This is a genomic window from Thiorhodococcus drewsii AZ1 (assembly GCF_000224065.1).
Lineage (GTDB): Bacteria > Pseudomonadota > Gammaproteobacteria > Chromatiales > Chromatiaceae > Imhoffiella > Imhoffiella drewsii.
The window spans coordinates 1-45,219 of record NZ_AFWT01000037.1 but is presented as its reverse complement, the minus strand read 5'-3'; the positions used below and the strand labels follow the sequence as shown (position 1 = coordinate 45,219).

The 45,219-nt window shown below is 64.0% G+C and carries 31 protein-coding genes, 5 tRNA genes and 2 pseudogenes; 16 read left to right on the top strand and 22 right to left on the bottom strand.

The window, feature by feature from the left end:
* The 7 genes and pseudogenes from THIDRDRAFT_RS24855 to THIDRDRAFT_RS18725 all read right to left on the bottom strand — a co-directional run.
* Positions 1-86 (bottom strand): annotated as a pseudogene (locus THIDRDRAFT_RS24855) (IS200/IS605 family transposase); the annotation flags it as partial.
* A 109-nt stretch (positions 87-195) separates the two neighbouring features.
* Complete coding sequence (locus THIDRDRAFT_RS18750; protein WP_007042481.1) at positions 196-1,083, bottom strand: general secretion pathway protein GspB; 888 nt, start codon at positions 1,081-1,083, stop codon at positions 196-198.
* Positions 1,080-2,882, bottom strand: coding sequence for an AAA family ATPase (locus THIDRDRAFT_RS18745; protein ID WP_007042480.1), 1,803 nt, complete (start codon positions 2,880-2,882; stop codon positions 1,080-1,082). Before THIDRDRAFT_RS18745 ends, THIDRDRAFT_RS18750 begins: the two co-directional genes overlap by 4 nt.
* 256 nt (positions 2,883-3,138) lie before the next feature.
* A tRNA-Lys gene (locus tag THIDRDRAFT_RS18740) sits at positions 3,139-3,214 on the bottom strand.
* A gap of 53 nt (positions 3,215-3,267) precedes the next feature.
* Positions 3,268-3,343: transfer RNA gene (locus THIDRDRAFT_RS18735), tRNA-His, on the bottom strand.
* 145 nt (positions 3,344-3,488) lie between these two features.
* Positions 3,489-3,565 (bottom strand) — tRNA-Arg (locus THIDRDRAFT_RS18730).
* 58 nt (positions 3,566-3,623) lie between these two features.
* Positions 3,624-3,700: transfer RNA gene (locus THIDRDRAFT_RS18725), tRNA-Pro, on the bottom strand.
* A 185-nt stretch (positions 3,701-3,885) separates the two neighbouring features.
* On the opposite strand from THIDRDRAFT_RS18725, the gene folD reads away from it, so the two are divergent.
* Both folD and THIDRDRAFT_RS18715 read left to right on the top strand, forming a co-directional pair.
* Positions 3,886-4,746 (top strand): bifunctional methylenetetrahydrofolate dehydrogenase/methenyltetrahydrofolate cyclohydrolase FolD, encoded by an 861-nt coding sequence (gene folD, locus THIDRDRAFT_RS18720; RefSeq protein ID WP_007042479.1) that lies wholly within the window; start codon positions 3,886-3,888, stop codon positions 4,744-4,746.
* A gap of 91 nt (positions 4,747-4,837) precedes the next feature.
* Positions 4,838-5,299 (top strand): PGPGW domain-containing protein, encoded by a 462-nt coding sequence (locus THIDRDRAFT_RS18715; RefSeq protein WP_007042478.1) that lies wholly within the window; start codon positions 4,838-4,840, stop codon positions 5,297-5,299.
* A gap of 64 nt (positions 5,300-5,363) precedes the next feature.
* Here the strand turns inward: THIDRDRAFT_RS18715 and THIDRDRAFT_RS18710 are convergent.
* Positions 5,364-5,454, bottom strand: a tRNA-Ser gene (locus tag THIDRDRAFT_RS18710).
* Between the two features lie 203 nt (positions 5,455-5,657).
* Here THIDRDRAFT_RS18710 and THIDRDRAFT_RS18705 point away from each other — a divergent pair.
* Positions 5,658-6,467 (top strand): class I SAM-dependent methyltransferase, encoded by an 810-nt coding sequence (locus THIDRDRAFT_RS18705; protein WP_007042477.1) that lies wholly within the window; start codon positions 5,658-5,660, stop codon positions 6,465-6,467.
* Positions 6,468-6,492: 25 nt separating this feature from the next.
* On the opposite strand, the gene malQ is transcribed toward THIDRDRAFT_RS18705, so the two are convergent.
* Positions 6,493-8,004 (bottom strand): 4-alpha-glucanotransferase, encoded by a 1,512-nt coding sequence (gene malQ, locus THIDRDRAFT_RS18700; RefSeq protein ID WP_007042476.1) that lies wholly within the window; start codon positions 8,002-8,004, stop codon positions 6,493-6,495.
* A 657-nt stretch (positions 8,005-8,661) separates the two neighbouring features.
* Between malQ and THIDRDRAFT_RS18695 the strand changes: the two genes are divergently transcribed.
* From THIDRDRAFT_RS18695 to THIDRDRAFT_RS18690, 3 genes are all read left to right on the top strand, one after another.
* Complete coding sequence (locus THIDRDRAFT_RS18695; protein WP_007042475.1) at positions 8,662-11,817, top strand: bifunctional diguanylate cyclase/phosphodiesterase; 3,156 nt, start codon at positions 8,662-8,664, stop codon at positions 11,815-11,817.
* Positions 11,818-11,881: 64 nt separating this feature from the next.
* On the top strand, positions 11,882-12,058 hold the full coding sequence (locus THIDRDRAFT_RS26245; RefSeq protein ID WP_007042474.1) for a hypothetical protein: 177 nt from the start codon (positions 11,882-11,884) through the stop codon (positions 12,056-12,058).
* Positions 12,059-12,092: 34 nt separating this feature from the next.
* A complete protein-coding gene (locus THIDRDRAFT_RS18690) occupies positions 12,093-12,641 on the top strand; it encodes a DUF1134 domain-containing protein (protein ID WP_007042473.1) in 549 nt (182 codons plus the stop codon).
* Between the two features lie 75 nt (positions 12,642-12,716).
* Here the strand turns inward: THIDRDRAFT_RS18690 and THIDRDRAFT_RS18685 are convergent, their stop codons facing one another.
* Both THIDRDRAFT_RS18685 and THIDRDRAFT_RS18680 read right to left on the bottom strand, forming a co-directional pair.
* Positions 12,717-13,106 carry a hypothetical protein gene (locus THIDRDRAFT_RS18685; protein WP_007042472.1) on the bottom strand — a complete coding sequence of 130 codons (390 nt, stop codon included), beginning with the start codon at positions 13,104-13,106 and terminating at the stop codon, positions 12,717-12,719.
* A gap of 170 nt (positions 13,107-13,276) precedes the next feature.
* Positions 13,277-14,209 carry a ZIP family metal transporter gene (locus THIDRDRAFT_RS18680; RefSeq protein ID WP_007042471.1) on the bottom strand — a complete coding sequence of 311 codons (933 nt, stop codon included), beginning with the start codon at positions 14,207-14,209 and terminating at the stop codon, positions 13,277-13,279.
* Positions 14,210-14,269: 60 nt separating this feature from the next.
* Between THIDRDRAFT_RS18680 and THIDRDRAFT_RS18675 the strand changes: the two genes are divergently transcribed.
* Positions 14,270-19,465, top strand: a complete 5,196-nt coding sequence (locus THIDRDRAFT_RS18675; RefSeq protein WP_007042470.1) for a RecQ family ATP-dependent DNA helicase — start codon at positions 14,270-14,272, stop codon at positions 19,463-19,465.
* Positions 19,466-19,549: 84 nt separating this feature from the next.
* Here the strand turns inward: THIDRDRAFT_RS18675 and THIDRDRAFT_RS18670 are convergent, their stop codons facing one another.
* Positions 19,550-21,493, bottom strand: a complete 1,944-nt coding sequence (locus THIDRDRAFT_RS18670) for an EAL domain-containing protein (RefSeq protein WP_007042469.1) — start codon at positions 21,491-21,493, stop codon at positions 19,550-19,552.
* 21 nt (positions 21,494-21,514) lie between these two features.
* On the opposite strand from THIDRDRAFT_RS18670, the gene THIDRDRAFT_RS18665 reads away from it, so the two are divergent.
* From THIDRDRAFT_RS18665 to THIDRDRAFT_RS18625, 9 genes are all read left to right on the top strand, one after another.
* Entirely contained in the window at positions 21,515-22,240 is a 726-nt protein-coding gene (locus THIDRDRAFT_RS18665) for a hypothetical protein (RefSeq protein ID WP_040845422.1), read from the top strand.
* 145 nt (positions 22,241-22,385) lie between these two features.
* The gene (locus THIDRDRAFT_RS18660; RefSeq protein WP_040845420.1) at positions 22,386-23,279 is read left to right on the top strand and encodes an alpha/beta hydrolase; all 894 of its coding nucleotides are present in this window, start codon (positions 22,386-22,388) and stop codon (positions 23,277-23,279) included.
* A gap of 45 nt (positions 23,280-23,324) precedes the next feature.
* Positions 23,325-26,525 carry a hybrid sensor histidine kinase/response regulator gene (locus THIDRDRAFT_RS18655; protein ID WP_007042466.1) on the top strand — a complete coding sequence of 1,067 codons (3,201 nt, stop codon included), beginning with the start codon at positions 23,325-23,327 and terminating at the stop codon, positions 26,523-26,525.
* A gap of 3 nt (positions 26,526-26,528) precedes the next feature.
* Entirely contained in the window at positions 26,529-27,623 is a 1,095-nt protein-coding gene (locus THIDRDRAFT_RS18650) for a response regulator (RefSeq protein ID WP_007042465.1), read from the top strand.
* Positions 27,624-28,163 (top strand): hypothetical protein, encoded by a 540-nt coding sequence (locus THIDRDRAFT_RS18645; protein ID WP_007042464.1) that lies wholly within the window; start codon positions 27,624-27,626, stop codon positions 28,161-28,163.
* Positions 28,164-28,173: 10 nt separating this feature from the next.
* Entirely contained in the window at positions 28,174-28,578 is a 405-nt protein-coding gene (locus THIDRDRAFT_RS18640) for a hypothetical protein (RefSeq protein ID WP_007042463.1), read from the top strand.
* Positions 28,575-30,620: an amylo-alpha-1,6-glucosidase gene (locus THIDRDRAFT_RS18635; RefSeq protein WP_007042462.1), complete on the top strand. Its 2,046-nt coding sequence runs from the start codon at positions 28,575-28,577 to the stop codon at positions 30,618-30,620. Before THIDRDRAFT_RS18640 ends, THIDRDRAFT_RS18635 begins: the two co-directional genes overlap by 4 nt.
* Positions 30,621-30,925: 305 nt before the next feature.
* Positions 30,926-32,077, top strand: a complete 1,152-nt coding sequence (locus tag THIDRDRAFT_RS18630; RefSeq protein WP_007042461.1) for an efflux RND transporter periplasmic adaptor subunit — start codon at positions 30,926-30,928, stop codon at positions 32,075-32,077.
* Positions 32,078-32,222: 145 nt separating this feature from the next.
* Positions 32,223-35,462, top strand: a complete 3,240-nt coding sequence (locus THIDRDRAFT_RS18625; protein ID WP_007042460.1) for an efflux RND transporter permease subunit — start codon at positions 32,223-32,225, stop codon at positions 35,460-35,462.
* 105 nt (positions 35,463-35,567) lie between these two features.
* On the opposite strand, the gene THIDRDRAFT_RS18620 is transcribed toward THIDRDRAFT_RS18625, so the two are convergent.
* The 10 genes and pseudogenes from THIDRDRAFT_RS18620 to THIDRDRAFT_RS26235 all read right to left on the bottom strand — a co-directional run.
* A complete protein-coding gene (locus tag THIDRDRAFT_RS18620; protein ID WP_245535894.1) occupies positions 35,568-37,256 on the bottom strand; it encodes a mechanosensitive ion channel family protein in 1,689 nt (562 codons plus the stop codon).
* A 357-nt stretch (positions 37,257-37,613) separates the two neighbouring features.
* Positions 37,614-38,408: a hypothetical protein gene (locus THIDRDRAFT_RS18615; RefSeq protein WP_007042458.1), complete on the bottom strand. Its 795-nt coding sequence runs from the start codon at positions 38,406-38,408 to the stop codon at positions 37,614-37,616.
* Positions 38,409-38,865: 457 nt separating this feature from the next.
* Positions 38,866-41,163, bottom strand: a complete 2,298-nt coding sequence (locus THIDRDRAFT_RS24080; RefSeq protein ID WP_007042457.1) for an ATP-binding protein — start codon at positions 41,161-41,163, stop codon at positions 38,866-38,868.
* The gene (locus THIDRDRAFT_RS18605) at positions 41,148-41,411 is read right to left on the bottom strand and encodes a hypothetical protein (protein WP_007042456.1); all 264 of its coding nucleotides are present in this window, start codon (positions 41,409-41,411) and stop codon (positions 41,148-41,150) included. The genes THIDRDRAFT_RS24080 and THIDRDRAFT_RS18605 overlap by 16 nt, the downstream gene beginning before the upstream one ends.
* On the bottom strand, positions 41,408-43,516 hold the full coding sequence (locus tag THIDRDRAFT_RS18600) for a caspase family protein (protein WP_007042455.1): 2,109 nt from the start codon (positions 43,514-43,516) through the stop codon (positions 41,408-41,410). The genes THIDRDRAFT_RS18605 and THIDRDRAFT_RS18600 overlap by 4 nt, the downstream gene beginning before the upstream one ends.
* Positions 43,513-43,653 (bottom strand): hypothetical protein, encoded by a 141-nt coding sequence (locus THIDRDRAFT_RS26240; protein WP_159105433.1) that lies wholly within the window; start codon positions 43,651-43,653, stop codon positions 43,513-43,515. The genes THIDRDRAFT_RS18600 and THIDRDRAFT_RS26240 overlap by 4 nt, the downstream gene beginning before the upstream one ends.
* Positions 43,650-43,835: a hypothetical protein gene (locus THIDRDRAFT_RS26885; RefSeq protein ID WP_245535893.1), complete on the bottom strand. Its 186-nt coding sequence runs from the start codon at positions 43,833-43,835 to the stop codon at positions 43,650-43,652. The genes THIDRDRAFT_RS26240 and THIDRDRAFT_RS26885 overlap by 4 nt, the downstream gene beginning before the upstream one ends.
* A 20-nt stretch (positions 43,836-43,855) precedes the next feature.
* Positions 43,856-44,191, bottom strand: coding sequence for an ISAs1 family transposase (locus THIDRDRAFT_RS27135; protein WP_281054775.1), 336 nt, complete (start codon positions 44,189-44,191; stop codon positions 43,856-43,858).
* A 34-nt stretch (positions 44,192-44,225) separates the two neighbouring features.
* Positions 44,226-44,765, bottom strand: a pseudogene (locus THIDRDRAFT_RS27130) (ISAs1 family transposase); the annotation flags it as partial.
* A 42-nt stretch (positions 44,766-44,807) separates the two neighbouring features.
* The coding region (locus THIDRDRAFT_RS26235) for a hypothetical protein (RefSeq protein WP_007042453.1) at positions 44,808-45,219 on the bottom strand (412 nt) is incomplete at its 5' end.

Sequence of the window (45,219 nt, the reverse complement as noted above, 5' to 3'; positions counted from 1 at the left end):
CTCAGCACTTTGTAGCGATACTTGGTAACCCAGACAAAGTGGTACTCAATCCGGAAAACCGTGTGGCTACCGTAGCGATAATCCATCCTCTCTCCGCTCGTTGCTCCAGGGGCCAGGATCAACCGTAGCAGCGAGAGGGCTGAAGATGAAATCTGCCCGCCTGAAAGGCGGGGGTTTGAACCCTAGATATCGAAATCAGCGGGAGACGAAGAAGGGGTTTCCCAGATAACTGAGGACCGCGCCTTCTGGAACGATGCGCTCGACCCCAAAGCCCTCCCGGGTCCGCTCGCCTTCGCGGTACCTGAGCGTATTGATCACCACGAAACGCTTGGTCGGATCCTTATCGTAGACGTGTGCGGTCATCAGATAGGCGGGGATCTGGGCCGCCTGCATGGCCGTCAGACGCAAGGTCGTCGGATCGCTCGGTATCCGAATCTTGGTACGCCCCTTGGTCGACGGAGGAGGAATCCCCTGCTCGCGACGGACCTGCTGCTTAAACGCCTCGATATCCTGGACCAGATCGGGTGGCACCTGGGAACGCGACGAACGCTCAGCCGGGATCGGTGCGGGATCGAAATCGGACTCCGCCTCCAGTTGGCGCTGCAGCTCCTCTTCGAGATCGGTTCCATAGGGATCGAACGCCTCGGAGCGCTCCCGATCGGTCGGCGCATTGGGACGGACGGGCGGACCCGAGACCATATCCGACGACTGACGTCTGGGGCCTGGCGCCTCGACCAGTGGAGCCGAAGACGACCCCATCCCTCGATCGTCCAAGCTGGCTGGAACCGTATCCTGGACACCTCCTCGGCCCAAGGCCCCCAGATCCACCGGCGCAACGTCTGGCGGTACCCCGTCGGTCACAGGCCCGCCCACACCACTTGTGGACGAAACCGGAGCTCGGAAGGCTGCGTAGAGCGCGATGACCACCGCGAGGCTAGCGAGCCCGACCGCCAACAGTCCCCAATGATTGGCCGGAGGCGACTCCTTGTCCTCGGCAAAAAGGTCGCTCGAATCCAAGGTCGGGACCTGCCCAAGCTCGCGTTCCTGCTGGGATTTCCGGAGCGCCTCTAGGATATAGCTCATGGCACCTCCACCGCGCCCGACGCGTCGATCCTATCGAGCCGAGGCACGCCGGGCATCTCGACGGCGTGATGCAGCTGGATCAGAGTTCGCGGCCCAGCCAATCCATCGGGCTGAAGCCCCTTCGACGACTGAAATGCCTTCAGCGCCGCTAACAATGAGGCATCGTAGCGGCTCGACTCGCGATCCGGCACCTCGATTCCCGGGACCTGCGCCAGAAGCTCGCGCAACCAGCGCACATCGTCCCCCGGAGATGCAGAGCTGATGACCGTGGTTCCACCCGGCGGCGTCTGCCAGAGCAGGATGTAGTCGCCGCTCCAGATGCGCTCCAACCCCTCGACGGGGATGCGCCGGGGACCGTCGGGAAGCTCGACCACCGCCTCCCGCGCACCCAGCGCGGTGAGCACGAGGAAGCGCTCGCCCGCACCGGATCCGTTGAGCCGCATCAAGGCGGGCAGATCGAAGAAACGCACGTTACTGAGCGTGCCGGTCTCGCGCTGGCAACTCAAACCGAAACGCATCGCGCGCGCGCATGGTTCCCCCGCACCCAAGTCATTGAGCTCGATCCCCCAGCGTTTCAGCAACAACAGCATGGCCCAGGATTCGCTCAGGGACAGACGATCGAGGGTCGCGTCCAATTGATCGGGCGCGAAGTCAGCTAGGGGGATCTCGGGCGGCTCCGTGGCGACTGGCGCGCCAGGCACTCCAACGTCAGCCTCGACGGCAGTCTCGGACGCGGAAGAAGATTCCGGTGCCGCAGAGTCTCCCCCCCCCGCCGCCGACGGCGTCTCGACAGCGGGGACCTCCTCGACCGCGATGGAATCCGAAGACGCGACACCAGGCCACCCGAGTTCGCGCTCGATCCAGGCGAGCGTGTGCTCGGGATCGCCATTGGTGAGATAAAAGGTTCCCAGACCGATACCCAGCGCCAGCACGAATGAGATCGAGGCCAGCATGGCGAGGCGACCGACCGAAAGGGACGGCTTAGCGTCCGATGCGCCATGCACCTCGCGCGCAGCCTTGGCTGTAATCGACGGCGTCACCTGGGAGGATCGGGTCACACAGGCGCCCAGCAGCGCACGATCGCACAGGATGTTGATGAGGCGCGGAATACCGCCGGAATGGCGGTAGATGAGACGGATGGCGCCAGCCGTGAAGAGAGGACGGTCCACGCCGCCGACCGCCACTCGGTGACGAATGTAGTCGCCGGTTTCCTTGAGGCTGAAGGGGTTCAGGTGAAACCGGGCGGTGATGCGCTGATTGAGCTGACGCAAACGGTCGCTTTCCAGCATGCGCCGCAGCTCCGGCTGACCGATCAAAAAGATCTGCAGCAGCTTCTGTTTGGTCGTTTCCAGATTGGTTAGAAGGCGGATCTGCTCCATCACCTGAGGCCGGAGGTTCTGCGCCTCGTCGATGATGAGCACCGGACGATGACCGCGACCGTGCGCCTCCAAAAGATACTGGTTCAGCCGATCGACCAGCACCTTGTTCGACAGCTGCCCCGAGGGCAGCGAAACACGAAACTCATCGCAGATGCTGCACAGCAGCTCGTTGGCGCTCTGGGCCGAGTTCAGGATCAGAGCCACATCGACGCCGTCGGGCAACTGTTCCAGAAAGGCCCGACAGACGGTCGTCTTGCCGGTCCCGACCTCACCCGTCAGCAGCACAAACCCGCCGCCCTCGCCCGCTCCGTAGAGCAGATGCGCAAGCGCCTCTCTGTGCTGCTCGCTCAGATAGAGGTATTGAGGATCGGGGGCAATGGAGAAACTGGGCTCTTTGAGCCCGAAGTATTTCGGATACACGCTGGCTACTCGGCGAAGTTCAACGACGCCATCGCCGCATCATGGATCTGCGGAACCTGTATCGGCGGCAGTCAGGATAGAGAATGCTTTCTTTAAGGAATCGCAGGATCTGCTCCGGCATCCCCGGACCAGCGGCAGATTAGCCAGGAGGAGGCCTGAGCGTCAAGAACTCCTCGCAGCGAAGAGCGCGACCTAGCGTAAACGGAGCACGCAAAACAAAAAGGGCTTAGCCTTGCAGCTAAGCCCTTTTTCAGATTGGTGGGTCGTGTAGGATTCGAACCTACGACCGATGGATTAAGAGTCCACTGCTCTACCAACTGAGCTAACGACCCAATCTTTCAATCACGCCATCCGAATACATCATCAGGACAACGCTTTCAGCACATGGGGTGGGCGATGGGGATCGAACCCACGACCACAGGAATCACAATCCTGCGCTCTACCAACTGAGCTACACCCACCATAAAACTCTTAATCTTCCCTGTACGGCACATTATACCGTAATCATTCGTTCGCCGAAACGTCTTCGTTGCATCCATCGCACGTAAGACGTGCCATCATCACGAAGCGATCCGTCTCGCCGGTCCGCTGTCGAGACGATGCCTTTGGCGCGCCCGGCAGGACTCGAACCTGCGACCCACGGCTTAGAAGGCCGTTGCTCTATCCAGCTGAGCTACGAGCGCTGAATCTGGGTTCCGCGCCAGCGTCACGCTGAAGCGCATTTCGCTCATGGTCGGCGTTTGGTCGGGGTAGAGGGATTCGAACCCCCGACATCCTGCTCCCAAAGCAGGCGCGCTACCAGACTGCGCTATACCCCGGCTTCGGACTCGGCGCGTTTCAAAGCAACCCCGAATCGAAGAGCGCGAACTATACGCAACAGGCCAACAGCCGTCAACCCACGATCGATTTTTTCTTTACGGCGCAGCATCCAGGTGTCGGCACGTTTTCATCCCACTCGGCGCCTGGCTATGATGCGCTATTCGTTCCGCAAAACAGGATCAACATGAACGCAGCCATTCTCGACGGCAAATCCATCGCCGCTGAAATCCGCCAAGACATCAAGAGCCGAGTCGACGCCCTCCTGGCCAGCGGCAAACGCTCGCCGGGGCTCGCCGTGGTCCTGGTCGGCGCCAATCCAGCCTCTCAGGTCTACGTCCGCAACAAACGCAAGGCCTGCGCCGAGGTCGGCTTCCATTCGGAGCTGCACGAACTGCCCGAGACCGTCACACAGGACGCGTTGCTCTCGCTGATCGACCAACTCAATGCGGACCCGGCGATCGACGGCATCCTCGTCCAGCTGCCACTGCCCGCACATCTGGACGAGAATGCCGTCACCGAGCGCATCTCACCGACCAAGGACGTCGATGGATTCCATCCCTATAACGTCGGTCGACTGGTGCTGCGCATGCCACTGCTGCGACCCTGCACGCCCAAGGGCGTCATGACCATGCTCGCGCGCACCGGTCGCGAGCTCGCGGGACTCGACGCGGTCGTCATCGGACAATCCAACATCGTCGGTCGCCCCATGGCGCTGGAACTCCTCGCCGCGCGCTGTACCGTCACCATCTGTCACAGCCGAACCAAGGATCTAGCCGACAAGGCACGCGCGGCGGACATTCTGGTCGCCGCCGTCGGCCGACCCGAATTCGTCCCGGGCGACTGGGTCAAGGACGGCGCCATCGTCATCGATGTCGGCATCAACCGCACGCCGGAAGGCAAGCTGATCGGAGACGTCGACTTCGCGGCCTGCGCCGAGCGCGCCTCTTGGATTACCCCGGTCCCAGGCGGCGTCGGCCCCATGACCATCGCCAGCCTGCTGGAAAACACCCTTCAGGCCGCCGAGTTGCACGCACAGGCGAACTGATCGCCCCAGAAAGACACGCAAGAGACCGGGGGACCGAGCCGCCCCCGATCTCACCGATCCTCCGGATACCGCCACACCGAAACCCTTCACCATGATCGACACCTTCACCGCCTGGGCGCTGATCCATCAAGCCAAGATCCTCTGGATGGCCGGGCTATCGGTGGTCCTCTGTCTCGCTTCACTGGCTTCCCTACCCTTTATCGTGGCGCGGATACCCGAAGACTATTTCTGCGACCGCGAGCACCGCCGGAGTCGACTCAAACGAGTCCACCCACTGATCCATTACGGAGTTCTGACGTTCAAGAATCTCCTAGGCTGGATCCTGGTTCTAGCGGGAATCGCGATGCTGGTGCTCCCTGGACAGGGTCTGCTCACGATCATCATGGGAATCATCCTGAGCGATTTTCCAGGCAAATTCGCGTTGGAGCGCAGATTGGCAAGCAACCCGCGAATCCTCGGCGGCATCAATTGGCTGCGCCGAAAAGGCGGAAGCTCACCATTGATCGCACCCGACGGCGGACTGCGGAAACCATGCGCGCGCGAAAAAACCTGACACGAATGCGTCAAGCAGATCTTTAGCAAGCAACAAAGGGGAAATACGAGGGGATGCCAATAGATGGCGGAGAGGGAGGGATTCGAACCCTCGATAGGCTATTAACCTATACACACTTTCCAGGCGTGCTCCTTAAGCCACTCGGACACCTCTCCGGGGGTGTAGTGCCATTCTCAACGCCGACGCCCGATCGAGGAGGGGGCGAAAACTAGCGATTTCAGACTTCCTGTCCGGTGAGAGCGCGCAAATATACAACATACTTCGTTCGCTGACAAACCCTCTTCTTTCGTAAGGTGGCCAACCCCTCCATAATGGCCGCCATCAATCGTCCTTTCGATCGGAGCCGTCAGCGATCGGCATGCAAAATCAAGCCTCCAACGCCGATCCACATCGGCTCTATGAACTATCGGTCCAAAACCCGCCCGCCGAGATCGATTTTATCGACAAGACATTTCGGATGCTGCGCGGACGTTCGGCCCATCTGTTGCGCGAGGATTTCTGTGGAACCGGCGCGGTGTGCCGCGAGTGGGTGCGTCGGCGCAAGACGAATCATGCCTGGGGGTTGGACCTGGACGGCGAGGTGCTCGACTGGGGACGCCGAAACAATCTCGACACGCTGGCCGAGGATCAGCGATCTCGCGCCGAACTCATCCAGACCAATGTCCTCGAACCACCCGAGCGCCGACCGGACATCGTGCTGGCGATGAATTTCAGCTATTGGCTGCTCAGCGAGCGCCCTGCCCTGTTGCGCTATTTCCGCTCGGTCAGATCGACGCTGAAAGAGGGGGGCGTTTTCTTTCTCGATGCCTACGGCGGTTACGATTCATTCCGCCGGCTCACCGAGGAGCGCCGCATCCAGGATCCGGACGGGCCCGAGTTCGACTATGTCTGGGAGCAGGCCACCTATGATCCCATCAGCGGGAGACTCGTCTGCCACATCCACTTCGGATTCGACGACGGGAGCAGACTGGATCGGGCGTTCAGCTACGACTGGCGCCTATGGACCCTCCCCGAGATCCGGGAACTTCTGAGCGAGGCCGGGTTCTCGCGGGTCCTGGTCTATTGGCAGGGTTGGGACGAAGACGGCGATCCAGACGGCCATTTCGTACCGGTGGAGTCTGGAGAACCGGATGCCGGCTGGCTCGCCTATATCACGGCGGAAAAATGACTCGACCCACGCACAAGATTGAGGCTCACTCTACGGGATAGGGCCACCGACCGTAGAGCCGACACAGCTCGCGCAGCCGGTTCGCCATCGATTCGTCGAGCATCTCCTCACGATAGCGCCAAATCCAGTTGCCTTCCTCCGTGCCCGGGCGATTCATGCAGGCCTCGGCGCCCAACCCAAGCACATCCTGCATCGGGAACAGGGCCAGATTCGCCACGGAGGACAGCGCGGAACGCATGAAGTCCCAATTGGCCTCGCGGCCATCGGCGCCGAGATAAAGCCGCGAGAAGTGCCGCGTGGTCTCGTCACGATCGGCCCACCAGCCGAGCAAGGTGTTGTTGTCATGGGTGCCGGTGTACACCGCGAGCTGACGCCGGTGGTTGTGCGGCAGGAAGGAGGAACGCCCGCAACCATCGGCGAGATCCTCGAAACCGAACTGCAGCACGGCCATGCCGGGCAGATCGAGCTGATCCCGCAACGCCTCGACGTCCTCGGTGATGATCCCAAGGTCCTCGGCAATCAACGGCAGATCCTGTCCCAAGCTCGCGCGCAGGGCATTGAAGAGATCCATTCCAGGTCCGGGCACCCAATGCCCATTGATCGCGGTCTCTTCGCTGGCAGGGATCTCCCAGTAGGCCGCAAACCCTCGGAAGTGGTCGATCCGAACCAGGTCGACCAATTCCAGCGCGCGCCGCACACGCTCGACCCAGAATCCATAATGATCGTCTGCGAGTACCGACCAACGATAGAGCGGATTTCCCCAGCGCTGCCCGGTGCTGCTGAAATAGTCGGGAGGAACCCCGGCGATCACCGTGGGCTGACCCTCGGCGTCCAATTCGAACCATTCGGGATGGGTCCACACCTCGCTCGAATCGTGCGCCACAAAGATCGGCATATCGCCGATCAGGTGAACACCGCGCGTTCTGGCATAGGCGCGTAGCTCCGCCCACTGACGGTAGAACACGAACTGGACGAAACGCTGGAAGTCAAGCTCCGCACCGTGATCGCCCGACCACTTGGAGAGAACCTCCGGATCACGCAGACTGAATCCCACCGCCCACTCGGTCCAGGGACGCTGTTCATTGTGCGTCTTGAGCGCCTGGTAGAGCGCATAGTCATCGAGCCAGGAACGATGCTCATCGCAAAAACGGCGATACTGCTCGCGATCGAACTCGGAGGCATGGGCATTGAAGCCGTCCATCGCCCGTTCCAGAAGCCTCCATTTCCACGCCCCGACACCGCCAAAATCCACCTGGTCGACCGAGAACTCGGGCACCTCCAACTCAGCGTCGTTCAGCCAACCTGCCCGCACCAACAGATCCGGACTGATAAGAAGCGGATTGCCCGCAAAGGCCGAAGTGCACTGATAGGGCGAATCCCGATAACCGGTCGGACCGAGCGGTAGCATTTGCCACAGCCCCTGTCCTGCCCGAACCAGGAAATCGATGAAGCCGTAGGCCGAAGGACCCAGGTCGCCGATTCCGTAGGGGCCGGGAAGCGATGTCGGATGGAGCAAGATGCCGCTGGTGCGGTGCATAAAATAGGGCCTCCAACATGGGCTCGGATGCAAACTTAGGCAGTCTAAACCAAAGCGCCGCCAAAAGACCTTGGCGATTGCAGAATCGTCGCCCGAGGCGACCATACCAGGGCAATCGAGCCGAGCGAAAGGTCCTGGAACAGGGCCGCGCCGATCAGAGACGGATAGCGGTCAAGCGCACCGGACATCCGAAGGGCAGCGGCGATGCCCGTGCGCCATTATCGAGAGGGATCGTGACGAAACGCGCGTGAAGCCGACGCTTCTCTCCGACCCGATCATCCGGTAGCATCCGGCTCGGCGCGAGGGAGCACCAAGCCGCATCACCACGGCAACGGATTCAGGTTGAGCCGGCCTCACGCGACCGTTCAGGGTCCCTTCCCTCGCGATGCCCACCGACTCGCGCCCGCGCACCGCCATCCCAACCGGACGCCCCCTCCCGCCCGAGCGCAAGCTTGCCGATGTCGCGCCCATGTCGCAATCATGCCCGATTCCCGCGCAATGAAGGCGACAGACCCGAAACCAGCAACCATGAGGAGTACCGAAGAGACCCGCGCGAGGGGACAGACAAACCTCGGATGACCCGAGGATCCAGGTCGGCGAGAATCGGACCCTGAGTCAGGCACCCTTAGGATTGCAGTAGCAGATTGGCATGTTGATATGAACAAGAAAGACAGGGTGGAATTGAGCAGCCTGCGCGAGCAGGCACGGCAGATTCTGCGCGACCACCGGTTTGACGATACCATCGCCGACTACGACCGGGGCGACCTCAGTCTGCAAACGCTGCTGGAAGAGCTTCATGTCTATCACGCCGAACTCCTAGTCCAACAGGACGCGCTACGCGAAAGCCATGAGATGAACGAATTGGCGCTAGCCCGCTTCGTCCGTCTCTACTATGAGCTACCGCTTCCGGCACTGCTCGTCTCCTGGTGCGGACACATCACGGACGCCAACGCGGCCGCGAACGCTCTTCTGGCCATGAACCGGCAACTCTTCAGCCATCTCGCCACCGACCACCATGTCCCGGTTTTGGAGAGAGCCCTGCTCAAGGCCCAGGCCAATGGCAAGGCGATCTGCCCCGAGGTCTCGCTACGCGGCGCGGACCGGGGCACGCTGATCGCCGACCTGATGCTGATCCATCTTCCGGGATCGGAATCGAAAGAGTCTGAATTCGTCTGCACCATCGTCGATCAGACCGAGCGCATCGCCCAACTCGACACACAGCGCCTGTTGGCGGACATCTCGTCGCTCTTCGTCAACAGCCGCCAGACGGAGCTCGATGAGGTCATCGTCCAAGCACTCAAACGGGTTGGACGCTTCTTCAAGACCGACTGCTGCAATCTCTACAGACTCCAGGCGCAAGGCTCCGTCTTCGAACCGACCCATTCCTGGATTGAAGACGACACGCCATGCAGCCATGGCCAGGCATGCATCCCCGCCACCGAATTCCCCTGGTGGTCGGCGCGCATCGATCGCACAGACCATGTACATATCCCAGACAGCGCGCTGCTCCCACCCGAAACCGAGGGCCACTCGCGACACCAGCGCGTTCAAACGCGTCTCTCCCTCCCTCTGATCGGCGACGGCCAGGTCATGGGGGCGCTTGTGCTGAACGCCGCCACCTCACCCCGTGCCTGGAACGCGCACGAGATCCGAACGCTACGCCTGATCGGCGAGAACATCGCCAACCTGCTGGTACGCCAACGGACCGGACAGGAACTGCGCGCTAGCGAGGCCCGCTACCGCCAGGTGACCTCGATCATGAGCAATGTCGCCTACTCCTGTCTGGATAGGGAGGGGCAAGGCCATCGGATCGAATGGATCACCGACTCCATCCTGAGCCTCACCGGACACGACGCCAACGAGGTGCTGTCTCGGGGCAGCTGGCGCTTCCTGGTCCTTGCCGAGGATCAGGGCCGATTCGACGCGCACATCACCACGCTCCCGCCCGGAGAGACATCGAGCTGCGAGCTACGCCTTCGCCACAAGGACGGATCGCTGCTCTGGGTCCGCTGCACCACCGAGTGCATTCAAGAATCCATCGCTCCCCGAGTCGCCCGACTCTACGGCGGGCTGATCGACATCACCGAGCAGAAGGCACGTGCGTGCGAACTCGAGCGCCTGGAGCTGGTCGTCAAGCAGAGTCCCAGCATCGTTCTCATCACCGACCCACACGGAGACATCGAGTACGTCAATCAGCGGTTCTGCGACGTCACCGGCTACAGCCATCAGGAGATCTGCGGACAGCACCTGAATGTACTCAAGAGCGATACGACACCGTCTCAGTACATCCGCAAGATCTGGCTCCGGCTGATGCGAGGCAATAGCTGGCAGGGCGAACTCCAGCACCGCAAAAAATCGGGCGAACTCTATTGGGAGCAGGCCCTCATCACCCCGCTGCGCAACGACAACGGGATCATCTCGCATTTCGTCAAGCTGGCCGAGGACATCAGCGACAAGAAAACGCTTACGGAACAGCTCGCCTATCTCATCCATTACGACCCGCTGACCGGTCTGCCCAACCGCACCCTGATGCGCGAGCGGATCGACCGCGCCCTGGCCGCCGGACGACGCAACGGTCACGGGCTCGCCCTGCTCTCGATCGACCTCGACAAACTCAAGTTCATCAACGACACGCTCGGCCACGCCTCGGGCGACGGTCTGCTGCGCGAGGTGGCCCGACGCCTCCAGACACTGCTCGGCGAGGACGACACGCTGGCCCGCTTCGGGGGTGACAACTTCTTCCTGCTGGCGGGGCATCTAGGCCAGGTTCAGGATTCGGTCAGACTGGCCGAACAGGTCAACGCCCTCCTCGACGAGCCGATCAAACTGGGCGCCAACACCGTGCGCATCACGGCATGCACCGGGATCTCGCTCTATCCCGAGGACGCCCAAACCACGGACGCGCTCATCGGTCACGCAGATGCCGCGCTGCACATCGCCAAGGGCGAGGGACGCAGACTCTACCGCTTCTTCACCCCAGTGCTGAACCGGCGCCTCCTGGAGCAGTTCCATTTGGAACAGGCCCTACGGATCGGACTCGAACGCGGCGAATTGGTGCTCCAGTACCAACCCAGAGTCGACATCACCACCGGCAAGATCCTCAGCATGGAAGCGCTAGCGCGCTGGCGCCATCCCGAGCGCGGATTGGTCTCACCCTCACAGTTCATTCCGATCGCCGAGTCGACCGGACTCATCCTCGATCTCGGCCCACTCGTTCTGCGCGAGGCCTGCCAGCAAATTCAGCGCTGGAAAGCCGAGGGCGTCCCCATCGTACCCATCGCAGTCAACCTGTCGGCGAACGAGCTCTACCAGGAAGATCTGACCCACCGTATCCAAGACATTATGGCCGCCAGCCAGGTCGACCCGGCACAACTGGAATTCGAGATCACCGAGAGTGCCGCCATGCGCTCGATCGACCAGGCCGTCACCATACTGTCCCAGCTGCGGTCCTGCGGTTTCACGCTCTCGATCGACGATTTCGGGACCGGCTACGCCTCGCTGAACTATCTGAACCGACTGCCGATGCAGGCGATCAAGATCGACCGCTCCTTCCTCACCGAAATCGATGGCAAACTCAACGGGCATAGTCAGGGTGCCGCCATCGTCAAGGCGATCATCGGGTTGGGATCGAATCTCGGCATCCACATCATCGCCGAGGGTGTTGAAACGCAAGCCCAACGTCGTTTTCTCATCGATCACGGCTGCAATGTCGCCCAGGGCTATCTCTTCGCCTGGCCGCTGACCCCCGAAGAGATCGAGCCGCTGCTGCGAGCCGGGCGGATACGGATCGACGAGACCGAGGCGCTCGTCTAAACCTGGAAGCCCTTGGGAGCCGCATTCCGGACTCACCCCATCACCCGCTCACCGGAGAAACGACATGGATACCGGAACTGGAAAGGCGATTGAGCTCATCCTGATCGTCGCCGTGGTGCTTGGCTTCTATCTACAGCAACGTAAGGCGCTCGACCGGGCGCGCAACCGCGAGAGGACGGTGGAACAGGAACGAACGCGCACACCAGAAGACAAAGAGCACGAAGACACGAAAACCACATGATTTCCTGGACCGTACAGACAGCGGAGAGCCGCGCATGACCAGATATCTCGCCGTCCTATTGACGCTCCTGTTCTGGGCCGTCCAGCCGTGCAGTGCAGAGGATACCTATAAGCGCGATGAGATCCTCGCCCAACTGGAAGTCTTCTTCGGCCAGGGCGCGGAGAATCTCGGCAAGGTCGTCCAGAAGGTCTTCGAGGAGCAGGGCGAACCCAACGCCTTCATCGCCGGAGACGAGATCGGAGCAGCGCTCGCCGTCGGCGTCCGCTATGGCAAGGGCGTCCTCAACATGAAGAATGGCGGCCAGCGCCAGGTGTTCTGGCAGGGACCCTCGATCGGGCTGGACCTGGGATTGAACGTCTCCAAGGTCTTTGTGCTCATCTATCACCTACCCAGCGAGCAACAGCTGTTCCAACGCTTTCCCGGCGTCGAGGGCAGTCTCTACCTGATCGGCGGGGTCGGGGTGAACTATCTGCAATCGGGCGACATCGTCATCGCCCCCATTCGTTTCGGTGCCGGTTGGCGTCAAGGCGTGAGCGCCGGCTACATGGACTTCACCGAACACGCCCATTACAACCCATTCTGACCCCTCCGCTCTCTCGATGGATCCGTCCATCCCCGAGCCGGACCGAACTCTCGCGGTCCGGCCGGCGATCCGAGATCACCAGTAACGGTGCCCATCATTGTCCCGTTGGCGCGACGACGGGCCATGACGCCGATCCTGGCGGTAACGGCGCGCGTCGTTGTGCATGAAAGCGCGGATATGATCCTCGGCCCGGTCCAGACGCCGATCCAAAATGCGTCGACGTTTGTGCGAAGAATAGCCCTCGGCCCGCAGATCCTTGGCCAAGTCGCGAATCTTGTATTGCTCCCGACGCAGGATTTTCACCTCCCGCTTGGTCAAGGCGCCCGATTCGATACCGCGCTCCATGATACGCACCTGATGATCCATGCGATCGTAAACGCCCCCTCTGTGCGGACGCGCCTGCGCCGGGGCGGCAATGGCCGCGCCAAGGGTCACGATCAAGAGACTTCTGGTCAAAATATGCATGTCGGCAACTCCCGATGGGGTTCATCTTCGTAGTGGCGTCAAGGATAGGCGTTCAACGCTGAACGAAAGATGAACCCCGCATTCGCCGTCATCCAGGCATGGTCCCGACCAGCAATACTGCAGGGCGACGAGTGCCTGCACGACCGGACCCGACACCATCGGTTGACGACTCACCCCAGGGCCGTATCCAGCACCATCATCAAGGCAAACCCGACCATAAGCCCGAGCGTGGCCGGGGTCTGGTGGCCATTGCGATGGGTCTCAGGGATCACCTCATGCGAGACGACGAAGATCATGGCTCCGGCGGCAAGTCCCAATCCGACAGGGTAGGCCAGCGCCAACCCGCTGGTCAGCCCCACACCAAGCAACGCACCGAGCGGCTCCATCAGACCGGTCGCGGCGGCGAGCAGCACCGCGCGCCAGGGCGACAGACCGATGGCGCGCAACGCCATGGCGACGGCCAGCCCCTCGGGCATGTCCTGCAGGGCGATCGCGGTGGTGAGCGGTAGCCCCACGGCCATGTCGCCCTGCGAGAAGGACACACCGATGGCCATACCCTCGGGCAGGTTGTGAAGCGCGATGGCGAAGACGAACAGCCACAGCCGCCCCACCCGATCGCTGGCCGGACCGCAGGGGCCGGTCTGGACATGCGCGTGCGGGGTGAATCGATCCAGCCCGAGCATCAGCAGCACACCAAGCGTCATGCCAAGCACCACGGTCGCGGCCCCCAGTGCATCGCTGCCGGTCAGCGTCGTCCCCGATTCGAGGCCGGGCAAGATGAGCGAGAAGGAACTGGCGGCCAGCATCATGCCGGCGGCCATGCCGAGCATGCTGTCCTCCAGACGCTGGTTCAGTCCGTGCAGACCGACGGCGGGTACAGCCCCCAGCGCCGTCGTCGCGAACGCCGCGAAACCGCCAAACATGGCCAGACGCAACGCGACATCCGCCTGGCCCATGAGAACCTGCCAGACACTCAAGAGCAGCATCGCCACGACGACCAGCACGGCGACGCCCAAGCCGATGCTGGTCAGGGGATGCATGCGCGCCTGGGCCGCCCAGGCGGTACGCAATGTCGATGTCGTGAACTGCTGCACGTTTTCCATGACTCAATGACCTGATTCGCGTAATGACCCAGCGGCCAAATGCGATGGATAATCACTGGAATGGATGCGCGTTTCAAGGATCTGCTCAATCGCTGTCTGCTGCTCGACCTGGAAACGGGACCGAACGGCGAGATTCACAAGATCGGGGCCGTCCAGGCTGATCGCACCTTCTACCGCCAGGTCGGAACGGATCCGCATCGCGCCCTGCAGGAACTGGACGCCTTTGCCGCCGATGCCGAGCTGGCGCTCGGCCACAACCTGCTTGGACACGATCTCCACCGACTGCGCGCGCTCGCGCCCGCACTCAAGCTGCTCGACCGCCCGGTCGTCGACACGCTCTTTCTGTCACCTCTGGTCTTTCCCGAGAACCCCTATCACCGTCTGGTGAAAGACTACAAGCTGGTGCGAGCAACGGTGTCAGACCCGCTGGCCGACTGCCACCTCGCGGCCCAGATCTTCGCCGAACAATGGGAGGAGCTGGCCCGACGCTCGGCGGCCGACGCCGATCTGCTCGGACTCTATCGATTCTGTTTTCGCGGCGCGCTCGACCTGGAATCGGCACCGCGCGGCGGCAGCGGCATCTCGATCATCCTGGGCGCGCTCGGCGCCGAATTGCCCGACGTCCCCAAGGCGCTCGATCGGGTGCAAGAACGCTGGGCGAATCGGACCTGCAGCAGCGTCGCCCGTTCCTTGGCCCTGAGATATTTCACCGATCCACAACTGCGACCGGTGGTCGCCTACGCCACCGCCTGGCTTCAGGTCGCGAGCGCCCGCTCGGTCCTGCCGCCCTGGGTCCGCCATCGCTTCCCCGCGACGGTCGAGCTGCTGCATGCACTACGCGACGTCCCCTGCGCCTCGCCCGACTGTGCCTGGTGCCGCGAGATCCACGACCCGCGCACCCAGCTCCGTCGCTTCTTCGGCTTCGAGCACTTCAGAGAGCAGCCCGCGACCGAGGACGGCAACTCGCTCCAGGAGGCCATCGTCGCCCACGGCATGGGCGATGGCTCGCAGCTCGCCATCCTGCCGACCGGGGGCGGAAAATCACTCTGTTTCCAGGTGCCGGCCTTGGTGCGCCATCAGCGACGCGGGGTCCTGACCCTGGTGATTTCGCCGCTCCAGGCGCTCATGAAGGACCAGGTCGACAATCTCGCCGCCAAGACCGGCACCACGGGCGCAGCGGCCATCTACGGCATGCTGACCCCGCCCGAGCGTGGCGACGTGCTGGAGCGGGTGCGTCTCGGCGACATCGCCATCCTCTATGTCTCACCCGAGCAACTGCGCAACGCCTCATTCCGTCAGGTGCTGGAGAGCCGCGAGATCGGTGCCTGGGTGTTCGACGAGGCGCATTGTTTCTCAAAATGGGGCCACGACTTCCGTCCCGACTATCTCTATGCCGCCCGTTTCATCCGCGAGCTGGCCAAGCGCCAGGGCGTACCCGTGCCACCGATCGCCTGCTTCACCGCCACCGCCAAGACCGAAGTGATCCAGGAGATACGTGAACACTTTCACAAGGAGCTCGGGGTCGAGCTGCACCTCTTCCAGGGCTGGGAGGAACGCCCCAACCTCGACTTCGAGGTGTTGCTGACCCGTCGTCAGGAGAAGGAGGCACGGCTTCAATCCGTGCTGGAAGCGCATCTCGACGCGGACGGCGCAGCCGTGGTCTATGCGGCGCGCCGACGCCGGGTCGAGGATCTGGCCACCTACCTCAAGGCCCAGGGCTGGCGCGCCGAGGGCTTCCATGCCGGGCTACAGGCACCCGAGAAGCGCCGCATTCAAGACGCCTTCGTCGCCGGCGAGCTACAGGTGATCTGCGCCACCAACGCCTTCGGCATGGGGGTCGATAAGGACAACGTCCGCCTGGTGGTGCATGTCGACATACCGGGCTCGCTGGAGAACTATGTCCAGGAGGCCGGACGCGCAGGCCGCGACCGCCAGCCCGCGCGCTGCATCCTGCTCTACGACGAGCAGGACATCGAGGAACAGTTCGGTATGGAATCGCGCTCCGAGCTGACCCGTGCCGACATCGCCGAGATTCTGCGCGGGCTGCGCCGCGCACGACGCGACAAGGACGACCAGATCGTGGTCACCAGCGGCGAACTCTTGCGCGACGGTGAGCTTCGGGTCGGGTTCGAGGCCGACGACACCAACGCCGACACCCGCGTCAAAATCGCGGTCGCCTGGCTGGAGCGCGCCGGATTCGTCGAGCGCAACGAGAACCGCACCCGCATCTTCCAGGGCCGACCCGCCGTCAAGGACCTTGACGAGGCACGCAAGCGCATCGCCCCACTCGGGCTCTCGGCCGAACAGCAACGACGCTGGCTCGCCGTGCTCGAAGCACTGATGAACTGCGACCCGGACGAGGGACTGACCGCCGACGAGCTGGCGCTGCTCGCCGTCTTCCGCCCACCGACGGGCGATCCGCCACCGTGGGACAAGGGCGAGACCGCCGGTCAGCGCGTGATGCGTACCCTGCACGACATGGCCAGCGCCGGACTGCTGCACCAGGGTCCGCAGCTCAGCGCCTTCCTGCGCTACAAGGTCGCCCAGGCGTCCATGCCGACCCTGGAGCGGGTCTGCGCGATCGAGCACGCCATGCTGGCCGCGCTGCGCGAGGAGGCACCGGACGCCGACGACCGCAATTGGTATCCGCTCTCGCTGCGCCAGCTCAACCAGCGCCTGCGCGATCAGGGGGTCGAGAGCAACCCCGAAACGCTACGCAACCTGCTCGCCGGACTCGCCCGCGACGGACGGGGTCTGGCCGGCAGCCACTCCAGCCTGGAGTTTCGCCAGCAGGACCGCGACCACTATCGGGCGCGGCTGCATCGCTCCTGGGCCAAGCTGGACGAAACGGCACAACGGCGCCAGGCGGTGGCGACGGTCGTCCTCCAAACCCTGCTGGACAAGGTGCCCACCGATGCCTCGCCCAGCGCCGAGCTGCTGGTCAGTTTCGGCACGGACGAGCTGACCGATGCGCTCAAGCGAGACCTGAGCATGACCGGTGCCGTGAATGATCCGCTCGCCGCCATCGAGCGCGGACTGCTGTTTCTGCACGAGCACCGCGCCATCGTGCTGCAACAGGGCATTGCGGTCTTCCGCCAGGCCATGAGCATCCGCATCCTGCCGGAGTCGAAGGGGCGACCCTATTCCAAGGGGAACTATGCACCGCTCGCGACCCATTACAGCGAACGGGTGTTCCAGATCCACGTCATGGACCGCTATGCCCGGCTCGGGCTGAAGAAAATCCACCAGGCCATCGCCTTCGTCAGCGCCTATTTCACCCTGGACAAGGAGACCTTCGTCCAGCGCTACTTCCCCGACCAGCGCGAGGTGCTGGAGCGCGCGACCACGGCCGAGTCGTTCCGGCGCATCGTCGACAGCTTGGACAACCCGAACCAGATCGAGATCGTCGCCGCGCCGGACGAAGGCAACCGGCTGGTGCTGGCCGGCCCCGGATCGGGCAAGACCCGTGTCATCGTTCACCGCTGCGCCTATCTGCTGCGGGTCAGACGGGTCGACCCGCGCGCCATCCTCATCCTCTGCTACAACCGCAGTGCCGCGCTGGAGCTCAGGCGCCGGCTCGCCGCACTCGCCGGCGAGGACGCGCGCGGCGTCACCATCCAGACCTATCACGGCTTCGCCATGCGTCTCACCGGCGCCTCTTTCGCAACGCGCGAACAGGGCAACGGCCAACAGATGGACTTCGGCCAGGTGATCGACGAGGCGATCGCCCTGCTCGAAGGGCATGCCGATCTGCCCGGAATCGAGCCCGACGGACTGCGCGAACGCCTGCTTGCCGGTTATCGCCACATCCTGGTCGACGAGTACCAGGACATCGACGCCGCCCAATACCGCATGGTCGCGGCCATCGCCGGACGGTCTCAGGACACCCGAACCGATTCGGCGCGGCGATCGGACCCGGAACACGCACGACTGACCCTGCTCGCGGTCGGCGACGACGACCAGAACATTTATGCCTTCCGTGGCACCGATGTCGCCTTCATCCGTCGCTTCCAGGAGGACTACGACGCCCAGATCCACCATCTGGTCGAGAATTACCGCTCGACCCATCACATCGTCGCCGCCGCCAACGCGCTGATCGCACACAACCGCGACCGCATGAAGACCGACCAGGCGATCCGCATCGACCGCCAGCGCACGCATGATCCGGCCGGCGGACGCTGGGAGACGCTCGACCCGCACGGACGCGGTCGGGTCGAGGTGCTGGAACTGGAGGACGCCGCAAGCCAGGCCGGCGCGCTGGTCGAGCGCATCCAGCATCTGCGCGCGCTCGACGATGCCGACTGGTCGGACTTCGCGGTCCTGGCCTTCCGCCACGAAACGCTGCACCCCGTCCGCGCGCTCTGCGAGGAGGCCGGCATCCCCATCGCGTGGCGCCAGGAGCTGCCGCCCCTACACCGGATCCGCGAGATCGCCGCGTTCCTGGATCGGCTCAAGAAACAGGCACGCGCACGACTGACGATCGATACGCTCGAGGACTGGCTGCGGGATGGCGCAACGCCCTGGCACGGTCTTCTGCGCGGGCTGATTGCGGACTGGCGACTGGAGTCTGGCGGGATCCCCATGCCGGGCGCCCAGATCGCCGAATTCATCTACGAAACACTCGCCGAGCAGCGGCGCGAGCGCTCACTCGGCAGTGGCGTGATGCTCTCGACCCTGCACGCGGCCAAAGGGCTCGAATTCCCTCATGTGCTGATCGCCGACGGCAACTGGTCCGGCCATGCCATCGGCGAAGCGGAGCGGCGGCTTTTCTATGTCGGCATGACGCGGGCGGGCGCGACTCTAACGCTGGGACGCATTCCAAGCGGAGACAATCCGGATCCGAGCCTGTTCGCCGGGGACTGGCTCATCAGGACCCAGGTCGCGATCGAGCGGCCCCTCGAGTCGACGATCCGACGGCGCTATCGACTGCTATCCCCGGCAGACATCGACATCGGCTATGCCGGACGCCATCCAGAGAACGCCCCCGTCCATGCCCAACTGACCGCACTCGCGAGTGGCGACTGGCTTCAACCGTATGCCGAGCATCCCTACATGATGCTGCACGACCGCCACGGCAAACCTGTGGCCCGCCTGTCGAAACAGGCATCGGCCGAATGGCTGCCTCGCACGGAAGAGATCAAAGAGGTTCGGGTTCTCGCGCTATTGCAACGCCGAACCGACGACGGCAAACGCGAGTACCGCGACGCCTGTCGTTGCCAGTCCTGGGAATACCCGCTGATCGAATTGGTCTGGTAAACGCCGACGTGACCTATGCACGCATGCATCGCACCCAAGGTGCTGTCAGGCCAGCGTCAGGACAGGCCGATGGAGCCCTTCGGGTCACCCTTGCAGATAGCTCCCCAAATCGGTCGCACCGATCGGTCGGCTCTTCCAATAGCCCTGAAGGCACTCGCAGCCGCAGGATTCGACACAGTCCGCCTGAGCCTGGGTTTCGACACACTGACCCACGACCTGGATCCCGAGATTGCGTCCCATGGTCGCAATCGCGCTCACCAGTTGCTGATCGACGGGACTCTCGGGCAGGTCGCGAATGAAAACCGAATCGACCTTCAGGAGGTTGATCGGCAAATGTCTGAGCTGACTCAAGGCAGCGCTGCCGGCGCCGAAATGATCGATGGCGATCGAAACGCCCATCGCGCGCAAACGCTCGATCGAATCGACACCACCGTGCTTGGATCCGGTCATGATGTCCTCGGTGAATTCGAGACAGAGCCGCTCGGGCGGCAGCTGGGTTCGATCCAGGATACCCTCGAGCGCGTCGAAAAAACCCGAGTCGTTCAGATGGATGACCGAGAGATTGACGGAGACGAACGGCGCGTCCGCCAAACTCGGCCAAGCCATCGCCTCCAGACAGGCCTGTTCCAGAACCCAATTCCCGATGGCCACGATGGCCCCCGTCTCTTCCGCAAGCGGAATAAACTCGCCCGGCAGACAGATCCCAAGCGTCGGATGTTTCCAGCGCGGCAATGCCTCGATCCCAACAGGAGCCCGCGCACCAAAACGATGAATGGGCTGGTATTCCAGGATGAGTTCGCACCGCTCCAAGGCCAGGCCCAAACCATCCTCCAGACTGGCGTGTCTCAAGGCCCTGGAGTTCATGTCCGGACTGAAACGCAAAAACCCGTTGCGACCTTCGGCCTTGACTCGGTACATGGCGACATCGGCGCAGGACAGCAAACGCTCACCGCTGAGCCCATCGTCCGGATAGAGGGCGATACCGACACTGGCCGTGACATGATGAAGATGGCCATCCACGCTGAATGGCGCGGATAGACGCTCGACGACCTTGCGCGCGATGCACTCCGAAGTCTCGGGAGACGATTGCATCGGCAGCAGGATCATGAACTCGTCGCCGCCCAAACGAGCCACCGTATCCCCGGCGCGGCAGCAGGCGCGCAGTCGCTCGGCCGCCTCGCACAGCAGCGCATCGCCGGCCGAATGGCCTCGCGTGTCATTGACCTGCTTGAACTGATCCAGGTCCACGAACAGCAATGCGGCCCTGGCATTGGCTCGCCGTGCCTGGGCGATCGCCTGACTGAGTCGGTCGTTGGCCAACGCTCGATTCGGCAGACCAGTGAGCGGATCGTTGAGGGCCAACTGATGCAGCCGCTGTTCGGCGATACTCAGCTGATCCACCTGACGCGCCAGGATCAGGTTCTTGAGCGCGGCATTCGAAAGCCGCCCAGCAATCAGCGTGAGTGCCCTGACAATGCGCTCGAACCGATCGGGCGACATCCGAGTCACCTGGTCGAGCGCGGCCTTGTATTCGGTCACATCCACTCCGATCGTCTCGGCATAACGCATCGCCTCGTCCTCGTCGACGGGCCCACAGATCACCTGCCCGATCAACCAGGTTCCGACATGCCTCTGCCCCAGCATGATGCGACATCCTGCATCCGTCAGCCCACCGCTCAGACACTGCCAAATGATCGGCTCCTCGCCATTGGCAGAACCAAACAGCGCATCCGAGCGCATGCAGTTGGCGAAACCGATATCGGACTTACGAATGAGCTCAGCGCATAACCGACAGAAATTGCTCGGCCGCGTAAAGGGCCGACCATCGGGGTAGGTGATGATCGAAGCGACGTCGGTCGCCGCCGCGAAGGCGTCCTGAAATTGCTGCGCCTCTTCCCGATCCAAGATGTCATCAAGGCGAAGGTCATCGGGAAGCAATTCCAGCGAAGACTCGGCAATCGCCCGCAGATCGACGGACCAACCCTGTAAGGTCTGCGCTTCCCCGATTATCGAGGTCTTATCATCCATACCGAGACACCCTCCCTTGTCATGATGTCCAACAACAGCGAATCGCGGCCCTCATCCCTAAAGACGAACCGCTGTGCAAATCATTCTGAGATCGATCAAATCGAAGCCTGCGCCTTTGCCGTCACGGCAGACTGGGCGCATGATACTTCGGAGCAAAAAGCGCGATGCGACACGCCGACCGACGGCTGCACCTTGTGTCGCCTCTCCTCACCCGTCGCCAACCAACCGCACGGAGTCTCAGCCGCGATGAGCCGATCCCTCTCTCAGCGCATCCTGATCCTGACGCCGCTCGCAGCAATGACCTTGGCCAGCGTAGCCGGTTGCTCCAGCTTGCAACCGCCCCCTATGATGCCAAGCTATCCGGCCCCGGTCGGTGGTTCCGACGGGGTATCCTGGGAACTGGATAGCAAGTGCCGAGGCCAGGCCTATCGCCTGGCCGAACAAGCCAGACGCTCGAACATCAACCGCGAGGTGGGATATACGCTGATCGGCATTGCGGCCGGGGTCGCCATCGGCAGCGCGCTGTCCTACGACGTGGAGCCGCGCTACCCGCCGGGTCGCCGCTATCACTGGCATCATGGCGGCTATCCCTATACCGGTTACCGCCGCGATTACCGGGGAGCGGGTGGCGTCGCGGGGGCGGCAACCGGCGCCGTGCTGAGCCAGAGCGCCATGCGAGATCCACAACGAGTTTACGACGTCGTCTACGAGAATTGCATCCGTAATAACTGGGGGTATGGTCAATAACACAACCGGGATACAGTGAGATCTCCTGAGCGACTTCCCGGGTGGCAGCGCACCGTTGCACGCCGAACGCTCGGTCCAAACCTGTAAACTGTCCGCCCCTCGCACTCTCGACGCCCGTGACGCCATGACAGACACCCCGAATCCAATGCACAAAACCCCAATAGCGAACGACCCATTCGCCAACGCAGAAAGCCACTTCGTCGAAGTTGGCGACTTCCAGCTCCATTACAAGCGGCTCGGATCCGGCCCACGGCTTATCCTGCTGCTGCACGGCAGCTTTCTCAGTCTCAGATCCTGGAGGCACATCATCGCCCCCTTGGCCGAGACGGCGACCCTGGTCGCCTTCGACCGCCCAGTCTGCGGCCGCACCTCACGCCCGCTTCCGCGCGGCAAGGGCCCCTCGCCCTACGCCGCCGAATCACAGGCCGATCTGGTCGCGGATCTAATCACCGCGCTCGGTTTCGAGAAGGCCATCCTGATCGGTCACTCGACCGGAGGAACGGTGTCGGTCCTCACCGCGCTGCGCCACCCGGAGCGGGTCGAGGGACTGGTGCTGGTCGGCGCCATGATCTTCAGCGGCTATGCGACGAGCGAGGTTCCCAAACCGGTACTCGTGGGCATGCGCGCACTTAAGCCGCTGTTCTGGCGCTTCATGCGCTTTCTCATCGGCCGACTCTACGATCCAGCCCTGAAAAAGTTCTGGCACGGGCCCGAAGGCTTCCCCGAGGCGGATCTCGCCGCCTACCGGGCCGACTTCATGCAAGGCCCCTGGGGCCAAGCGTTCTTCGAGCTCTTCCTCGCCAGCCACAAGCTCGACCTCGACCCGCGACTGCCGGAAATCGCAATCCCGACACTGGTCGTCACCGGAGATCACGACCGGGCCGTCCCAGCGGAAGAGAGCCGTCGGCTCGCGGCCCGACTGCCCCAGGCGGAGCTGGCCGTCATCCCGGAATGCGGTCATATGCCTCACGAGGAGACCCCCGAGGCGTTCTTGGAGGCACTGAATCCCTATCTGCGACGCCTTGGCCTCATGGGCTGAGCCCAGCCCGTCTCGCGCCCCCTGTTCGTACGCCGGAACCGCCCGATGAGATTGAGTCGCCTTTCGATCTTTTTTTCCGGCGTCTTTCTCCTGGCGCTCGGCCTCAGCGGCAGCGTCAGTCTGCTGGTGTGGAAGGCCAACGCACGCCTCGAACAGACCCAGGAGCAGCGCCAAAACGCCTTGAGACTGGTCGAACAGCTGCGCCAGGAATCCGAGCTGCTGGCACGCCTTGTCGGCCTCTACGCCAATTCGGGCGAATCGCGCTTTTTGCTCTATTACTACGACATCCTGGGCATCCGCGAGGGCGACAAGCCCGCGCTGGATGTGCCGAATCCGGCCATCCATTGGGAGCAGGTGATTGCGGGCGATCGCTCCTATGCCGTCGCGGACAAGGGGCGTCGCCAATCCATGGGCGAGCGCATGCGCTCGCTCGGATTCAACGCGCGCGAGCTGACCGCACTCGAACAGGTCTTCGCGGCGAACGAGGCACTCAAGCAGATCGAGCAAATCGCCTTCGCCGCCACCCAAGGACTCTACGACCCCAAGACGCGCGCATTCGTCTCGGACGGCGTGCCCAACCGCACCTTCGCCCGCGAACTGATCAACAGCCGAACCTACAACCGGCGCCGCCTGCAGCTTTCGGAGTCGATCGAGGAGCTGATGGCCCTGGTCGACCAGCGCACCGGCGCCGAGCTGCTCAGCGCCCGATCGCATATGCGAGACTGGATCATCGCCTCGGTGGTTGGCTTCCTGGCCATGATCGTCCTGAGCGCCATCGGGCTGCTGGGACTCAACCGCTACGTGCTGCGCCCCGTGCAGCAACTGCGCTCGGTCGCAGGAGAACTGGCCGAGGGTCGTTATGAGACGCGGGTCGGGACCATGGGCGGTGTCGAGGAGCTGGAGGTGCTCGGACGCATTCTCGACGAGATGGCGCGCGCGATGTCAGCGGATCTCAATCAGCGCGAGGCGGTGCAGCACGCGCTTGAGTCGGCCAAAAAGCACGCCGAGGCGGCAACGCTGGCCAAAAGCCGATTCCTTGCCAACATGAGCCACGAGATCCGCACCCCCATGAACGCGGTGATCGGCATGCTCTATCTGGCCCTCGGCACACCGCTCACACCTCAGCAGCGCGACTATCTGACCAAGGCCCGAGGAGCGGCCAAATCGCTGCTTGGCATCCTCAACGATATCCTGGATTCCTCCAAGATCGAGGCCGGGCGCTTGGAGTTGGATCTCGGTCCCTTACAGCTCGAACAGGTCATCGGCGAGGCGTTGCTGCTGGTTCAGCAGCGCGCACAGGAAAAACAGATCGAGCTGCTGTTCGATGCCCGAGGTCTCTGGACGATCCGACAGGGCGGCGAACTGATCGGGGATTCACTGAGGCTGCGCCAGGTTCTGACCAACCTCCTGTCGAACGCGGTCAAGTTCACCCACTCGGGTCACGTCCGACTCACACTCGAATGGGTCAGCGAGGACGCCGACGGCGTGACGCTGCATGTCGCCGTCGAGGACACAGGTATCGGCATGACGAGCGAGCAGATGGATCGCGTCTTTGGGGAATTCATTCAAGCGGACGGATCAACCACACGCCAGTACGGAGGCACCGGACTGGGATTGGTCATCTCGCAGCGTCTGATCGAAATGATGGGCGGACACATTGAGGTCAGCAGCACACCGGGCCAAGGCTCGACCTTCGCGTTCGAACTGACCTTCGCGCGCGCGCCCGGAGACACGAGACCCCAGTCGCACCTACCCGCGATCACGAACCTACGCACCCTTGTCGTGGACGACTACCCCGAGTCCCGAACCGTTTTGCGCGGTCTGATGGAATCGCTCGGCATCCAGCGCGTCGACGACTGTGTCGACGGCCCCAGCGCCTTGGAGCGCATCACGGCCGCCTGGTCGCAAGACGATCCCTACGAACTGCTCATCCTCGACTGGCTGATGCCCGGCATGGACGGCGGCGACGTGCTGCGTAGGCTCAGCGAGCGCCAGATCCCGCCACCGCGCTTCACCTTGGTCGTCTCGGCCTACGATCTTGGCGGTCTACGCGAACGCGCCGAACAGCTGGGCGCCAGCGACTTCATCACCAAGCCGGTCATGCCTCGCGTATTGTGCGAGCGGCTGAGACAGCTCACCGACGGCGATGAACCGGACGAAATCTGGCTGCCGATGACCTCACTGATGTCCATGACAGGCATGCGCGTGCTGCTGATTGAGGACAATCCGCTCAATCAGCAACTTGCCGTCGCACTGATGCAGACGCAAGGGATCGAGGTCGAGGTGGCCGACCAGGGGATGGAAGCGATCGAATGCCTGGATGCCAAAGCGCCGGACCATTTCGATCTGGTGCTGATGGACCTGCAGATGCCCGTCCTCGATGGCTATCAGACCACGACGCGATTGCGCGCCGATCCGCGCTACGTCGATCTGCCCATCATCGCCATGACGGCGCACGCCATGCCGGAGGAGCGCGAACGCGGACTGGGGCTCGGCATGCAAGGCTATCTGGCCAAGCCCTTCGATCCGCGTGAACTCTACGCCATTCTCGCGCGCTACCGCCCAGACGCGCGGACCCTTCATGCGCCGGAGACCCCGGATTCCTCCTCACGCTCCGCACAGCAGGCGCTGCCCCCCATTCCCGGCCTGAACCATGCCCAGGGACTGGCCAGCACATCCGGCGATCGGCGCCTCTATCTGAATCTCCTGAGCGGTTTCCATCGTCAGTTCAAGGATGCCTCAATCGAACTTGGGCGTTTCCTGGACCGTGGCGACTGGGAAGAAGCGGTTCGTTACGCCCACACCCTGAAGGGACTGGCCAACACGCTCGGCATGGACGAAGTCGCATCGACTGCGGAAAACCTGGAACAATCGTCGAGACGACAAGACCTTGCGACCTATACCCAACTGCAATCGCTCGACCGTATCCTTTCCCCTCTGATCGAGAGGATTGCGGAGCTGAGCGAAGCAGCTCATCCATCCGAGAATCCAACCACCACACCATCGGTCGAAACAGCACTGGGGTTGACCGCCCAGATCAACCATCTGCGCCAGCTGCTGGCCGAAGGCGACGCCGAGGCCTGCGACCTCTGGTCTCAACAATCATCCAGACTCGCACACATCATCCCCCTCCCGACCCTGCAACGCATTGAGCAGGCCGTCGAACACTACGACTTCGACAAGGCACTGCATCTGCTAGAAACGCTGGACACCGAGGCATTGCGAGACACCGAGGAACGAATCTGAACAATGGCGCCGACACGCCTTAACCGCCCCACCATCCTGCTCGTCGACGACACACCAGCCAATCTCAGCCTGCTGGCACAGATCCTCAAGTCCGACTACCGGGTCAAGATGGCCAACAACGGCCAGCGCGCGCTCGACCTGGCCGACACCGCACCACCGGACATCATCCTCTGCGATGTGATGATGCCGGGGATGAGTGGCTTCGAGGTTTGCCGACGACTCAAGACCAATCCCCGTACCGCGCGCGTCCCCGTCATTTTCATCACCGCCGCCATGGATGTCGACGACGAACGGATCGGCTTCGAGGTCGGCGCGGTCGACTACATCCACAAGCCCATCACCCCGCCGATCGTACTGGCGCGCGTCAAAACGCATCTTGAAATCAAGCGCTCACGGGATTTCATGGAAGACCAAAGCGCCTGGCTGCAGCAGGAGGTGGCACGACAGGTCGACCAGGTGGTCCAGCTCCAGGCCGCCTCCATCCATGTCATGATCTCGCTGGCCGAGTTCCGAGACGAGGAGACCGGCAACCATATTCGGCGCACACAGGAATACGTCCGGCGTCTCGGCGGCTGGATGCTGACCAACGGACTGCACGCCGAGAGCCTCACGCCCAAAAGCCTGGATCAAATCACCCAGACCGCACCACTGCACGACATCGGCAAGATCGCCATCCCGGACCACATCTTGCTCAAGCCGGGGCGCCTGACCCCAGAGGAATTCGCCATCATGCAGACACACACGACGCGCGGCGACGAAATCCTGGAGCGGGCACGCAAATCCATGGGTAGAAACAATCCACTGCTGATCTATGCCTCCCAGATCACCCGCCATCACCATGAGCGTTGGAACGGAACCGGCTATCCCGATGGTCTGCGCGGAGAAGACATCCCTCTGTCCGCGAGGCTCATGGCGGTGGCGGACGTCTATGACGCGCTCCGTTCCACACGCCCCTACAAAAGACCCTTTTCGCACGCCGAATCCGCGCGTTTCATCCGGGAGGGACGGGGAGAGCATTTCGACCCGAAGGTGGTGGATGCCTTCGAGGCATTGGAAGGCGAATTCGCCGAAATCGCCGCGCAACTGGCGGACGACTGAGTGAACGGCACGCGCACCCCCGCGAGACGCGATTCGCCCCCCGGCACAGACGCGACGCCGAGCCGACTCGCCCTCGCACTGCTCCCGTGCCTGGTCTTCAGCCTGCCGGTCCAGGGTGAAGCGGTGTTCTCGGGATTCGCCACGCTTGGCGGAGCCATCTCGGACCAGGACTTCATCTATCAGCGATTCGTCGATAACCGGGGCACAGTCAACCGGGACTGGCTGCTCGGACTCCAGCTGGAGGCACCGATCACCGATGCCTGGAGCCTCACCAACTCCAAGCGGGTTCCCGGATCACTGCCAAACGCCGATGACATCAACGCGATCCAAACGCTGAGGGCCGATCTGCTCGGCGCCTTGGACCAGCAGTCCCTAGCACTCGGAACCGCCTACAGACTCTCGGCAACCAGCATGCTGAAGGCGGAATGGATGCAGGTGCGGACCGGTCGCGTCTCCAGTTTCCTCGACGCCCCGGCGGGAGAGGACAGCGGTGGACGTCAGGTCAACGTCTTGGCGCTCTCCTACAGCCTCGCATTCTGAGGGGGTCGAGATGCGCATCCCGATCAATCTGCTTCTACTCTGGGCGTTTCCAGCAATGGCGGCCCCGACCATCATCGGCCACGCAGGGCTGGCGCCACTGGACCCGACGACGGTCCAGCGCATCTATACGGGCAGGGTCGTCGAGTTGAAGGGAACGCACGTCACACCCATCAATCTGCCACCCGGACACCCCGTGCGTGACCGCTTCCTGCACCTCTATCTCGATCAGGACGAGGACGCGTACACCGGCTACTGGACGGTCCGGCGCTATGTCGGCAAGGGTTCGCCACCGTACGAGGTCGCAACCCCAGCCGAGGTGCTGCGCTTCGTCTCCAAGACAGCCGGCGCCATCGGCTATGTCGACGAGACCGACCTGCCGCCGGACGTCAACGTACTGCTGCGACCGCCGCCATGAGCACGAAAAACCTCGACATATTGCCTCGGGCCGTGCATCTCGACCGAGATATCTGCTCCCGATCAGAGACCGCCGAGCGGCGCGAATGGTGGCTGACCAACGGCCGGGGCGGCTATGCTGGAGGCACGCTCACCGGAACATTGGCCCGTGGCTACCACGGCCTGCTGACGGCCGTGCTGCATCCGCCACTCGGACGCGTCCTGGTCCTCGCCAAGGCCGACGCGACCCTGGTGGACTCCGAGGGTGCCTGGCCGCTCGGCACCAACCGCTGGAGCGACGGCCGCGTCACCCCGAAGGGCGATGTCCAACTCGACGGCTTCAGGCTGCTCGGCCGCATGCCGGTATGGCGTTATGCCATCGGAAGGCGACGGATCGAGCAGCGCATCTGGATGGATCGCGACGCCGACCGGGTCCATCTGGCCTGGCGGCTGAACGACCCGGATGCATCCGCTCCCGCCCGACTCGACATCGAGCTGCTGGTCAACGGCCGCGATCACCATTGCGTCAGCCAGCCCGACTCGATCGAGCCCCAGATCGTCGCGGAGGACGGCGCATTGCGCCTAGAGTACGCGGACGGCTTCCGGCTGCGTCTCGTCGCCCAGGGCGGCGCTATCGAGCCAGATGCCACCTGGATCGACGGTTTCCATCTGGCGCTGGAGGAAGAGCGTGGACTGCAGAGCCGCGACGCACACCTGCGCGCCGGAATCGCACGACTGGACCTCGCACCCGAAACCTGGGTTGGGATCAGCGCCGAAGCCGAGCCGATCGAGACCCACTCTCGCCACCCAAGACCGCTCAAAACGGATCTCGACGTCTCGATGGCCAATCATCTGGAGCGCGACCGCGCGCTCCTGGAGCAGGCCGATCGCAATGTCCCGGAGCTGATGGACGCGCCGCCCTGGATCCGCCAACTCATCCTCGCCGCCGACAGCTTCCTCATCGCCCGCCCGATAGAGGATATGGCGGACGGCACATCGGTCATCGCCGGCTACCCCTGGTTCGGTGACTGGGGCCGCGACACCATGATCGCCCTTCCCGGACTCACTCTGGCCACCGGACGCCACGCGATCGCTCGACACATCCTCGCCACCTTAGCCCGCTTCATCGACGGCGGACTCTTGCCCAACTGCTTCCCAGGAGCCGGCGAATCGCCCGCCTACAACAGCGTCGACGCCGCACTCTGGTATATCGAAGGCTGGCGCGCCTATGTCGAGACGACCGACGACGAAGCGAGTCTGGTCGAGTTCTATCCGACGCTGGCCGGAATCATCGATGCCTATCGTCGGGGAACGCATCACGGAATCAGCATGGACCCAATGGATGGACTCATCCGTGCCGGCGAATCGGGACTCCAGCTCACCTGGATGGACGCCAAGGTCGACGACTGGGTAGTGACGCCCCGAACCGGCAAACCGGTCGAGGTCAACGCGCTCTGGTACAACGCGCTGGTCGCCATGCGGGGCTTTGCCGAACGGCTCGGTCGCGACCCCGCGCCATACCAGGAACTCGCCGAGCGCGCGGCGAACGGCTTTCGACGCTTCGTCAGACCGGATGGACGAGGTCTGCTCGACCTCCTCGACGGACCGAACGGCGACGATGCCAGTCTGCGTCCGAACCAAGTCTTCGCCGTCAGCCTGACGGCCTCACCCCTGACCCCAACCGAACGATCGACGGTGGTCGAGATCTGCGAGCGCCTGCTGCTCACGCCCTATGGACTGCGCTCGCTTGCACCGGACGATACGCGCTACCGAGGCCGCTATCTGGGCAACGTGCGTGAACGGGATGGGGCCTATCATCAGGGAAGCGTGTGGTGCTGGCTGCTCGGACATTTCGCCCTGGCCCAGTATCGGGTCACGGGCGATGCCGAACGCGCGCTCGCCCTGCTCGAACCGCTGGCCGATCATCTGAGCGACGCCGGACTCGGCAGCCTCGGCGAACTCTTCGACGGCGATCCGCCGCACGCGCCACGCGGTACACCGCTCCAAGCCTGGTCGGTCGCCTGCACGCTGGAGGCCTGGTGGCGGCTCGCGCCTCGGCGATAGACACGGCCAAGCGCCAGGCCCATTGACTCCAGGCGACACGGCGGTTATCGACACACCGCTTGTGCTATCCTTCGCGCCCTCCCGTGCACCGAAACTCTTGGGAAAATAATCCCACATCGCCAAGGCACGCGCCTTTTGCGACGGGTTCTCGGGACCGAAACGCTACTGGCCTTCATCGACAGGCCGCGCGACGACCATCCCAACCGACCCGCCCCAGGCCACGACGCCACGTCCCCAGTGCTGGGTCCGAGGCCGCGTCTGGCTGTCGATCGAATGCATAAGAACCGACGAGGAAGCTGCTCATCATGCATCACCCATTGCTGAAACCCACGCTCGCCCTGGTGGTGGGCGGATCCCTACTGACCGGGGTCCTCTTCGCCGAGGAGCCCGTCACCAACGCCGACGAGCCGCAGCCCGTCGCGGAACAGACTCCAGCGTCCGCGCCACACTGGGTGCGCGTCGAGCGCCGCAACCTCGGCGGCAACACCACGGTCGGCGGAACCATCGTGCCCCTGGAGGAGATCACCTTCACCGCCCAGCTGCCAGGTGGCGTCGATCTCATCGCCGGCAACGAGGGCGACTTCTTCAAAAAGGGCGCGGTGCTCGCCGCGCTCGATCCGGCCGGGCTGCGCGCCCAGCGCCAGGCCGCCATCGCCGCCATCGCCAACGCCCAGGCCGCCTACCGCAACGCCGAGGTTCAGTTCCAGCGCGAGCGCGAGGATCCGACCCCGCAGCAGGGCAACATGATGAGCCAGATGATGCCCATGCCCTTCTTCGGGGGGAACCAGGAGACCGGTGTCACACGCAGCGCCACCCTGCACCAGTACGGCACCCAAATCGAGCAGGCCCAGGGCGCGCTGGTCGCCGCCCAGGCACAGCTGCGCGAGATCGACGCCAAGCTGGCGGACACCAAGAGCATCGCCCCCTTCGACGGCTACATCACCCACAAGCATGTGAACGCCGGCGACACCGTCCAGCCCGGTCAGCCGCTGCTGAGCTTCGCCAACATGGACCAACTGCAGCTCCAAGCCGATGTACCGACCCGGCTCTCGGCGCCGTTGCAGCCCGGCTTCATCACCCGCGTCAAGCTCGACGACCCCAAACAGACCGTGATCGCGGCCCGCGTCGCTCAGGTCTTCCCCATGGCCGATCCCACCCGCCACACGGTTCGGGTCAAGCTCGATCTGCAGGAAGGCGCCCCGGCCAAGGCCGGCATGTACGCCGAACTGCTGATCCCGCAACCCGATAGTGGGCAGGAATCGCCGCCCGTGATCCCAGTCGACGCCGTCCTCTATCGCGGCGGACTGCCGATGGTCTATGTCCTAGACGCAAACGACCAACCACGCCTGCATCTGCTGCGGCTCGGCGAACAGTACGGAAACACCGTCAGCGTGCTGACCGGTCTTCGGGGCGGCGAGCGCATCCTGATCGAGCCGCCCAAGGCCACCCAGAACTGAGGCGCATGGATTTCTGATCCGGCACCGACCACGGCTCCGGGCCGCCGCGCGCACGCTCTCACGGGCCTCGCCCTCAGCGAGCGCGCGCGGCACCGTCACGCCGTCATCCATTCCGCCCACAGCAACCTGAATCCAGAGACATCGCATGTCCGATACCATCGCCACGCCGTCCGGACACGGACGCAAGCTCGGCCTGGCCGGTCTCACCGCCAAGGCATTCATCCATTCGCCCCTGTCGCCGCTGCTCTTCTTCGCCATGCTCGGCATGGGCATCCTCGGCCTGCTCTCGACACCGCGCCAGGAAGACCCGCAGATCTCGGTCCCCATGATCGACGTCTTCGTCCAATATCCGGGCGCCTCGACCGAGCAGGTCGGAAGCCTCGCCGTAGAACCGTTGGAGCGGCTGCTCTCCGAGATCCCAGGCGTCGATCACGTCTATTCGGCGAGCGAGCGCGAACAGGGCATCATCACCGTCCAGTTCGATGTCGGCGAGCAGATGGGGCCATCCCTGGTCAAGGTCCACGACAAGCTCCAGGCCAACCGACAGGTCCTGCCACCCGGCGCACTGACCCCGGTGGTCCGACCCAAGGGCATCGATGACGTCCCTGCGGTCACCTTGACCCTCTGGTCCGACGAGATCGACGACGCCGCGCTGCGCGCGCTCGGGGCCAAGCTGCTCCAGAGCCTGTCGCAGATCCCAGACGTCGGTCAGGGCTTCGTGGTCGGCGGACGTCATGAACAGATCAGGGTCGAGGTCGAGCCCCAGCGTCTGGCCGGATTCGGCGTGACCCTGGATCACATCGCCAACACCATCCGCACCGCCAACGCCGAGCGGCGCACCGGCGACGCCGAGTCCAACGAGCAGCATCTGACCGTCTACACCGGCGCCTTCCTGCAGAGCGCCTCCGACGTCGAGCGTCTCATGCTCGGCACCTACAAGGACGCGCCCGTCTATGTGCGCGATGTCGCCAAGGTCAGTCTGGAGCCCGAGGAGTACAGCAAACAGGTCAACTATTTCACCGGCCCCAGCTATCCGGGGGTCGCGAAAGCCGACGGCATGCCAGCGGTGACTATCGCCCTGGCCAAGAAGGAAGGCAGCAATGGGGTCACGGTGGCCGACGCCATACTGGAGAAGGTGGAACACCTCAAGGGTCAGTTGATCCCGGACAACGTCCACATCGAGGTCACCCGCGACTACGGTCAGACCGCCAACGACAAGGTCAACGAACTCATCTTCAAGCTGTTCGTCGCCACCGGGGCCGTGACCCTGCTGGTGCTGCTGGCGCTCGGGGTCAAGCCGGCGATCGTGGTCACACTGGTCATCCCGGTGGTGCTGCTAATGACGGTCTTCCTGGCCTGGATCCTGGGCTACACCATCGACCGGGTCAGTCTCTTCGCGCTCATCTTCTCGATCGGCATCCTGGTCGACGACGCCATCGTGGTGATCGAGAACATCTACCGGCGCTGGCTGATGAAGGGCGAGACGGATACGGACACCGCCGTCGCCGCCGTCGCCGAGGTCGGCAACCCGACCATCATCGCCACGCTCACGGTGGTCGCGGCCCTGCTGCCGATGGGCTTCGTCTCCGGTCTGATGGGACCCTACATGGAACCGATCCCGGCGCTGGGCTCCGTCGCCATGGTCTTCTCGCTGTTCGCCGCCTTCGCCTTCACGCCCTGGCTGGCGATGCGCATCAAGCCGAGCCTGTCTGCGCTGAAGAAGGCCGAGGCCCGCGAGCACAAGACCGCCGAGACGCTGGAACGTTTCTTCCGTGGTCTGCTGCTACCGCTGATCGAGCGCAAGCCGTTGGGCTATGGATTCCTCCTGGCCCTGATCGGCGCCTTCTTCCTCTCCTGCGGGCTCTTCTACGCCAAGGCGGTCGCCTTCAAGATGATGCCCTACGACAACAAGCCCGAATTCAGCGTGGTGCTGAACATGCCCGAGGGCACGGCGCTCGGCAAGACCGCCAACACCGCCCGGCTGCTGGCCGAGAAGGTGCGCGAGATCCCAGAGGTGGTCGCCATCCAGACCTATGCCGGCACCGCCAAGCCGTTCGACTTCAACGGCATGGTGCGGCACTACTATCTGCGCCAGAAGCCCTGGCAGGGCGAGGTCCAGGTCCAGCTCACCGACAAGCACGCGCGCGAGCGCTCCAGCCACACGATCGCGCTCCAGGCCCGCGAGTTGCTGACCCCATTGGCACGTGAGGCCGGCGCCCGCATCACGGTGGTCGAGATGCCACCGGGGCCGCCGGTGCTGCAATCGGTCGTCGCCGAGATCTACGGCCCCGACGCTGCTACCCGGCGTCAGGTCGCGACCGATATGACCCGTCTCTTCGAGCAGGTCGACAGTCTGGCCGACGTCGACAACTACATGCAGGAGCCCTTCGAGATGCTGCGCTTCGAGGTCGACACCGACAAGGCGGTGCGTCTAGGCATCTCTGTCGACACCGTCATCCGCAACCTCGACATGGCGCTCGGCGGCTTCAAAGTCGGTGACGTCAAGCGCGGCAGCCTGCTGGAGCCGACCTTCATCACCATCGAGGTGCCGCTGGCGATCCGCGCCAACCTGACCCGTCTGGCCGACCTGCCGATCCCGGCCGGAAACGGTTACACGGTACCGCTCACCGAGCTCGGCGCCTTCGTCAAGACGCCCCAGGATCCGATCGTCTACCACAAGGATCTGCGTCCGCTCGAATACGTGGTCGGCGATGCCGTCGGCAAGCTGGGCGCCCCGCTCTATCCCATGATGGAGGTCGAGGATCTGCTCGCCGACTACGAAACGCCGGACGGCGTGACCCTCTCGGGCACCCTGTTCAGCGGCGCGCCGCCCGACAACGGTCAGTCCGGGTTCGAGTGGGGCGGCGAATGGACCGTGACCTACGAGACCTTCCGCGACATGGGTCTGGCCTTCGGTGTGGCGCTGGTGCTCATCTACATGCTGGTGGTCGCCGAGTTCGGCAATCTGGTCACGCCCGGCGTCATCATGGCCCCGATCCCGCTGACCCTGCTCGGCATCGTGCCCGGCCACTGGCTGCTCGGCGCCGACTTCACCGCCACCTCCATGATCGGCTTCATCGCCCTGGCCGGCATCATCGTGCGCAACTCCATCCTGCTGGTGGACTTCTCCATCGAGGAGGTCGCGCGCGGACAGAGCGTCACCGAGGCCGTCATCAACGCCTGCAAGGCGCGCACGCGCCCCATCCTCATCACGGCGCTGGCCCTGGTGGCCGGATCGAGCGTCATCCTCACCGACCCCATCTTCCAGGGCATGGCCATCTCACTGCTGTTCGGCGTGCTGGTCTCGACGCTCCTGACCCTGGTGGTCATCCCCCTGGGGTGCGTCAGCGCGGGCAAATACCTGACACGGAGCAAGATCGCGTAACCACCACCGGCATCCCATGCCGGCCCAGAATGTCGCCGCACCATTCCGGTGCCACGACTTGAACGTCGTGGCCCGGATGACCCGAACTGCGATGTTCTGTCGCCTCTACTCCGAGGACTGAAGTGGCATCGAGAACGCTGGCTCTTGGTTTGTCGTAGCGCTGGATGCCGGCCAGCGGTCAAGCTCAATGGTTTGAGTCGGAAAGGCAAATTGGACGCCAAGGCTGTCAGCCAGATGCAGGATATCGCCCAGCACCTGCTGGCGGTCCACCAGCTCCTTTGACCAATCCGGTACCTGCAAGAAGAAATAAACCATGATTTCCAGGCTGTGCGAACCCAGATCGTGCAGGACGACATGGAAGTAGTCTTTGCGCGTCGTGGGATGCTCTCGAATGATCCCTTTGATGCCCTCGATAAAGGCTTCGATCTGCGCAGGCTTGGTGTCGTAGCGGATATTGAGCCGGGTATAAACCCGCCTGTAAGTTCGCTGCCCCATGTTGTCGACCACCGCGTTTACCGTGGTGGCGTTCGGGATCGACAACAGAGAATCGTAGAAGGTACGGATGCGCGTACTGCGAAAACCGATGTCTTCCACCGTGCCCTCGTCACTGCCGATCTTAATCCAATCGCCAGTCCGAAACGGCCGGTCGAGCATGATCGCCAGCGAACCGAGCACATTCGCGAGTGTCTCCCGCGCGGCCAGCGCGACGGCAAGACCGCCGACCCCGAGACCGGTTATCACCGAGTAGGCCGGCAGCCCGAGACGATCGGCGCCTTCGATGACAAGCCCGGCCAATGCAACAAAGGCCAACAGCTTGAACCCCAGGCGCAGCAACTGACTGTCGATGCCGCGCGGCCGCAAACGGCGGGAACGGACAATCAGCTCCGGGATTTGCGTCAGCACCAGCACGGTCACCCAGCCAATCAGCACATCCAGGACGACGATAAAGGCATCCTTGGTGAAGATCAGCACGCCGCCGGTAAAATTGACAATCTGATCGAAGAAATACTCGACCCCAGCCGCCACCACGATGGCGAACAGCAGCGCTAGAATGGTCGCGCGTCGCGATGGCGGAGTGGTGGCGCGGCTTTTATCGGCGTGCCGAGCAGCACGATACAGAACCAGGATCAAGCCCACGGCGAGCGCACCGGCCAGCAAACCACCAAACCACTGCCACAGCGTCTGCCCGAACAGTTCCCAACCCAGCCAGCGCGGCACATTCTGACTCCAACTCAGGCTCAGACCCGGCCCTGGCGTCATACTGTAGGCGGCATAAATCCTAGGCGTGGCGTCTGGGCGATACGGCAGGTGGGCGATGCGCTCGTAAAAATCCGCTGCGTTGTCGACCGTAGCCGGCGAAAACAGCCACTCTCCGGTATGCGACCCATCCTCGACTCGGGCGATGACGATCTCTGTATTCGGCAGGCGCCACTTTTTCAGTGCTCTGGAATTGACTTCGGCCTTGTCTGGTATCTGTTCGAGCGGCGGTAACTCGATGCGGTCGATAATTTCCTTCAGATGCAGTGCCGCCTCAATGCCGATGCTGTCGCGAATGCTCTCGGGCTCTTCGCTCAGATTCAGGGTACGCAGCGCCCGTCGCAGCAACACGACGGTGTCCTTGGTGTGCGAATCAGACGAGTCGGCGAGCCTGTAGGCCTGGTTCAGATTTCGCCGCAGACTGTCCAGGGTTGCGCGCGGGCTGGAAACGTCCGGAGGACGCAGCGGATGTTGAGCCGGCGTGGATTCGGCTGTCCCCGCGACTGCCGCCGCACCGCTCAGCAGCCAAGCGACCATGAGCGCCATCGTTAATGTAACGAGAGAAAGACCCGCGCGACGCAACGCCTGCGCCTCGATATCACGAGCCCTCGGAGGACATGGCTTAAAGTCCATTGTTTGCCCCTGGTCAGCTTGGGTTAAAACCATTGCTCACAGTTGTTCACATTGCGCCAATTTCAACAATCGCTCCGAAGAGGCCGTCGACACCGCAGAAGCCGCTCGTCTTGAACGATCTCATTGATCGATAAGACATCATCCAACAACAGCGTCCCGTCTTGCTACCGTCGCTGGTGTCACTGAAAGGCATGGCGGGCGCAGGCGCACCATCGTCCGGTTCGCCGACCCGATTCAGGGAACCGCCAGCCCCGTGGACAGTTAGGCGTCCTCCAGACTTTGCCGGAAGGAAAAGACGCAGCTCTCGCCCTGCGATGCGTTCCGGCACTCGTGCCCTATGAAGAGTGACGCGAGGTCATAGGTATCGAGCAGCCCGGTGATCGTTCCCTTGAGAAAGTCGCAGGTTTCCTCGCGATGCCCCTTGCCCTTCAAGTCGATCCGGTTGTCGGTGATCAGCAACGCATTGCCGTCCAATCGTAGCGTCGCCATCGGAGACAGGGCCGGGATCAGCAGGTCCGTCATCGCATCGGAGAGTTTGGTCGGAGCCTTGTCGGGCTTGACCTGTCGCGCCAGATAGCCGCCGAACCCCCGACCCAGCTCGATCGCGCGCTCACGGCGGCTGTCCGGTGGGATGGCGGTCAGGATCTCGTTGAATCGACCGTCGAGCCTCGGATAACGGCTAAGCAGAGAGAAGATCAGCATCCGGTCGCGGATGGCCGCGTCACCGGATTCGGGGACGAATTCGGGCTGTGTCTTCTGCTTTGCCTTGATCGATGTCTCGGCAGTGGGCTGGGGCTTCGCAGGCGCCAGATCACCGGCCTGGGCCAAAGAGAGTACCCCCTGGATCTCCGAAACCTGGTGCCAGATATCCTCATCGGAGACCTGGGCGCCCATGACCTCGAGCACCATGAACCGATCGCCGTCCGGGCTTTCTTTGAACCCCCGTTTGGTGGTCAGGATGCCGATTTGCTTGAGGCGTTGCACGGTCCGCAGCTGGATACCGGCCGCAGACGAGATGCGAAAGACGAGTTCGCGCTTCAAAATCGTGTCCTCCATTTCTTATTCTTTCTCGTTCCCGAACGACCCGCTCTTCGGAGCAAACGCTTCCCAGGCAAGCCCAGTCCGGCGTCCGGTCCCTGGACGCCCCCCTACCCGAAGATGTTATATGGCGCCACTGTCGGCGTCGTCGGTCCGGTGACTCATCGCCGCAAGTTGATCACAGGCGACCGAAAGCGGCCAACGCACGCCTCATCTCGGCGGGGATTGACTCGGTCGAGAACAGATGAGGCCGGAACGAGTCCGGGAACGGCCTTGCACAGGGTGCTCCGCCAGCCTCTGACGGGATGTTACCGGTCTATCGTCGGGGAAAATGTGTGGTGGGTTCAATAATGAGGCCGACAGCGCGCTCTATCGCGCCAACTCAAAGGGGCGCAACCTGGTGGTCGGATAGCGATGTTCGCGATCCAGAGGGATCTCATTGGATCGGCGCATCAATGGCTGAAATAGGCCGGACTCAGCGGGAGGAAGTCGGCTCGGACGGCCCGTCGCTCACCTCCGGAAGTGACGTGATCGCGACGCCCAGATGCACGGTGAACCAGAAGGTGCTACCCACGCCCGGGACGCTGCTCGCCCCCGCCTCGCCGTCCATCAGTTGGGCCAAGCGGCGGGTGATGGCCAGACCCAGTCCGGTGCCGCCGAACTCGCGCGTGGTGGAGTTGTCGGCCTGCTCGAAGTCGGAGAACAGACGCCCGAGCACCTCCGGCTGGATGCCGATCCCGGTATCGGTCACCTCGAAACGCACCATGACCCGCTCCGCGTCCCGCTCGAGCACCCGCGCCCGCAGCGTCACCGTGCCCTCATTGGTAAACTTCACCGCGTTGTCGGCGTAATTGAGCAGCGCCTGCTGCAGCCGGGTCGGATCGCCCGCCAGCAGCGCCGGCGACGGCTCGACGCGGGTCGCGACCCGCAACTGCTTGGCCTCGGCCTGGGGGGCGATCATCTGCGCGACCTCGGCCACCACCTCCTCGATGCGCACGGCGACCGACTCCAGCGCGAGCCGGCCGGCCTCGATCTTGGACAGGTCGAGGATGGCGCTGATGATCTCGAGCAGGTGCCGGGTGGACCTATCCAGGGTGTCGAGCCAGGTGGCCTGCCGCGCGCTCACCCCGGCGGAGCGGATCAGATAGGCCATCCCCGAGATGGCGTTGAGCGGGGTGCGGATCTCGTGGCTCATGTTGGCCAGGAAGGCACTCTTGGCGCGGTTGGCCGCCTCCGCCGCATCGCGGGCCATGATCAGCTCGGCCGCCGCCGCCTTGCGCGCCGTGATGTCCTCAATGAAGGCGATGAACCATTCCGCCTCGGCCGCATGGTGCAGATAGACGGTGACCTCGACCGGGTGGACGGAGCGGTCCTTGCGCTGGTGCAAGGTCTCGACCCGCGCCACGCCGCTGCCTGTGCGCAGGTCGGCCGACGCCTGGCGCACCTGTTGCGGCGGGAACCTCGGGTTGACGTCGCTGATGGTGAGCTGGAGCAGTTCCTCGCGCGGGTAGCCGAGCTGGCGGCACAGCTCGTCGTTGGCATAGAGGAACTGGCCGGTCTCGGCATGGTTCCAGGCGATGCCGATGCCGGCACGGTCCATCGCGAACTGGGTATGGGCGAGCTGTTCGTTGATCTGCTCGAGATCGGCGGTGCGTTGCGCGACCAGTGACTCGAGTTCCTGCCGATAGCGGTCGAGTTCCGCCTCGGCCTCGCGCTGCTCGGTGACGTCGAGCGCGACCCCCTCCCACACCACGCCGTCCGCGATGCGGCGCGGACGCGAGCGGGCGAGCAGCCAGCGGCGCTGTCCATCCGGCCGATCGAACGGCAACAGGCACGAGAAATCGCACAGCGACTCGGCGCTCGCCGCCTCGGCGGCGGCGTATTCCGCGCGGGCCTCGGGTGAGACGAGCGCGAACACCAGACCGGCATCGGCGAGCAACTGCTCCGGCGTATACCCCAGGATGGGCGCCACGCCGGCGCTGAGGTAACGAAAGGCCGGGCGCCCGTGGATGACCTGGTAGTGGTAGATGAAACCGTGCGGCAGGTTGTCGCCGAGCGAGCGCAGTTGCAGCTCGCGCTCGACCAGCGCCTGCTCGGCCTGCCGACGCTCGGCCGTGCGCGCCGCCACGGCACGACGCAGCGACCAGACCCAGAGCCCCATGAGGGCGAGCACCAGCGCCACCGCCGCCGCAGCCTCGAGCGCATAGCGGACATAGCGCTCGTAGTCGGCCGGCTGGGTCAGCCATTTGCGCCGCAGCGTCTCCATCTCGGACGCCGAGATGGCGTCCATGCCCTGCTCGACCAGACGCAGGGTCTCCAGGTCGCCCTTGCGCACGGCGCGGTGGAACTGACCCTGATAGAGCGCGAACGCCTTGACGAACTGGCGGTGCGCGCCCAGCCGGTAGAGATAGAAGTTGGCCGGGTATTCATCGAGACAGAACACCTTGATGTCCTGCGCCTTGGCGCCCTGGATCAGCTTGGTGTAGTTGCCGTAGTAGACCAGGGTGTCGATACCGGCGGACTGCAGCCGCTCGATGCATGCGTCCCCCTCCATCACGCCGACCTGGAAGCCGCGCAGCGAGCCCAGGTTGGTCAGGCCGCCGATCGAGACGTCGCGGTAGATGGCCACCGGCAGGTCGGCGTAGGGCCGGGAGAAGTCGTACAGCGGCTGGCGCTGCGGGGTCTCGAAGATGTTCTCGATCACGTCGGCGTCGCCGCGCAGCAGGATGCGCTGCGCCTCATCCCACTTGGTCGCCTTCAGCTCGACCTGCACCCCGGTCTTCCGCGACCAGAGACGCCAGACATCGACCAGGAAGCATCCTCCTTGCCGTCGGCGTCGAGGAAGAGATAGGGCGGGTAGTTCTCGTCACCGATGACCCGCAGCACCCGCCCCTCGGCCTGGACGGCCAGGGGTTGCAGCAAGAGCACCGCCAGCCACCATCCGCGGCAGACGCGCGCCAACGCGGCGATCCCTGATCCGCGATCCGAGTTCATCCGCCGCCAGACCCGAGGGCCGATCACTTCGCTCGCTCCCATCGGCGAACCAGCCACGCGACCGTCGCGGTGTCGAACCCGGCGTAGGCGGTGAAGAGTCCGCCCGGGCGGAAGTAGACCAGCGCCTCCGCAAGACGCGCGCGCACCCGCTCGAAACGACCATGGAGCGCCTCCGGCAGCAGGTGCTGGACCCGCCCCAGACGCTCGGCAAGAGCGGCCGCGTAGCTCATCGCCTCGCTGGTGAAGGGCAGCCCGCGCTCGTCCAGTCGGCACAGCGATTCGGCAGCCGCAGCGATCGCCTGTTCCCGGTCGGTCCGCTGGCGCATCAACTGCTCCGCCCGCAGCACCGCGCCGTCCGGCAGCAGCGGGAACCCGTCGGCCAGGTTGGCCAGCCAGTCGCCGACGAGGTCCAGCCGGTTCGCTCGCAGCAGCACCAGCGCCGCGACGGTCGCGGCCAGCGGGGAGGCGCGTTTCTCCAGCACCTGTTCGCGCAGCGCGTCGAGATCCAGACCGCCGATGGCGCTCTCGACGTCGGCGGTGCGGTAGCGCTCCCACAGCCTGGCCGCCTCGCCGAGCGGGCCGGGGTTGCCGCGCGAGAGGGTCGCCTCGAGACGATCGAAGCGCGCCTCGCCCTGGGCGACGACCATCTCGGCCTCGACCCGGTAGCGCACCGCCTCGCCGAGTGACGGCAGCAGCAGACCGTGGCTGCGCTCGCTGGTCTGGCCGACCTGCAGCCAGTAGCCGCGCGGCTCGGCGGCGCCCTCGAGGGTAACCCGGAAGCCCCAGGCCGCGTCGTCGCGCTCCACCCGCCCCAGACGCAGCCCGGTCGTTTCGGCCTTCGTGCGCGAGGACAGGGCCAGCGCCCGGGCCTCGTGGGTCCAGAGCCGGGTGATGACCTCGCTGCCGAACACCCCCGAGTCCAACGCCTCGCCGGCCCCATCCAGCCCGCCCGCGCGCGGCGGCACAGCCACGTCGGGCGGCAAGGAGCGGCTGACGGTCAGCCGCCTGGCCAGCAGATCCGCGAGCGCCGTCCCGCGCTCGCTCGCCGAGCGCATCAGAGAGAGGTTCAGCCCCTCGACGGGTCTGCGGCTGATCACGGCCGGCGTCAGCAGCCCGGGGCGCACCGCCGCCAGGGCCGACCCCGGGATCTCGGTCAGCGTCACCTGGCCGTGCGCGACCGGACCGCCGAGCGTGACCGGCTGTCTGACGCTCGCCCCGTGCTGCTGGAGGATCTGCGCCACCCGTTCCATCGCGAAACCGTGCAGCTTGCCGAGCTGCACGCCATAGCCGCCGCCGGTCGCGGTCAGCTCGATGTCCGGGCGTCCGGCCAGCCCTTCCAGCACCGCCTGGCCGAACAGCGACGGCCCCTCGCTCGGGTCGACCGGGCTCCACGCCTGTTGCGCGGCGGCCGTAGCGTAGAGGATCGCGCTCAAACGGGTGTCGGCATAGCTCGCCGCGGTCTCGTCTTCGGTCAGGATGCTGCGGCCCTGTGGACGCTTGGCGCGGATCGCCTGGAAATCGTTGCGGCAGGCGTCGATGAGGAACAGCCGGTCGGGGATCTCCACCGCATCCAGCCCGGCCACCAGGTTGCTGGTGCTGAGCGCATCGTCCCAGTGCGGCAGCTCGCCGCCCAGATAATCCGCTGGCAGCAGCAGTTGCTTCTCGTGGTGCACCTGCAGTCCGTGCCCACTGAAGAAGAGGAGTGCGCGGGAAGCGTGCTGGGCGGCGACCGGCAAGCGCCGCAGGGTCGCCGACCAGGATCTCAGTGCCCGCTCGCAGGCCGCCAGGGTCGGCTCGGCGACGTGCTCCACGAGGCTGGGCTCGCGCGCCAGTTCGAGCGGCGTCGGCGCCAGCAGCAGCCAGCACTGGGCGAGGGGCGCGTCCGGGAAGCGGTAGTCGTCCCGCAGCCAGCGGAAGAAGCGCCAGGCGGTGGTCGCCGAGACCGTGAGCTGGCCGAGCCGTCTCGCCTCGCGAATCCAGGGCTCGCCGAGATCGTCGGCCTCCTGGCCGCCACGCTCCAGGTGCGGATAGTGGCTCACGCCGATGACGACGGCGAAGGTGCCGGCCCGCCCCGGCGACCAGTCGGGATCGGTCCAGAGCCCGGGCGTACCGGCGACGGGTTGCAGGCTCATGGCGTCACCCAGCCGTCCGCCCTGGCGTCCGCGAGACGCCGTGCCAACCGGCGGAAGAAGCTCGGCCGGGACAGATAACCGCCGTGGGCGCTGGCCAGTGACAGACCGGTGCAGGGCGAACGCGTATTAATCGTCAAGCAGCCAGGACCTTAGCGCGATAGTCGTCGTCCCAGGCGGCCTTGCGACGTTTGTGCGCCATGCTGAGCGAGGACCCCTCCTTCTCGAGCAGGTTGACGCAGCAATGACGAATCGCGCTCATGATGGCCGGAGCCTGGCCTTTGCGAATCCGGCTGGCATCCTCGTTAAAGATCACATCCAAGCGCCAATGGAGACGATTTTCTACGCCCCAGTGCCCCGCACGGCCGTGGCGAAGCGCTGGGCATCGGCGCCAATGGAGGCGATGAAGTCGCGTTGCTCGACGCTCTGAACACCGTCCTGCCAACAGGTGCGTTCGACCATTCCAATGCTGCGCAAGCCCGCCCAGCGCGCGGCATTGGGCAAGGTCCTCAGATCCTCCATGATCCAGTAACGGCGGATCTCCAGGCGTCCGTGATCTTTGTCGGTTTCCTCGGTATAGGCATGGGCGACACCGGCGAATTGGCCCGCAACGGCGGTGGTGAAGAAATCCTCGACAGGCTCTTGCAGCGTGCTCTGGTTGCCTTTGAGCCCAAGCACATAATCCCCGCCCTGGGAACAAACGGATCTGCTCGGCGATGGCACGCTGACAGCCCATTGCATCGATCGTGACGATACAGCCCTGGAGCGCCAAGAGTTCAAGCAACTCGGGAAGTGCCGTGATCTCATTGGATTTCTCCGCCGTGGCTTCTTGCCCAAGCACCAAACGATTCGATACGGCCCAAGCACTGACCATGTGTAGCGCCGCACGTCCCCGGCGTCGGTCGCGCGAGCCTCGGGCCGTCTTGCCGTCCACCGCAATCACCTCGCCCTGCGTGGTCCCAGTGACGGCCTGCATCCAACGGATGAAGCAGTCTTCAAACCGCTTAGGATTGAGCCGTGAGATCACGTTGGCAATGCGATCATGCGACGGAATCCCGTTCTCGAACCGACAAAAGCGACGCAGCCACTCCAACTTCGCCTCTCCAAACTGCTCGATCGCTTCCCAACCGTCCGCCCCGCTCAGTACCCCGCAGACAGTCAACATCAGAATGTCTTCAAGCGGATACAGCTTGTTACGCTCAACACGGGGATCTTCAAGGCTGGCAAAATGCTCGATCAGGCAGGCAGACACGCGAGGCTCCTCAAGGCGATTGGCTAACAGGGTGCCGCAACATCATGTCAGATCTAACGTTAATACGCGCTCGCCCTGCAGACCGGTGTCGTAGGGCTCGTCATGCACACCATCAATGATACCCTGGGCGGTGAAGCTGATCACGTCGTTGTGATCCCAAACGTTCCACCAGACCCCCAGGTGGGCGGCCGGAAAAGACACCCTGGCCGGGGCGCGGATGGTCTTGTCGCTGGCCAGGAAGAGCTTGGCCTCCTCGAAGAAACCGACCTGACTCGCGGTGGCGCACCAGAAGTCGACGCGCATCCCGCTCAGGGCCGGGGTCCGGGGCAGGAAGTGCGTCACCGCGTCGTAGACCAGTTGCCCGCCCATGCTGTGGGTCAGCACCACCAGCGGCTCGCCGCCGCGCGACCGCCTGTCGGCGTCGGCGGCGACCAGCTTGTCCAGCAGCCGGGTC

Bases quoted from the DNA above. Each gene is read 5' to 3' on its own strand.
- THIDRDRAFT_RS18690 (WP_007042473.1), top strand. From the start codon at position 12,093: ATGACCAGATATCTCGCCGTCCTATTGACGCTCCTGTTCTGGGCCGTC.
- malQ (WP_007042476.1), bottom strand. From the start codon at position 8,004: ATGCACCGCACCAGCGGCATCTTGCTCCATCCGACATCGCTTCCCGGC.
- THIDRDRAFT_RS18620 (WP_245535894.1), bottom strand. From the start codon at position 37,256: ATGGTCGCTTGGCTGCTGAGCGGTGCGGCGGCAGTCGCGGGGACAGCC.
- THIDRDRAFT_RS18685 (WP_007042472.1), bottom strand. From the start codon at position 13,106: ATGCATATTTTGACCAGAAGTCTCTTGATCGTGACCCTTGGCGCGGCC.
- THIDRDRAFT_RS18695 (WP_007042475.1), top strand. From the start codon at position 8,662: ATGAACAAGAAAGACAGGGTGGAATTGAGCAGCCTGCGCGAGCAGGCA.
- THIDRDRAFT_RS18705 (WP_007042477.1), top strand. From the start codon at position 5,658: ATGCAAAATCAAGCCTCCAACGCCGATCCACATCGGCTCTATGAACTA.
- THIDRDRAFT_RS18615 (WP_007042458.1), bottom strand. From the start codon at position 38,408: ATGGAGGACACGATTTTGAAGCGCGAACTCGTCTTTCGCATCTCGTCT.
- THIDRDRAFT_RS18640 (WP_007042463.1), top strand. From the start codon at position 28,174: ATGCGCATCCCGATCAATCTGCTTCTACTCTGGGCGTTTCCAGCAATG.
- THIDRDRAFT_RS26245 (WP_007042474.1), top strand. From the start codon at position 11,882: ATGGATACCGGAACTGGAAAGGCGATTGAGCTCATCCTGATCGTCGCC.
- THIDRDRAFT_RS18655 (WP_007042466.1), top strand. From the start codon at position 23,325: ATGAGATTGAGTCGCCTTTCGATCTTTTTTTCCGGCGTCTTTCTCCTG.
- THIDRDRAFT_RS18675 (WP_007042470.1), top strand. From the start codon at position 14,270: ATGGATGCGCGTTTCAAGGATCTGCTCAATCGCTGTCTGCTGCTCGAC.
- THIDRDRAFT_RS18680 (WP_007042471.1), bottom strand. From the start codon at position 14,209: ATGGAAAACGTGCAGCAGTTCACGACATCGACATTGCGTACCGCCTGG.
- THIDRDRAFT_RS18665 (WP_040845422.1), top strand. From the start codon at position 21,515: ATGATGTCCAACAACAGCGAATCGCGGCCCTCATCCCTAAAGACGAAC.
- THIDRDRAFT_RS18670 (WP_007042469.1), bottom strand. From the start codon at position 21,493: ATGGATGATAAGACCTCGATAATCGGGGAAGCGCAGACCTTACAGGGT.
- THIDRDRAFT_RS18630 (WP_007042461.1), top strand. From the start codon at position 30,926: ATGCATCACCCATTGCTGAAACCCACGCTCGCCCTGGTGGTGGGCGGA.
- THIDRDRAFT_RS18650 (WP_007042465.1), top strand. From the start codon at position 26,529: ATGGCGCCGACACGCCTTAACCGCCCCACCATCCTGCTCGTCGACGAC.
- THIDRDRAFT_RS18635 (WP_007042462.1), top strand. From the start codon at position 28,575: ATGAGCACGAAAAACCTCGACATATTGCCTCGGGCCGTGCATCTCGAC.
- THIDRDRAFT_RS18600 (WP_007042455.1), bottom strand. From the start codon at position 43,516: ATGAGCCTGCAACCCGTCGCCGGTACGCCCGGGCTCTGGACCGATCCC.
- THIDRDRAFT_RS18660 (WP_040845420.1), top strand. From the start codon at position 22,386: ATGCACAAAACCCCAATAGCGAACGACCCATTCGCCAACGCAGAAAGC.
- THIDRDRAFT_RS18715 (WP_007042478.1), top strand. From the start codon at position 4,838: ATGATCGACACCTTCACCGCCTGGGCGCTGATCCATCAAGCCAAGATC.
- folD (WP_007042479.1), top strand. From the start codon at position 3,886: ATGAACGCAGCCATTCTCGACGGCAAATCCATCGCCGCTGAAATCCGC.
- THIDRDRAFT_RS18625 (WP_007042460.1), top strand. From the start codon at position 32,223: ATGTCCGATACCATCGCCACGCCGTCCGGACACGGACGCAAGCTCGGC.
- THIDRDRAFT_RS18750 (WP_007042481.1), bottom strand. From the start codon at position 1,083: ATGAGCTATATCCTAGAGGCGCTCCGGAAATCCCAGCAGGAACGCGAG.